The sequence below is a fragment of the Acetobacter musti genome, assembly GCF_011516835.1.
Classification (GTDB): domain Bacteria; phylum Pseudomonadota; class Alphaproteobacteria; order Acetobacterales; family Acetobacteraceae; genus Acetobacter; species Acetobacter musti.
Genome location: NZ_WOTB01000021.1, coordinates 1 through 57,671, shown reverse-complemented (window position 1 = coordinate 57,671; position 57,671 = coordinate 1). Strand labels below are relative to the sequence as shown.

Here is a 57,671-nt window from a genome sequence, read left to right as displayed (position 1 = left end):
ATCACGTCATGGATGGAGTCGATCACGAACCCGGACGCATCGCTGAGAACGCTCAGATGCACCGTCGAAGGCAGCACCGCCTGAAGCCGCGGCATCATCTTCTTCACGCCGTCAACCACATCCAGCGTGGAAGCCTCGCCGCTCTTCATCACCACCATGATGACAGCCTGCTTACCTTTGACGATCACACTGTTCGTCTGCGGATGCCCGCCGCGATACACATCGCCCACGTCATGAATATAGACGACCGCGTTCCCGACCCTCTTGATCGGAATGTCCGCAATATCCTCCAGCGAGCGCGGCGTCGCGTTGGTCTGCACCATCCAGTCCGTCGGCCCGATCTTCTGATCGCCCGCCGGCCGCACCACGTTCTGCGTGTCCAGCGCGTTCTGCACGTCCATCGCCGAAAGATGATGCGCCTGAAGCTGCTTCTGGTTCAGCGCGATCATGACAAAACTGTCCATGCCGCCATAGGGATGCGGCACCACCGCACCCGGAATCGTCACCAGCAGCGACCGCATCCGGATGAACGCCAGCTTGAACAGATCCGAAGGCGTCATCGTGTCCGAAGTGAGCTGCAGCGAGATCACCGGAACCGAAGACGCCTCCAGCCGCATGATCATCGGCGCGGCAATGTGCTCGGGCATCTGCTGCAGCACTGTCTGCGAGATCGCCGCCACATCCGCCTCGGCGCCCCCGATCTCCGTGCCCGGCTGGAAATATATTTTCACAATCCCACGGCCATAGAAGGAGTCCGCCTCCATATGGTCGATCCCCTCCACAGTGGAGGTCACACCCTGCTCGAAATTGTACATGATGCGCCCGGCAAACTCGTCCGGCAGCATCCCCGAATAGGTCCAGACCACCGCAATAGCGGGAATCCGGATGTTCGGAAACACATCCGCCGGCGTCTTCCTGATCGAAAGAATGCCCATCATAACAATAAGAATCGAAAGAACGACGAACGTATAGGGACGCCGCAGTGCTGTAACGACTATGGCATTCATTGATCTGCCTTATCCTGTGAAATCATTGCGACGCCGCCATCCTGGACAGGTACGGGAGGCTGCGTTTCCATCCGGACTCCGCTTTTCGTAACATGACGTAACAACATGACTTTCATGCGTACAGAGCTTAGCTGGACATGGTTTGACATATATTTGGGAAAATTATTTGTCATATAAATTAGCGTTTAACCGTTCCGGATCAGGCCGGGAAAACCCCCTTGGACAGCTCCGGGACCCTCTCCGGACGGCCACGCTGGCCAACAGAGCCCGCCTGCCCTAAAACTCGTCCCGCACATGACGGACCAGGAACACACCCCCACGCCGACGGCGTCAGGCAACGCAGACAGCCATGACGCGGACAGCCATCCGGAATGGACGGTTCAGTCTTCGGCAAACGACATCACGCTCGTGCTGCGCGGCCAGTGGACGATCGATGACGGCGCCGCCCTCGCCATCCCCGACGATGCCCTCAGAACGGGCGCACCGAAGGACGGCGCCGCACAGACGCTCCACGTCGATGTCAGCGGTCTCAGCCAGTGGGATTCCTCCCTGGTCTCCTTCCTCTGGACCGTGAAACAGGCCGCCGCCCGCGGGAAAATGAACTTCGATCTGGCTCAGTTGCCAGACGGCGTGCAGCGCCTCTTCGCCCTCCTGCCCGCCGAACCCGAGCCCCCCGCGCAGCACCCGAAAAAACCTTTCGCTCCGCTGCGGACCACAGGCGCCCTGACCCTCGACACACTCGATGAAATCGGCGCCCTGACCGAACTGGGCGCTCAGACCGCCCGGGGCTCGGTGAAGGCGCTCTCCGGCCATGGCGGCATGCGCCTGCGCGACCTGTTCGTGAACATCTTCGACGCCGGCCCCTCGGCGCTCATGATCGTCAGCGTCGTCAACTTCCTCGTCGGCGCCATCCTCGCCTTCGTCGGCGCCGTGCAGCTGCGGAAATTCTCCGCCGATATGTACGTCGCCAATCTCGTCGGCATCGCCTGCGTCCGCGAACTCTCCGCCGTCATGACCGCCATCATCATGGCCGGCCGCACCGGCGGCGCCTACGCCGCCCGCATCGCCACCATGCTCGGCAACGAGGAAATCGACGCGCTGAAAGTCTTCGGCATCCCCGTCTCCAGCTACATCCTGCTGCCGTCCATCCTGTCGCTCATGCTGATGATGCCGCTGCTTTATCTCTATGGCAGCGGCATGAGCATCATCGGCGGCTATGTCGTCGCCACCGGCATGCTCCCCGACGTCACCGGCGCCGGCTACATCAACCAGACCCTCGGCGCCATCGACCTCACCCAGTTCGAATTCGGCTTCGCGAAATCCATCGTCTTCGCCGCCATGATCGGCCTGACCTCCTGCCAGATCGGCCTGAACGCCGGCCGCAGCGCCGCCGATGTCGGAACCGCCGCCACCCGCGCCGTCGTCGTCGGCATCGTCGGCGTCATCGCGCTCGACGCCATCTTCGCCGTCATCGCCAACGTACTGGACATCTGATGCCGGGAAATCTGACACCAGAAAATCCAGTGTCCGGAAATGCGATCTCCGGAAATCCTGTGCCCGGAAATACAGGTCCCGGCATCCCGCCAGCCGCCAGCCAGACGGGCGGTCAGGATGCCGGCCAGTATAGCGGCGCGCATAGCGGCCAGGGACACGATCAGCCCCGTCATCAGACAAGAGAAACAGCCCGTCAGGACGACGACGTCCTCCTCTCCCTGCGCGACGTCACCATCGGCTACGGCACAAAGGTCATCCAGAGCCACGTCACCATGGATGTCCGGCGCGGCTCGATCTTCGCTATCATGGGCGGCTCCGGCTGCGGCAAAAGCACCATCCTGCGCAGCATGGTCGGCCTGCTCCGGCCCATGTCCGGCAAATACACCGTCGACGGCGACGATTACTGGTCCGGCCCGGACAGCCACCGCACCGCCCTGAACCGCCGCTTCGGCGTCCTGTTCCAGAGCGGCGCCCTGTGGAGCTCCATGACCATCGGCGAAAACGTCTCCCTGCCCCTGGAGATGTTCACCCGCCTGAACCGGGACATGATCCGCCACCTCGTGGAAATGAAACTCGGCCTCGTCGGCCTGTCCCACGCCATCGACCTCTACCCGTCCGAAATCTCCGGCGGCATGTGCAAACGCGCCGGCCTCGCCCGCGCCATGGCCCTCGATCCGGACGTGCTGTTCTTCGACGAACCCTCCGCCGGCCTCGATCCCATCACCTCCGCCCGGCTCGACGACCTCATCCTCACCCTCCGGGACGGCCTCGGCGCCACCATCGTCATCGTCAGCCACGAACTGCCCAGCCTGTTCGCCATCGCCGATGACGGCATCTTCCTCGATGCCCAGACAAAACAGCCCATCGCGCACGGCTCGCCCCGCGACCTGCGCGATCACTGCAAAGACCCGCAGGTCCACGCCTTCATGAACCGCGAAGCCAGAACAGAAACCAGCACAACAGAACCCGCTACAACAGATCCGGCCGCCACAAAGCCGGACAACACGGAATCCGCAGGGGCCGGCACAGTCAGAAAGGGTCAGAACGCCAATGGCAAATGAATCAGGGATCGGCAAACAGACCCTCGTCGGCACCTTCGTCGCCGGCGGCGTCGCTCTCGGTCTGGGCGCCCTCATCTTCTTCGGCAATGTCAGCCTGTTTTCAAAAAACAGACACGCCGTCATCGTCTTCCAGGATTCCGTCAGCGGCCTGTCCGTCGGCGCGCCCGTCACCTTCCGCGGCGTCCGCGTCGGCTCAGTCGACAGCGTGACCCTGCGCTACGATCCCGCCACCCGCCACGCCTATATCCCCGTCGATATCAGCCTGGACCCGAAACAGGTCCACGTCATGCAGACCCCGGGTTCACCGTCGCACGACCTCGATCTGCGCGAAACCGTCGCTCACGGCCTCCGCGCCGAACAGAACATGCAGAGCTTCGTCACCGGCACGGTCAATATCAATCTGGACTTCTGGCCCGGCTCCCCGGCCGAATTCCACCCGCGCGTCAGCAACCTGCCCGAAATCCCCACCCACCAGTCCGCCATCCAGAAAATCAAGGACAGCCTCCAGGACCTGCCCCTGAAAGAGCTGTCCACCAACGCCAACGAAGCCGTCCTCTCCATCCGCGAGGTCGCGCAGAAACTCGACACCGACCTGCCGCCCCTCGTCGACAGCCTGCATCAATCATCGCAGGACGCCCAGCAGACCCTGAAAGCCGCGACGCAGGCCATCCAGGATCTGGACGGCAAGCTCGACACCACGCTCGTCAACATCGACAGGCTGATGCGCACCGGCAACGCACAGCTCGAAGCCCGCGGCGCGGACCTGCACCAGACCCTCGCCAGCGCCACCAGCGCCACCGACCAGGCTCGCAAAACCCTGCAAAGCGTCCAGGGCATGCTCTCGCCCCGCTCCACCGACCGCGACAATCTCGACTCAGCGCTCCGCGACATCGCCGCCGCCGCCGCCGCCCTGCGCGGCTTCGCAAGCGACGTCGAACGCAATCCGCAACTCCTCCTGATGGGACGCAAGTGATGAGCCGCAAGATCCCGCCTCTTCCCGGAACCGCATCCGGAATCCTCTCCCGGCCTTTCTCCGGCAAAGCCGGTCCTGCCGCCGTCCTCACCCTCGCCCTGTCCCTCTCCGCCTGCGCCGGCCCGCCGCTGCAGCTCTACACACTCGGCGGCCCGGCAACCTCATCCGGCCAGGCCCAGGGCGCGGTCCCGCCCGGCACCCCCATCCTCGAAATCCGCCGCGCTTCCCTGCCGGATTATCTCGACACCCAGGATATCGTGACACGAAACGGCCAGGCCCTCCGCCGCAGCGCCAACGGCCGCTGGGCCGAACGCCTCTCCGACAGCGTCACAGATTTCATCACCGCCCGGATCAGCAGCGCCCGCCCGGATCTCTTCGTCACCGATCAGCCGGTCTCAGGCCCGGGTCCAGGCCCCGCCTCAGGCCGCCTCACCATCAACATCACCCGGATGGACATCGCCTCGGACGGAAAAGCCACACTCGAAGCCAGCTGGAGCTTCATACCCGCCGATGAGAACCAGCCCGAACAGCTCCATCGCGGCACCGTCTCCGCCTCAGGCCCCGCCACAACCGATAACGACACCGTCACCCTGACGGACACGCTGGTCCGTCAGCTCAGCGACCGTATCCTTCAGAGCCTCCCGCAGAGCCTTTCACCCGCCCTGCGCTGATCCGGTTCCACACCGGAAACACTGACGCCGGCGGGCCGCCCCGCGCAGGCCCCGGCCGTCACTGAGTCAGCAGAAGACCGGACAGCTCAGGAAACGACCCGTACCCTTCCCGGTCCAGAAAATGCCCGCCGCCGGGAATCTCCATCACCTCCGTCCGCAGCGCCTTCGCCAGATCACGGGACACGGACGGATCGACAATCGCGTCATTGTCGGAAAACACCGAGACCCGGAAAGCAGCCCGCCGCCGCAGAGCGTCATAATCGAGCGCGATATCCGTAAACGCCTCCAGCTCCGGCAACGTCGACAGACGCCTGTCAAACCCGGACACCAGAACATAGCCGCCAGCCGTCTCCGCAGGCGGCCGGGACATCAGATAACGAAGGATCGTAATACAGCCCAGGCTGTGGCCGATCAGAACCACGTCGTCACTCAGACGCGGCAGAAGATCCCTCAGCGTCGCGTCCCAGCTCTCCGTTACCGGCGCATGAGGAGACGGCATCGCCGGCACGGACACCCGCGCCCCGGCGCGCTCAAGCTGCTCCCTGAGCCACGGAAACCAGTTGGCCTCCGGGTTCGCGGTATAGCCATGCACAATCACATAATGCCTGGACGATAACTCAGCCAAAATCCACTCCTGACAGAAAGACGACCAGACAGAACAAACACAGAACTGCGCCCGCCGCAACATTGCGAGCCCGAAACTTTCGGCATCTGTATACTCTGCAAACAGAAGACAGAGCACCGCTCCGCCCTGCACCCCTTCTGATTTAATCAACCGGGATCAGAGGGACTGCGTTTCTTTGCGGGATTCGGAGCAAAGCCCCGAAAAACCCTGTCCGCAAAGGATACAGACGCCAGATTTTCACCCCTCGCCGCCAGCCGCCCGCCCCTCCTGACGCCGGTCCCGCCATCGTCCCAGCGCCACCCGCGCCGCAACTCCGGCCTTCCAGAACCGATGCAGCGGAATTCCCCTGATCCGCGTCGGCGGCAACAGCAGCTCCCCCGCCGGCACACCCTGAATCCGCCGCGCCACCTCACGTCCGAGCAACGTCGCCATCGCCACACCCCGCCCGTTATAGCCCAGACACGCAATCACACCCGGCGCCGGCTCATGCCAGTGCGGATAATGATCCGTCGTCACGGCCAGCTGCCCGTTCCATCCATGCGTCCACCCCGTCCCCGCCAGCCCCGGCCACAACCGATGCGCCAGATGCCGCAGTTCCGGAAACGCTTCCGCCCCGACCAGAGGCCGCGACACCGAGCGCCTCCCGATCAGAAGCCGTCCCGCCTCATCCACGCGGTAATAGACCGTGATCTCACCCAGCTCATACAGAACCTCGCGCCGCGCCAGAATCGCCGCCCGCAGCCGCTCAGGCAGCGGCTCCGTCGCGATGATGGCGCTGTAAACCGGCACAATGCTGTCACTCAGCCCCGGCCAGAGACCATTCGTGTACCCGTTCGTCGCCAGCACGACATTCCGGCACCGGATCGCATAGCCGCTATCCGTCATCGCCAGCCAGGTCCCGCCATCGCGCGTCAGCGACATGATCCGCGTGCCGGAATAAACCTGCGCCCCGCGCCCGATGGCCGCCGACGCCAGCCCCCGCGTATAGGACAGCGGATTCACCTGTCCGCCCCGCCTGTCGATCATGCCGGCACAGTAGCGATCCGTGCCCGTCAGCTCAGCCATCTCACCACGATTCAGCCAGGCCACATCCCCGCCACGGGCCAGACACTCTTCCGTCAGCCGGTCCAGCGCCGGCACCTGCGACCCCGCCGTCGCCGCCCGCACCGTCCCGCCCCGAACCGCGTCACACCGGATTCCGTGTTTTTCAATCAGCGCAAACACCAGATCCGGCGCATTCCACGCCGCAACAGCAAGCCTGCGCCCAGCCTCCGGAGCCAAATGACTCTCCACCCCGGAAGGCGGCATTTTCAGACCCGGATTGACCTGCCCGCCATTGCGGCCCGAAGCCCCCCAGCCAGGCGCTCCCGCATCGACAACCGCAACACTCTCACCCGCCGTCGCCAGATAAAGCCCGGCCGAAAGCCCGGTAATCCCGCCGCCAGTCACCAGCGTCCCGACCTCGATATCCTGCCCGACAGCCCCGGTGACAGGCCCCGCCGTCGCCGTCTCCTCATAGAGCGACCCGCACGAAACCGGCACAGCATCCGCCCCGACGGAAAAGGACACATCCGCAGACCCGACCGACCCGCTCACCGGTCACTCCCCACAAAAATTCGTGGACAAATCCGGAATAAAAACTCCCGCTGCGCACAGCCCCGCCCCACCCCGCGACGGTCTCCCGCCAGAACGGACAGCCACCCGCCCCTTCCCGTCACGCGAGCGCAGAATTGTGTTGCACAGGCCATAACAAATCCCTCTCAATCGCGAAGCTCCGCCTCATGGGAGCCGCGATCCGCCCGACAGGTCAACCCGCCTCCCGCCCACCACGGCATCACGCTCCCGACATGACAGACAGCCTGGACAGGACAGACTCACACATGCACAAACGAGGGCGCAAAAAACGAGACGCGGAATTAAAGATCCGCAATCAGAGGCCCGAAACAACGCAGCCGGAAACCACCCTGTCCACACACAGACCCTCACAGGAGCCTGTTCCGATGAAGTATGCAGCCTGTCTTTCCCTCGTCGCGCTCGCCGCCACCGCATCCACAGCCCGCGCCGCTGACGACACCGCCGCCGTGCAGGCCCAGCTGAACGGCTGCTACTCAGGCATCCGAAGCTGCGCCATCGATTTTCAGGGCGCCACAAAAACCCTCACGAAAACCCTGAAAATCAATCCGGAACTGGTCACGCTCCGCAACGCCATTTTCGACTGCCGCATGACCTCCGGAACCTGCCTCTATGTCTCGCAGGACGGCTTTCCGCATCATGACTGGACCAGCAGCAACCGCCTCGAGGGGATCACGCTGAAAGGCAACCGGTCCATCGACGGCATCACCATGAACTACACCGATAACAACACGATGGTCGTCGACGCCGGCATAACCCTCATTAACGTCTCCATCCAGGGCTTCAACCACGGCATCACTCTGGGCAACAATGTCTGGGGCGTCGATATGTTCAATGTCATCATCGGCAACGGAAACACCGGCATCTACACCCTGCCGCACCCGCATAATTCCGGCGAGCGCTCCACCTTCGCCGGTGGCACCATCTACAACAACACCGTCGCCGGCATCGACGAGGAATCCTGCTGGGAATTCGACTTCCAGGGCACCAGCTTCGACTTCAACGCACAGCAGATGATCCTGCGCGGCCCGACCTCCTTCACCGGTCACATCGAAAACAGCGATACAGGCAAAACCGAAATCGTCCTCGGCGCGCTGGAAGGCACCCCCGCCGGCTCCCTCTACATGAGCGCCGGCTCGACCATCACCGTCGACGGCTGGGACGCAAAAAATCCGAAACAGGCCTGCTACGTGGAAACCAGCCTGCCCTACAACAACATCAAAATCCCCGCGACACTCTGGGGTTTTGGCGGAAAACAGGGTCCCGTCTGCGGCCCCGGCAAAGTCGTCACCTGGGACGGTCAGCCTTTCCAGGCAAAATAACGCCGGACGTCATCAACCGAAACCTTGCCCAACATCCTTACAGATTCACAAACCGGGATCAAAGGGACCACGTCCCTTTGCCTGGTCCGGGCAAAGCCCCGAAAACCGCTCTACACATCTCTGTCACGCAGACAAACACCCCATAACAGCCTGCAAAGGAGAGCCACGCCCCACATCCCGGACGAAGAACCATCAGCACCACGCTCCCCGTCATCCGGTGTCCCTTCCACATCCCGGATTTTTCAGCCCACTCCCCTCAGCTCAGCGTTTCAAAATGCCGGAGTATCCAGGAAATCTCGTAAATCAGCCCGAGACTGACAAAAACCATGTGAAACCGGCGACTGGCGGAAACAATCGCGATTCCGCAAAGAACAAGATAAACCGGCACCCGGAACCAGTATTCAGCCGAAAACATGGCGTAATGCGCCGGCCCCTTAATCAGCGTGTCAATCAGATCAAAGATAACGGTCAGCGCAAAGAACGAGAAAAACCACTTCCGCCGCGAAATGAAGAAATCCTCATATCCCGTATAGTCGCTGATCGTATCGGGAAAAAGAAATGCGCTCAGGAAGAACAGAACGATCGCATAGACAATCAGAAACAGATAGGTCTCGAACGTCCAGGACGGCAGCGTGACCAGCCAGAACTCCCACCACCAGAAATGCACGAGCATCAGCAGCAGTGTCAGAACCCAGCCGATATGCACCGGATAGATCCGTGTCTGGCCGGGATGCTGAATGATGCGCACCAGCCCGTTGAGCAGACGCGTGACACTCAGCCCCACCACCATACCCATGATGATGCGCACATGCTGAAAGATTTCCGGAGATGGCAAAGACGGACCGGTCAATTACGCTCTCCTCCCGAACAGGCCCCGACACTCTCCGCCACCCGCAACGGCACGGTATTGACGACCTCCAGACCATCCGCGCCAAACCACGCAAGGCCATCGCCGATCATGACCTGCCCGTTCCTTACGAACATATCGTGCGGCGTCGCAGCCGCGAGCGCCTTCAGCCACACCGCCGGAAAAACCTGAGCCCATTTCCCCTGCAATGTCGCCGCATCCCGGATAGTAAAGAACCGTCCCCCACCCGTATTCACCCTCAGCGGAAAAGACACGAACCGCATCGCCTCCGCCCGGTCGCCAGCCAGAACCGCATCGTAAAATCCGCGAACAAGCGTCTCAAACGCAGCATCGTCCTGAGCCGTCACGTCAGCGTAGCGATGTCCCGGAACATAGCTGTCACCTCCGGCAGCCGTTAAGGCCACAGGCAAAACCCGGCCCGCACCACTCCAGGTACCCGCAAGCCCCGTGCTGTTTTCCGCAGTCGCATGAGATGCCGGCCCGCCGCCCACATAATGCAACACAAAAACGCCCCCGCCCGGCTCACTCAGACGCAGTTCCGCCCCATCCGTACCCGTCAGAGGAATATCCCTGCAATATTTGCGGTAATAGTAATGACTGCCAGCCACAGCCCTGCCATCGGCAAACCCAAGCGTCATGCCAGCCGGCAGATCACCCAGCCGGCCAGTATAGTCCGTAAACGCCTGTTCCCCCGCCGCCCGCGCACCACTTCCCGGCATCAGCAACACCACGGAAAGCAAAGCGGCAGCAAGACAGATTGCCTTAGTGGTTCTGATAAGCGGCATCCCGATAACATGACACGTCACAATTCCCGCTCCGTATTCCGTGTCTCAGCCCCTGCCCATCCATCCGCCGAAATCATGAGTGATTTTCCCGACCTTACAGAACCGCCTCCGCACCACCCCTTCACTTCATCAGTCCCGCAAAACATCGGGCCAGTAAGTCCGGCGCTCCCAGTCTCCTCGCCCACCTCGACAGTTGCCGCCGTTCGGAAGGCTGCGCCCATCCACCCCACACGTCCCTGAACTGTTTCTCTCCCTGCCTCTCAACGAAGAATAAAACACCATCATCCGCAACAGGCGTCGCAACACGCACGGCACTCCAGACCCCGGCCTGCATAAAAGCGCTGATCGTCACCTGCGAAGACCGGACACGCCCATTCAGCGCACCGGCCACGAGGACAGCATATTCCTGCCTCCGGGCCTCCGTCAGAGCCGTATCAACGCCGCGACAGACCGGCATGCCCATAACCGGAAATGCCAGAAAGGACGTGACGACGAGTACCACCACCAGAACGCGCACCGCATTCGCCGGACCAGTAAACCGCTCACGCAGGCGAAACATCCCCAGCCCCCCTGCCTGCAGAAGCCCGAAAGCATCACAAAAACAGCCCCGGCTAAAGCTACGAAACAAGTCTGCTGAAACGTTTTCCCGACACGTGAGTCTACTGATTACGTCATGACCGGAAGCGGACAAGAAGAAAATTCCCGTATTCAGATTTCATAAACAACGAACAATCATGTTCCCAATCCGCTAAACAGATCCCGTTACCCGGAAAACGCCCTGCCGAACCTGTCGACGTACCCCCAGACGGCGGCATCAGCTTTGCCATCACACAGTCCAGCGCCGGATTGTCCGGCGCCCTTCACTGTTATGTGTCTGGTTATTCTCTCCGGCCAGGCTAATGGTCTCGCCTTTTCTAATGTTCAGGTGACGTGTTCTGGATCATACAGTTCTGGCGTGGACCGCGCATGACAGCCGGCTGATCGGATCATGTATCGCCGCTCTGCTTGTAATTGTTCTGCTGATAAGCTGGCTGCGGCTGACACCGTTTCTCGCCATCCTGCTGGGGGCGCTGACGTTCAGTGTCTGCAGCGGCCTGCCGATCCTGCCGGCGATCGGCGCTTTTCAGACCGGAGCCGGAAAGCTGCTCGGCGATGCGGGTATTATCATCGCACTGGGATCGATGCTGGGCGGAATGATCGAACACAGCGGCGCGGCCGGACGGGTGGTGTCGATGCTCCTGTCGCCGGGAGGCCGGCCAGTGCCAGCCGCGCTGCTGCCATGGCTGATTGCGATTGCAGCGATGATGATCGGTCTGCCTCTGTTTTTCGAGGTCGGTCTCGTCATCATGCTGCCGGTCATCGTGACAATTTCGAAACAATCAGGATTGCCGTTGCTGTCAGTGGCAATCCCGGCGCTGGCCGGAATGACAGCGCTTCATGCGCTGGTGCCGCCGCATCCCGGACCGCTGATCGCAGTGTCGATACTGCACGCGCAGCTCGGCGCCACACTGCTGACCGGACTCGGAATTGCCATTCCGGCTGTCATTCTCGCAGGACCGCTTTATGGAAAATGGCTGTCGCGCCAGTCCGGTTTCAATATCCCCTGCCCGGATCTTCCCGGAGAGGCCGGAGCGGGCGGACCGGCGCCGTCAGGGGCAGTCTCGCTGGCCGTGCTTCTGCTGCCGGTCTCGCTGATGCTGGCCCGCACGGTCTCAAAGGTTTTTCTGCCCCAGACCGGGCTGACAGCGCGAGTTCTGGACGGCGTGGGCGAGCCGTTTTCAGCGCTGACACTGGCCGTTGTTTTTGCCGTTATCATGCTCGGCTGGGCGCGGGGCGTGCCGCGCCACGAGATCGGCCAGACACTGCAGCGCAGTCTGCCGCCGGTTGCGGTGCTGTTGCTGACGATCGGGGCAGGCGGCGGCCTGAAACAGGTGCTGCTGTCGGCCGGAATTGCAGACACGATCAGCAAGATCGCCGTGGCATCGCCATTTCCACCGGTCGTTCTCGTGTGGCTGATCGCGGTGTGTCTGCGCCAGGCGACGGGCTCAGCAACGGTAGCGACATCCGCGACGGCGGGGCTGATAGCGCCGCTGCTGCCACAACTGGGGCTGACGCCGGCACAGGCCTCTCTGCTGGCGCTGTCAATCGGATCCGGATCGGTATTTTTCTGTCATGTGAATGACGCCGGATTCTGGATGGTGCATGAATTGTTCAGGCTGTCTCTGAAGCAGACGATCATGGTGTGGTCGGTGCTGCAGACGATCGTATCCCTGACCGGACTGATTTTGTGCTGCGTGCTGTGGCAACTGCTATAACGGCGGGTGCGAGAGACCATCCGGACGATGACACCCGCCTCATCCCGGAAATTATAAACCATCCGGCACAGACCTTTCGACTGACAAAGATGTTCCCTTCAGAACAGGACAGTCATGAAGGCGGAACCACCCAGGCTCCCCGGAAAGCAGGACCGAACCAGATCATCTACGCCCCGGTCAGCCGAACCAGGTCGCTCATCTTCAGTCTCCTCACGAAGCCTGAATCAAAATCTTCCCTGTCAATAATCAGTCCTGAACCGGAAAAGCAGACCATCGCTCAGTAAGGCACATCGCTCCCCATCGTCACATAAGGAGAAGCCGGAACAGAGTTGCCTCACCTTACCCCCACACGCAAAACCGTCGCCTCCGCCGCCTCATGCGGCAAAACCGCGCCATACGCCTCCGCATAACGCGACGCAAAAGCCGCCCGCTCAAGCCGCTCGCAATAATCAAGGTACCGGATCAGAGCCCGCTCCGCCCGTGCCGTACGCCCGTAAACCCGTTTGTAATGCCGCCAGAGCAGCATCACATTCACCGACCACGCATCATAAGCATGTTCCGCCACCCGCTTCCGCACCGCCACAGGCAACGCATCGAACGCCGCCCAGTCATCCCCCGCATAACGACGCCACATCTCATGCCGCAGCGTCCGCTCATTGCCCTCCACCCCTTCAGGAACAGGACAGGCTCCCGAAAAGCCGGAAAGCACAGTCGCCGGAAGTCTTTCGCACATGCGGACACCCTCACTTCGGTTGCGATCCACGTATTCTATATGTTATGTTATAACATAACAACACACGAAGGAGCCCGGAATGAGACAGGCCTGCCCGACCCGCCAGCGTTTCGCCGTCCCGGTGCCGTTTCAGAACATCGACCGCCCCGACTGCGCCATCGCCCAGGAACCACGTCTCCTGAACCAGGACCTCAGCCAGGCCGCCGCCACCTGGATCACCCGCGGTCCGGACCTCTTCCTCAGCCGGGGCACCATCGAAATCCTCGAAACCGAACTCCGGCAGATCATGCCCGCAGACACGCAGCCGCTCCTGGACGACACGCTCGCCCTCGCCCGCCGCTACCGGTGCCTGTCAGACACAGCCGAAATCCGCTTCCGTCTGGAAAAGATCAGTCACGACAGCTGCCGATGCTTCCACATCGACAACGTTCCCCTCCGCCTCCTCTGCACCTACACAGGCCCCGGCGTTCAGTGGAAACACGCGGAGAACGACACCATCCACGAAACACCCGCAGGCTGGCTCACGCTTCTCAAAGGGCGACTTCACCCCGGCTGGTCCGCGGACACCGCGATCCTCCACCGCTCACCTCCCCTTTCCGGCCTCGGCACGCCCCTCACGCGCCTTCTCCTGACCCTCGATCACCCGGACGCCTGCGGCATGAGCCCGCGCCAGCCCGCCGCCACCGGTCGCTGAATCATGTTCGTCATCGAAAGCTGGCCGGACACCGGCAAAACCGGCCCGCGCGTCGTCGCATCGGCCGATACCCGCATCGTCGCCGACGTGCTCACGCCTTTTCCCGATATCGTCGTCTGGAGCCGCAAAGTCCCCGAAACCTGGCCGGATCTCATCAGTCAGGAGACGCAACCCTCCGAACCACTCACTCTCAGCGGACCGACCGAACAGCTCCGGACCTGGCTGCGCGACAAAGACCCGTTCCCGAAAACCCTCTCATTCCTCAGAGACGATATCGAGCAAACGCTGTCCCTGACAGCCGCCCTCGGCGCCGCGCGAACCCTGCGCCTCACCTGCCATCCCGTCACCACGCCCTTTACACCCACCCTCTCCGCCGGTTCATCGCCCGGCTCATCACTCTGCGCCTTCTGCCTCTACGGCAAAGGCACTCTCACGCTTTTCCATGAGGACGGAAACCAGCGCAGCAAAGCCCTGAACCCGGATCCCCACGCCCTCACCTTCTGCCGCTCCGCCCTTCACACAGTCCCGCAGCCGGAATTCCGGACGCTGAACGGAAGCCGCTGCTTCGCACTCGCCATAGAAGCGTTCACATCGGAAACGTCTTCGTCATACTGAAAAAGCGCGATTGCTGCCGGAACTGTCAGCCAGAAACCCGGCAGCACCACCCCTGCGGAAAACATCTGCTTCAGGCATCCGGAGACCGCGACACCACCCGAAAAAACTCTCCGGGATTTGCAACACGCGCCCGCATGTTAAACACAGCAGATCGTCACCGCCCTCCCGGCCTCTCCGGAATCCTTATGCGAAACCTGCTCACTATCCACACTGCCCTTATCCCCGTCCTCCTCGCCTGCGCCGCAATCGCTCCCCGCCCCGCCCAGGCGGAAGCCGCCACAGATCCTGCGCCCACCTCCCCCGAGGCCCGCTTCAGAGCGATCAGCAGCAGCGAATGGACCTGGCGGCTCGAACAGGACGGTCACGCCCCCGGCGACACACCCGAAACACCCCAGAAATTTCTCCCCGATGTCAGCCCCGCCGCCCAGGCCGCCCGCCTGACCCGCTGGCAGGAAGTGCGCAGACAGATCGCCGCAATCAGCCCGGACAGCCTTCCGGCCGGAAGCCGCGTCGATTACGCCGTCTACACCGGACAGATCGACGCGCTGATCGCCGACCAGACCTGCCGCGCCTACGAAATGCCCGCGAACTCAGACACCGCATTCTGGACCGGCATTGAAGGCGACACCGATTTTCACCCAAAGAACGAAGCCGAATACCGGAGCTACCTCACCCGCCTGAGCCAGGTCGGCCGGTATTTCCACGACCAGACAGACAATATGCGCGCCGGTCTCGCCCACGGCCTCACCCCTCCGCGCGTCACCCTGCAGGGACGGGACGCCTCCATCGCCGCCTATCTCGGAAAACCCCCGGCGGAAACAGCCTTTTACGCGCCGTTCCTGGACATGCCGGCAACAATCCCCGCCGCCACACAGGCCGCCCTGCGTAAAGAAGCTCTCGCCACAATCCGCGAAACCGTCATCCCGGCCTACCAGACTCTCCTGACGTTTTTCCGCAACGAATATTTCCCGCACACCCGCACCACGCTCAGCGCCGAAACCCTGCCCGACGGCAAGGCCTGTTACCAGGCCGCCATCCGCGAATACACGACAACAGATCTCACACCCGATCAGATCCATAAGACCGGGCTCGAGGAAATCGCCAAAATCCGCGCCGAAATGCAGCAGACCATGAAAGCCTCCGGCTTCACCGGCGACATGCCCGCCTTCCTCGCCTGGCTGCGAAAAGCTCCGCAATTCTATGCAAAAACACCGGATGAACTGCTGAAAGACGCCGCCTGGATCGCCAAACAGGTGGACGGACGCATCGGACGCTATATCGGCCACCTTCCCCGCCAGCGCTTCGGCATCGTCCCCGTCCCGGCGAACATCGCCCCCTTCTACACCGCCGCACGCGGCGGAGCAGGCGTCTATCTCGTCAACACCTGGGATCTCCCCGCCCGGCCTCTTTACGCTCTGCGCGCCCTGACCCTGCACGAATCCGCGCCGGGCCATGCATTCCAGCTCCCGCTCGCCGCCGAAAACAAGGACCAGCCGGATTTCCGGCGTTACAGCTATCTCTCGGCCTACGGCGAAGGCTGGGCGCTCTACTGCGAACGTCTCGGCGACGAAATGGGCCTCTACGAAACCCCCTATGACCGCTTCGGCATGCTCAGCTACCAGGCCTGGCGCGCCGCCCGCCTCGTCGTCGATACCGGCATCCATCACATGGGCTGGACGCGCGATCAGGCCATCCGGTACCTGCTCGATAACACCGCGCTCTCCCGGCACGAAGTCGAAACCGAAGTCGACCGGTATATCTCATGGCCCGGTCAGGCTCTTTCGTATTATCTCGGCGAAATGGCCATCCGCCAGGCCCGCGCGAAAGCCGAAGCCGCCCTCGGACCGGCCTTCAATATCCGCGCCTTCCACGACGTCGTCCTCCAGACCGGCTCCGTCCCCCTCCCCGAGCTCACCACCCGCGTCGACCAGTTCATCCATGACGGCGGCAAAGGCCCTTATCCCGACGAGGAATGACACAAGCCGCGCAAAATCCTTAACTCCCGTCATCTTCCGGCAAATTTTAACGCTTCGGTAAATCCTTCCGGTCATCATCCCTCTCACGGAAACAGCCCGCCCACGGGTGAAACAGAGTTCTGAGAGAAGGAAACCGGAGATGCGGGTTACGGAAGCAGCACGCCTGATCATGACAGGAAATCTGAGCCCGGAAATCCTGTGGCAGATGACCACCCTCAGCGAACGCGTCGCCATCGCACTGCTCGTCGGACGACCGGATTACCTTCCCGCGAACGCCAGCACCCCCGGCGCCGCATGGGACACTCTCGACGCCCGCAGCCGCGCCCTCGTCATGCGCCGCGCCCCGGTGAAAATCAGACGCCGCCTTCCCGGCTATACCTGCGCGCCCCGCCCCTTCTCGCTGATGTCAGCAGACGGACACGCCGCCCGCAGCGCCAGCCTCAGGGAGAAGCTGCGCCGTAAAGACCAAGATCGAGCCATTTGCCAGTAGAATAGTTAAAGCCGCTCACCCGGCCATATTCCACCTCGTGAACGCCCTTCCCGGACAGCGCCTCCCGGAACGTCGCGAAGTCGCGCCGGTCCACCAGCACCAGACCGCAGGACGGATTGCGACTCAGCATCGCGGCGCCCTCACGAGCATTCCGGAGCTCGACTTTCCCATGCATCAGAAACACAAGACTGGGCTCTGAAAACGAGCTTGAAACAACTTCCGTCGCAGGACACGGCCTGTATTCATCAACAAGATCCGCGATACGCGGCGCCAGCCAGATCTCGTCCAGGCGCGGAACAATGCCGAGAAACAGCCCCATATAGATCACAACCGCGCATGCCGCCGAACACATCGCCGACTGCCACAGCCGTCCCCGGACCACCTCCCGCACCGCCAGAGCCAGCAGCGGCAGACTGCCGCCCGCCGCAAGCCAGGCCGACACGGGAATCTGCCCGACGAGAACCTTCGTCAGCGCAATGCCGGCGACCGACAGCGCAATCCCGATTGCCGCACAGACAACCCCGTAAAACCCGAGCAGAATACGGCCCCAGACGGAACGCCGCCAGAATGTCCACTCATTCCCCGCGGCCTGCAGCGCCGCCGCAGTCAGAATGGCGATCGCCGGATAGGCCGGCAGCACATAATGCGGCAGCTTGGTCGCGATCAGTTCGAACACCAGCCAGTGCGGCACGATCCAGCACAGCAGGAACCGCACCTTCCAGGACGCCCGCCAGGACCAGATGACTGGAATGGCCGCCGCCGCGAAGAACGATCCCGGCCAGAAGGCAATCGCGAAAACCGCCAGATGATAGCCCGGAAACGCCCCATGCGCCTCCTGGCCATGGCCGATCTTGCCAAGAAAATTCCGCCCCACGGCCCGCTGGAAAAATTCCCCATGGCTGACAACGCCAATCGCGATGCACCACGGCAGAACAACCGCCAGCATCACCAGCCATCCCCAGCCGGGCCGGAGCCGCTTCAGCCAGGACCACTCCCGCTCGACAAACGCAAAGGCCAGCGGCGTGCCAAGCCCGGGAATCAGAATCACCGGCCCCTTGAGCATGAGCCCGCAGCCCAGCGCGCCCCAGAACAGCACCGCCGTCCAGACAGGCGTCGGACGCCCCGCCGCCCGGTCCCGCAACACACGAAGCAGCACAGCCTGAACCAGAACGACAACCAGCAGCAGCGTGCTGTCGATCGTCGCCATCCGCCCCTCGGCCGTCACCAGAACCGAGGTCCCGAGCAGCACCCCGGCCATCAGACCGGCCGCCGGCGTGAACAGCAGCGCTCCCATCCGCGCCGTCAGCACGACAGCAGCCGTCATCGCCAGCAGCGACGGAACGCGATACGCCCAGATCTCCCGCTGCCTCAGCGTCCCGGAGAGGGAGACAGCCGCCGCTTCCAGCCAGTAAATCCCGGCCGGCTGAAGATAGCGCGGCTTATCCTGAAACCGCACATCGACAAAATTTCCGCTCTCCAGCATCTGGGCCGTCGCCTGCATGTAGCGCGGCTCATCGCGATCGAACGGCGGAATCGACGCCCGGCCCGGAAGAAGAAGAAAAAAAACGGCAAACGCCAGCAAACCGAGCCGCACGGCCAGGGAACGCCGGAGAAAAACCTTTCCGCCAGCCCGCTTCAGCATTCCCGGACTGACGACGGCAGTCTCGTCCGGTTCCGCAGCCACATCACGCCGAGCAGATCACGGACCCCGACAACGGCCCGACCGAAATTCGTATATTTCGACTGCCCGTAAAGACGGGACCGGTGATGCACCGGCCGGCAGAGAAGCGGAGCGCCATAGCTCTGCATCAGAGCCGGCAGAAACCGGTGAAGCCCCTCGAAATAAGGCAGATCGAGGAAGTCCGACCGCCGGAAGACCTTCATCGGCGCACCCGTATCCGGGCACCCGTCATCGAGCAGCCGCTGACGCAGCCCGTTCGCAAACCGTGTCGCAATCCGCCGCCAGACCGTGTCGCTGCGCTTCGGACGCGTCCCGACCACAAGCGGCGCCCTGCCCCGCGCCGCGCCGGTCAGCGCCAGCTCAAGAAGCGCCGGTATCTCCGCCGGATCGTCCTGACCATCCCCGTCAATCGTGGCAATCCACGTCCCGCGCGCATGCCGCACCCCGGTCCGCATCGCCCCGGATTTCCCGCAGCGACGGTCATGCGCGAGAATACGCAGATTTTCGAGACCCGGTTCAGATCGCGCCCCGGTCAGCGCCAGAATGGTGCCGTCCATGCTCCCGTCATCGACGAAAATGATCTCGGTGGACGGCAGCAGCGGCAGAACACCGGCAAGTTCGCGGCAGACAGATGGAATATTCTCGCGCTCATTGAGCACGGCAATCACGATACTCAGCACCGGCGCCCCCCCGTCAGAGGCCACGCCGGCAACTTTATCGTCTTCCTTCAACGTCCCGCCAACGATCAGGCGGCACGCGAGGAGAGAGCAGCAGGCAGACCGGCAATGGCGCTGTCCACCATGTCCGAGGACGTCTGGGCCGGAAGCGACTGCTGAATGACAAGACGGGCGCCGTCAAAAGCCGCATCGACAGCCGCCGCCCGCACTTCCTCAAGCGCCGCGCGCTCGGCCGCCGCGATCCGGTCCTTCGCCATCTGCTCGCGCCGGCGCAGCATGTCTTCCGCGTCCTGACGCGCCCTGCCGGCAAGATCCTCAGCCTGTTTGCGCGTCTGCTCGATCAGGGCATTCGCCTCCGCATAAGCCTGCTCACGCTCACGCGTCGCATCCTCAAGCATCTGCTCGGCCTCGCGCCGCAGCCGCGCCGCCTCATCCAGCTCAACCCGGATCTGGTCGGCCCGCGCGTCCAGAAGCGCCGCCAGAGGCTTCCAGATCTTCGCGCCAAAAATAACAAAAAACAGAACAAATGAGACGGCGAACCAGAAGACCGGTTCATGAAAAAGATTAGACACCGACGTTATCCCCTCGTCACGTCTCTGTTCGTCGCGTCAGACGGCGGCAGGCTGACCAGAAACGCCAGCCCCGGCAACCTTCGCCACCGCAGCCTCGACCGCCGCACGGTCAGGCGCATTGCCCGTAATCCGCTGAACCAGCGATTCCGCCACATCACAGGCAATCGGACGAAGCGATTCCAGAGCGCGCTTACGCTCGGCCGCCACACCGGCTTCCGCCGACGCAATTTCCGCCTCAAGCTTCGCATTCATCTCGGCAAGACGCTGCGCCGCCGACACCCGCTCCTGCTCAAGGACACTGTCCAGATGAGCCTGCGCCTGCGCCGCAGCCGCCTTCTTCGTCTCATTCAGCTCACGAACGGCCTTGTCGGCCTCAACTTTCGCCGCATGAGCCTGATCGAGATCTCCGGTGATCCGTTCGTTACGGTTCTTCAGAACCGTCTCGACGCGGGGCAGAGCCCAGCCACGAAGCGCCAGATAGAAAAACAGGAAAATGATACCGCCCCAGATGACCTGGCCGGTCACGAGCGGATTTTTGAAATCCAGCTGGGGCATGCCCGCCGCGTGCGCGCCGGGCGCAGCCGCCACGATGAGCGGCAGACCCGAAATCCCTGCCAGCAGGGAGTGACGAATCAGAGTGACCGGTAAGCGCACGAGACGTTCCTCCGCCCTCAGACGAACAGGATCAGGAAGGCGATCAGCAGGGCGAAGAGAGCAACGGCTTCCGTCAGCGCGAAGCCCAGCATGCCAAGACCGAACACATGCGGGCGGGCCGCCGGGTTACGGGCAATGCTGCTGACCAGCGTCGAGAAGATGTTGCCAAGCCCGATGCCGACACCGGCAAGAGCAATCACGGCGATACCGGCACCGATTTCACGGGCTGCAGCGATGTCCATTGTTGTATACTTCCCTGGTTGACGAACACGTTGACTGACAGGAGAGCCGCCTCAGTGAGCGACGGCCTCTCGCAGATAAATGCAGGTGAGGATCGCAAACACATAGGCCTGCAGAACTCCGACCAGCAACTCAAGACCGATCAGCGCGATATTGATCACGATCGGACCCACCGCCAGCACATCACCGATGAAGCCCAGACCGGCCAGCATGATGACGAAGCTTGCGAAGATATCGAACATCACATGCCCGGCCACCATGTTGGCAAACAGTCGGATCGACAGACTGACAGGACGTGACAGAAACGAAAGAATTTCAATCGGCACCAGCAGCGGCGCCAGCGCGACAGGCGCGCCGGCCGGCATGAAATGCGCGAAGAATTTGAAACCCTGCACCTTCAGCGACACGATGATGGAGATCACGAACACCATGATCGCCAGCGCGAATGTCACCGCAATGTGGCTGGTAAAGGTGAAGGAATGCGGGATCAGGCCGAGATAATTACCGGCGAGAATGAAGAAGAACAGCGCGAAGATGAACGGAAAGAACGTCGTCCCCTCAGGACCGATCGTATCGACCGCCAGATTCCGCACGAATTCGTAACAGATTTCCGCCGCCGCCTGCAGCCGCCCCGGAACAACCGCGGCAGGCTTCATCCCGTAGAACAGAAACGCAAGCACCAGAGCGCAGGCGATAACCATATAGACAGGAGACTGACTGAGACGGACCGCCTCTCCCAGACCACCGAGTACCGGATGCAGCTCGAACTGCCCGAGCACGTCGATACTTGAACCGCTCGCCAACGCCTTCTCTCCCCGGCCCGAGATGACCTCTCAGGATTCTCTCTCATCCGTGCCCGGCGGCTTTACCAGCCTCCAGACATTCAGAATACCCGCACAACCACCCAGCAGCGCGAACACCACGAGAAAAAGAGCGCGGTAGTGGAACCATCGGTCCAGACCCCACCCGATCAGAACTCCGGCAATGAGACCACCCAGCATCTCGCTGCCTGCCCGCGCCGCCAGAGCCAGGATCGATTTGTCCTCGCTGTCCGGCTGCTGCTCCGCAGGCTGCTTTCCGGCCACACGCGTCTGCGCGGCACGGAGGCGGTCTTCAAATGAAGTTCTGTCCTCGGTCATTCACACCTCAGGATCGGGTGCATCGGCTTGCTAACGATACGGCTTTTCCCTGTCAAGCAACCGTCGCGGCCCACACGCCACTTCCGCACCGCACAATTCAGCCAGACAGCATAAATCCATGTCTCAGCAGGCAGAAAAACGTCGCTTTAACGAAACTGACACACTCTTTTAACGGTGATTTCCGACCTTTTAACGCGTGCCGCCGGACAAAAGATGAAACACTGCCCGTCAGTCAGCCGTCTGTACCATCCCGAATCAGGTTCAGACATCTTTCCGGCCGGAAACACACCGCCTGGCCACGCCGCAAACCGTAACGGGAACAGATCGTAATGACGAGCGCCTCTTCTGACGTCACAACACCCGCCACCTCCGGCGCCTGGATCGTGAGCGGACAGACAGCCCTCGTCTCCGCCGGCGAAACCATCACCGGCGCCACCGTCGTCGGCGGAGGCACCCTGCTCGTCAGCGGCACAGCCAGCGACACCACACTCCTCGGAACCTCCGCCGGCCCCGCCACCGAAATCATCGCCGCCGGCGGAACCGAAAACAGCGTCCAGGTCACATCCGGCACCGTCTCCGCCACATCCGGCGCCACAATCAGCGAAGCCACCGTCCTGAAAGGCGGCACCCTCGTCCTCTCCTCCGGCGCCAGCGCCGGAACACTCATCGCAGGCACAGGCGGCAACATCACCATCTCCGCCGCCCAGACCAGCTCCCTCATCCTCGAAGGCGGCTCGGTCTCCATCACCTCCGCCGCCGTCCCGCTATCCGCCTTCTCCGGCGGAACCCTCCTGCTCGGAAACGGCACCAGCGCCGCCGGACTGACAGTCGGCTCCGGCGGCACGCTGCAGCTCAATGGCGGCGCCGCGACCGGCACCGTCATCAGCGGCCCCTCGGCATCCGAACAGATCCTCGCCGCCCCCGCCGCCGGAGGCCCGGCCGACACACAGTTCGACATCATCAGCGGCGGCACCCAGACTGTGTTCTTCGGCATCGGCGTCGCCAGCGGCACCGTCGATGCCGGCGGCACCCAGATCCTCATGTCATCCGCCACCGCAAACCAGGTCACCATCGCCTCAGGCGGACAGCAGAGTCTCTCCGCCGGCGCCGTCGCCACAGACGACACCATCGAAACCGGTGCCTCCGTCATCAATAACGGCACCCTCGTCTTCGGCGGCCAGAGCACCATCCAGGGCGAGATCAGCGGCGCAGGCCTCATCGAACAGACCGGCCCTCACGATACCGTCCGTTTCGCCTCCGGCGCGCTGGCGGCCTTCTCCGGCACCATCGACATCGGCGGCGGCACCGTCATCGTCGCCAACGGACAGGACGCCGCGAATATCAGCTTCGGCTTCACCGCATCCGGCCCCGAAACCCTCGTCCTCGGCGGATCGCTCCCCGCCGCCCTGACCGTCTCCGGCTTCGCTTCCGGCGACAGCATCGTCCTCTCCGGCCTCACCTCCGGCGCCACCTTCGACATCAGCAGCGGCTCGCAGCTCCGCATCGAATCGGGCGGCACGCTGATCGAAACCATCAGTCTCGGCAGCGGCCTCGACTACGGCAGCGCCGGCCTCACCCTGACCGAACAGCCCGACGGCAGCGCCGCCATCCTCACCCTGGGGGGCGCTCCCTCCGGCTACACCAATATCGTGATCAGCCCCGGCGCAACCTCCACCCAGGTCTCCGCCGGCGACGGCGCCGTCATCTCCGCCGGCACCACCGCCATCCAGACCGAAATCCTCGACGGCGGCCGCCTCTATATCGACGGAACCGGAATCCAGAACATCGTCGACGGCGGCGGCTCGGAAACCATCAGCGCCGGAGGCACCGCCATCCAGACTGCCGTCGCATCCGGCGGCACAACAACCGTACTGTCAGGCGGAACCGCCAGCGGCACACTCGTCAACGGCGGAACCCAGGACATCGAAGGCGGCACCGTTACCAGCGCCACCATCCGCGGCACCGTCATCACCGACGCCAGTACTTCCTATTTCCCTACCCCGTTCACCGGCAGCCAGATCGTCGACAGCGGCGGCGTCGCCAGCAGCACCCTCGTCACCCTCGCCACCGGCTACGAAAGCCCGTGGAACAACCCCGTCTACGCCGGCGCCACCCAATACGTCGAAAACGGCGGCACCGCGATCGACACAACCCTGAGCGGCGCCCAGACCTCCTGGCAGATGCATATGACCACGGAGCTGACGGAGGGGCAGGTCTCCCAGATCGTCTCCTCCGGCGGCGCCGCCATCCACACCACCATCAGCACCGGTGGCGTCATGGACGTCCTCTCCGGCGGCTCAGCCTCGAATGTCGTGCTCAGCGGCGGCGGCCTCACCCTGGAAACCGGCGCCCTCTATTCCGGAACCCTGACCTTCGCGCCCCTCGCGGCCAACACGCCCTATGCGTCGAACATCACCACCGGCTCGGTGCTGACCGCCTCGATGGCCATGATCACGTCGCTCACCATCAGCGGCTTCGACGCCACCGGCAGCGTCGTCAACATCAGTCCCGCGATGCCCACACCCACCTGGGTCAGCACCGTGAGTTCGATCGTCATCTCCGACCTCGCCTTCTCCGCAACCAGCCCGGACACCGGACTCATCGGTCCCGACGGCACCCTGACCGTCACGGAAGGCAGCGAAACCGTCAGCCTCCACCTCTCCGGCACATTCGGCTCGGAATTCTATTTCCAGATGGCCCCGGACGGCGGAACGGAAATCACCTACGGCGTCCCCTGCTACTGCCCCGGCACCCTCATCGCCACACCGGACGGCGAACGCCCCGTGCAGGACCTCGCCATCGGCGACCTCGTCCTCACCGCCTCCGGTAAAGCCCGCCCGATTCGCTGGATCGGCCGCCGCAGCTATGACGGCCGCTTCGCCCGCGGCAACCCCGACATCATGCCCGTCATGATCCGCCCCGGCGCCCTGGGCGACGGCCTGCCCCGCCGGACCCTCACCATCTCGCCGCTGCACGCCATGGCGCTCGACAATACCCTCGTCCCCGCCCGCCTGCTGCTCAACGGCACCTCCATCGTCCAGATGCAGCAGACCGACCACATCGATTACATCCATATCGAACTCGAAACCCACGACATCATCCTCGCCGAAGGCGCGCCCTCCGAAACCTTCGTCGATGACGGCAGCCGCAACATGTTCCACAACGCCGAAGAGTTCGGCGCCCTCTATCCCGACGCCCCGCCCGCCCGCGACACGGAAACCTCCGGCCGGTTCTGCCTGCCCCGGATCGAGGACGGTCCCGCCCTCGAAGCCCTGCGCACACGCCTCGCCGGCATCGGCCAGACCCTCGCCGCCGGCTACACCGTCAGAGGCTTCACCGACATCGCCGGTCCCGCCACCGTCGAAGGCTGGGTCCGCTGTGACGCTCTCCCCGACGAACCCCGCAACCTGCTGATCCGCTGCGGCGGCAGGGACATCGGCATCGTCACCGCCGACCGCTTCCGCGCCGACCTGACCGAAGGCGGACGATACAGCGGCAGATCCGGCTTCACCTTCCCGCTGCCTCACCCCATGCCGCCGGAACTGATAACCGTCATCGACCTGGAAACCGGCGCCATCCTGCCCCGCGCCGGCCAGGAGGAGCCGCAGCACGCCGCCGCATAAAGGCGCTCAGCGACAAAACCGTGACAAAAAAATAAAAGTTTCTTGGTGCCGCCTTTTTTCAAAAAGGCGGCGTCTTCTGAAGCTTTTTGAAAAAAGCTTCACCAAAAACTTCTTTTATAATTGCCCGATGATATGACAACAGGCTTTTAAAACAGCCCCTGACAAAATGGTTTGCAAAGACATCACCCTCACATCACCGGATCGATCAGTCCAGCCGCACGGAAGGCCTCACAAACGTCTCCATCCATTCCGTAAAGAATGAGAGCAGACCCCGGAACAGCCCGAACAGGGCGATCTGGTGCTGACGATAGAGCATGACATGCCCGATGCGGGCCAGCAGACCATGCGTCAGACCGCCACCCTACACCGAGCCGCCCGGAAAAGCAGCCCACCCGTTATAGGTCCCCAGCGCGACAATGGCGCCCTTGTTCTGAAACACACAGGACAAGACTGCCTGCTTCCGCTCGATCCAGGCCGGAAGATGCCGCGCCAGATGATTCGCCTGCTGCCTGGCAACCTGAGCCGTGGCGGGAAGCGGATCGTCCGCGACATAACAGCAATCGCCCATGGCAAAAATATTCTCGTCATCGACCGAGCAGAGACTGGGTTTTACAAGAATCTGCCCCGATTTGCTGAGAGACAACCCGCCGTAAGTCTTTGTCACCTCCGGCGCCTTGACCCCCGCCGCCCAGACCCGCAGCCTGGCCGGAACATGCGTGCCATCCTTCAGAATGAAACCGCCCGCATCCGCCGCGGCAACCCGCGCCCCGGTCCGGACCGTCACGCCAATGCGCTCCAGCTCCGCCCTGGCGGCAACGGAGACAGATTCCGGAAAGGCCGGGAGAATACGGGCGCCGGACTGAAGCAGCGTAATCCGCAGCGCCGGCGGCGTTTTGCCAAACGCATGCAGACTGTAAGGATCGACAATATCCAGCGCCTTATGCAACTCGGCGGCAAGCTGCGTCCCGGTCGCCCCGCCGCCGACAATGGCGATATCCAGTTCGGAACTGTCCGCGAACGCACGAAGAAGTTCCATGCGGAACTTTTCATTGAACGCGTTGGCTTCGACAAGATTGTCGATGGACAGACAATGTTCCTTAACACCCGGCGTCCCGAAATCATTCGCGCAGCTGCCGATCGCCAGAACGATGGTGTCGTATTTCATCGTCCGGCTCTCCAGCACGAGACTCCCGTCCGCGGCATGAAACGGACTCAGAACGACCTCGCGCTTCTCTCGATCAACAGAAACAACCTCACCAGGCCAGAATTCAAAGTGATGCCCGCTCGCCTGCGTGATGAAACTGATGCGGTCGTTTTCATTCACCACAGTCCCGGCCGCGAAACAGTGCAGCATGGGTTTCCAGACATGAGAAAACCCCCGGTCGATCAGAGTGATGCGGGCTTTGCCGGTTTTCCCTAATGATCTGCCAAGCTGAGTGGCAAGCGAAAGCCCGGCGACACCGCCGCCTACGATAAGGATTTCAGGTTTGGACGCCATTGGTCTCTCAAGCCCCGTACAAGTGTGCTCCGGAAAGAAATAAATGCGTATTTATTTTTAAAACTTAAAACAAAGCCAATATTACTATATTATTAAATAATATCCGCGCGATTATTACCTGAATTACAAAATATGTATCTGTTCAGACAGCAAATACCTGTGCGCCGTTCAGCGCATTCCCCCGGAGCGTGGAGGACCAGCAGGAGACACCATGCGTCCTCCGCCGGTCTGGTCATATTGTTTCAGAAAACTGCCACGGTTTCCGGCCGCCCCGATCACTCAGGTCAGCCGGAACCCCGGCAGAAAACGCCGCCGTTCGTCAGGCCGGCGCGTCAATATCGACGATATTGATCAGCTTGTGGTTGACGAATTCCTTGATGCCAAGTCCGACAAGCTCACGGCCATAACCGGAACGCGCGATGCCGCCAAAAGGAAGATCCGCTTTCGGGATCAGCGGATGATTGATGAACACCATGCCCGTGCGGATCTTCGACGCCACCCGCGCACCCCGCGCCTCGTCTTTCGTGAAGACCGCTCCGCCAAGTCCATAAGGAGAGTCGTTGGCGATCCGGATCGCGTGCTCCTCATTCTTCGCACGATAAAGCTGCGTGACCGGACCGAAAAACTCCCAGTGCCGCGCTGCATTGTTCTCATGCAGATTGGTCATCAGAAGCGGCCGGAAGAAAGCCCCCTTCTCAGGAACCGGATTCCCGATTTCCTCAACCACAGCACCATGCTTCTTCGCTTCCTCAACCTGACGGATCAGATCGTCCTTCGCACCCTGCGAGGAAAGCGGCGCAAGCGTCGTGGACGGGTCCATCGGATCGCCGGCCTTTAGCTCCGCAACACCTTTTTTGTAGAGATCGAGGAAACGGTCATACACCGCGTCATGCACAATGATACGCTTGGCCGAAACACAGACCTGCCCGGCATTCCAGTGACGCCCCATGACCGCCCATTTCGCAGCCTTTTCAACGTCTGCGTCATCCAGAACGATAAAGGCATCCGCGCCGCCGAGCTCCATCGTCGCTTTCTTGAGCGCCTTACCCGCAACACCGGCGATAATCACACCAGCCCCTTCCGATCCCGTCAGCGCAACCCCGCAGACACGAGGATCGTTCAGGATCATTTCCGTATGAGGCCGCGCCGCATACAGATTGCGGAACAGTCCGTCCGGCAGCCCGGCCTCCTTCATCAGATCCTCGCAGATCGCGGCACACTGAGGCAGATTGGAAGCATGCTTCAGAAGAACGGCGTTACCGGCCGAAAGCTGAGGAGCCGCAATGCGCACCACCTGATAAAACGGGAAATTCCATGGCTCGATCGCGAAAACAATTCCAAGCGGCTCATGAACCAGCACCGCTTTTCCTTCCGCCGGATCGGCGACGGGCAGAGCCTCCGGCTTCAGAAGCTCAACAGCATATTTCGCATAATATTCGAATATTTCAGCCGAAAGAATAACTTCCTTCTTCGACTCCGCAAACGTCTTGCCCATCTCCAGCGTGGCCAGGCGTGCATATTTGTCGATATCGCGGCGCAGAATCGCAGCCGCCGCATTCATCACACGGGCACGCTCGGAGAACGGCGTCTCCCGCCATTTTTCAAACGCCTCATGCGCACGGGCAAGAGCGCCTTTAACGTCCTCATCCGTTGCATTAGGGAATGTTTTTACGACTTCGCCCGTGTAGGGATTGGTGGTCGCGTAGGCCATATCTACCTCGTCTGGCTCTGGATTGAAAATGGCGGTGTGTTCCGAAAGAGTTCACAGCCGGACTGTTCCTTCCCGCCGCTCGCGGCGGATTTCTCCACCTGAACCGCGTCCGGCACCCGGCGCCGTGTCCGGGAAGCCATGCGTAACGTTCCGGCACGACCGGCCATGACGTCAGCCACCGCGATCATCGCGACGACGAAGCCACCTGAGACCGCCAGTGCCCCTCCCGGCTGATGCAGACCGTCCGGCATGTTCCCGTCTCCTTTCGGATCTAAATAGTCGACCGGTCTACTATTATTAGACCGGTCGACTACAGAATCGGGGCGCGAAAACCACCCCTCCGCTGTCAATGACCTGTATCATCCAGAAACCGGACTGTATCCATCCATGCATAGTCAAATGGGCGTGAGCTTCGAACGATCCGTGCCATCAGGGTCGCCCCCAGCCAGGTCTGATAAAGCATGCTGGCAAAGTCGTGCGGCATCACCGATGACGGAACAGACCCGTCTTCCTGCCCGGCCCCGACAATCCGGGCCAGACGTTCGACAGCCTGCGCGGTGCCGCTCTCCAGGATGGCCCGCATCCGCTCGGAAAGATCCGACACTTCCGCCCCCAGCTTGACGATGAGGCATTTATCGCCGTCCTGACCGCCTGAATGCGTGTCGCGCCAGAACTGGCAATAAGCGAGGATATGCGCCCGTCCGTCACGGTCCGCCGAGGCGAACACGTCGTCCATCTTATGCAGATAGTCCTCGATGTAACTCCGCAGAAGCTCCTCTCCGAACGCCTCTTTCGATTCGAAATAGTGATAAAAAGAGCCCTTCGGAATCTTCGCCACTTCGAGAATCTGTGAAATGCCGACAGCGGAAAAACCACGCGCCCCGATAAGAGGGCGGGCGGCGTCCACAATATTCCGTCTGACAGTGTGCTGTTTTTCGGCGATCGTCATGCCTCCGGTCATGAGCACGCGGACCGCCCCGGTCAAGCTTCAAAATTCAAAGTGTCCGCAGGGTCTGAACACCCTCCAAAGTCCCCGGTCCTTTTAACTGAACAAACCGGGATCAAAGGGACCGCGTCCCTTTGCGGGGCCGGGGCAGCGCCCCGAAAACCCCGCTCCACATCCCTCGCCCCCGCCCCCACAGTTCCTTCGTTGGCAAAACATTCAGTCTTTTCTGCGACTCTCCCCCCATGTCCGCAGACCGCCCACCCCCGCACCTGCATCAGGCCGCCACCACGGCGCCCCACGGCCACACGCAGGACGCCATCACCGGCTTCATCGACGTCATCGCCCCCCTCCCGGGACAGGGCTGGCGTCTCGCCGGCTGGGCACGAAAAACCGCCGGCCCCGCATCCCCTCTCACCGTCGCCGTGCTCTGGCATGGCGAGGAAGTCGCGCGCGGTCCCGCAAACACCTTCCGCCCGGACCTGGTCATTCCGGGTCACGCCGACGGATACCACGCCTTCGATTTCCTCATCCCCGAAACCACCGCCCCGGCAACATCCCCCGCCGCTTTCGACGTCATCGTCCTGCACGCCCGCGTCCCCCTGAACCGCGCCGGAGACGCAGCCACCGGCGAGGCCCAGAACACCACCGGAGACACCCCCTCCCTCCCAGGCCCCGTCTCCCTGCGCGCCTGCGTCGACGTCGTCGGCCGGGACCGGATCGCCGGCTGGCTCCGCGACGACAGCGCCCCCGAGACCAGGCTGGGCGTCACCGTTTCCGTCGACGGCGCCCTCATCCGGCGCGTCCTCGCCAACCGACTCAGAGCCGATCTGCGCGACAGCGGCCTCGGCGACGGCCGCTACGGCTTCGACATTCCCCTCTCGCCGCCCCTCTCCGCCGATACCGATCACACCGTCACCGTCATCTGCGCCGAAACCGGCGAGAACCTGCCCGGCTCCCCCTTCCATTTCGCCGCCACCAGACGCTTCAACGAAACATTCCGCCAGCACGTCCGGCAGACCCTCGCCGGCATCGCCTCCGCCACGCACCGCGAACAGGCCCTGGAATTCCTCTCCGCCGAACTGGACAGCCTCCGCCGCCATCAGGGCCGCGACGACGCCCGCCTCCTCGCCACGGAACGCCACCAGGCCTCCCGCCCCGCCGCCAGTTCCGTCACCAGTCCCGCCACCGGTCCCGTTGCCGCCCCCCAAACCGGTGCCAGAACCGGCACCAGAACCCGGACCGCCGCCGGTCCCACCCCGTCGCGAATCCTGTTCATCGACGACCGCGCCCCCGACCCGACCCGTGACGCCGGCTCCGGCGCCCTCCTCTCGCACATGCAGGCCGCCCGCGCGCTCGGGCACGAAGTCTGCTTCGTCGCCTCAGCCGTCGATCCCGGTCCCTCCGCGACACAGGAACTCGAAAAACTCGGCATCACCTGCTTCCGCAAGCCGACATACCCCAACGTGGAAACACTCCTGCGCATCCAGTCCGGCGCGTTCGACGCCGTCTACTTCCACCGTCTCTCCAACACCTCCCGCTACCTCGCCCTGACACGGCACTACATGCCCGGCGCCCGCCTGATCTCCTCCGTCGCCGATCTCGCCCATCTGCGCATCGAACGTCAGGCCGCCATCGAAGGCCGCCCGGAACTCCGGACACTCGCCGGCCAGGAACGCGTGCGCGAACATATGGCGGCGTGGTCGTCCCACGCCGTCATCACCCATTCCCCCGTCGAGGCCACCCTGCTGGCCCGCGCCGTCCCCACCGCCAGCATTCACGTCGTCCCCTGGCACATCCCCGAAAAACCCGCCCCGCTCCCGTTCCCCGAACGACACGGCATCGCCTTCGTCGCCCATTACGGCCACGCCCCCAGCCTCGATGCGGCAAAATGGCTTGCCGATGACATCTTCCCTCTCATCCGCAGGGAAATTCCGGACACCGAACTGCTCCTGATCGGCAGCGCCATGCCCGATGTCATCGTCCGCATGGACAGCCTGCCCGGCATCCGCGTCCTCGGCCACGTCTCGGACCTCACAGCACTCCTGCGAACCGTCCGCCTGACCATCGCCCCCCCTGCGCTTCGGCGCCGGCATCAAAAGCAAGGTGCTCGAAAGCTGGGCCGCCGGCCTGCCCTGCATCGCAACACCGGTCGCGACCGAAGGCATGACCCTGCCCCCCGAACTCACCGCCTGCATCGCGGCAAGCGCTCCGGCCCTGGCTAAACTCACCGTCAGTTACTACCAGGATCAGACAAAAGCCGACACCGCCTCAGCCGCCGGCCTCCGCTACGTCAGAACAGAACTGAACGAAAACGAGGTCAAAATCCGTCTGAGCAAAGCCCTGGGCCTGCCTCCCCGCAACCTTCCCGCGCCTCCCGGCCCGAAGACAACACGCAACATTCCCTGAAGACACAGCTCTGCCCCCGATTTTCGCAGACTGATCCGCCTTCCGGATCAGCACTCCCACGTCCGGACCGGAACCAGCTACCGCCCCGCTTCACCAAAACCTCCCGGGCGGCATCTCGCCTCGCAGTCTTTCCAGTTCATAACCCCCACTCTCCCGGAGCGCCCGACGCGCACACGGCAATCACCCCCCACCCAAAAACAAAATAAAAGAAACAGTATCGTTCCATCGTTTCTATATAAGACCAGCCCCCACCGATCATAACGTCATGACACCGGCAGCAGCGACCACCCGCCGCTTCAGCTACCCCCTTTCCGCAACCGGATACACGTCATGAACAGAACCCTTTTCAGCCGCGACACAGCTCTCCTTGCCGCCCGCGTCACCCTGTCCTCCCTGTTCATTGTCATGGGCTGGGGCAAACTCTCGGATTATTCCGGCGCCATCGCCTATATGGCGCAGACCGGATCACCCTTCCCGACCCTCTCCGCCCTGATCGCCATCCTCGCCGAACTCGGAACCGGCCTCGCCCTCATCCTCGGCCTGTGGGTCACCCCGCTCGCCGTCCTGCTGGCCGCCTACACCGTCGTCACCGCCTTCATCGGTCACCATTTCTGGACCATGACCGGAACGCTCCGCTACGACATGACCATTCATTTCTACAAAAACATCAGCATCGCCGGCGGCCTGATCGCACTCGCCGTCGCCGGCCCGGGCCACTTCATCGTGCAGCGCCACCGCCACGCCACCTGAACAGACCGCCCCTCCACTATAATAACAAAGTGTAACGAAACCCGCCGGACGAACCCGCCGCCACAACCGGAAAGCACACCCATCCGGCCCACGCCCGCCTCACCGGCGGTCCGGAAACTTCGCCCGTCCACCCCGCCGCAAAGCCACCGTCCCGCCGCAGCCACCCGCCACAATCAGGAGAACAGACAACGACGTCCTTCCCCACCCGCGAAGCGGTTGCATTCCGGGCCGATGCCCTGCATGTTCCCGCCGCCATAAACTTACCGGCAGAAGAGGCATAAGTGGTCGTCCACACACAGCGCATCAGCCCCTGTCCGCAGGACAGAGAACGGTTCCCCGCACGATGATGTATTACAGCCGGGCCAAACTGTTTTCCGTCATCGCCGCCTGTCTTGCCGGACTGCTGCTGTGCGTGCCCAACTTCGTCCGCAAACCCGCCGCCTCCATCCCCTGGCCCCAGATCCATCTCGGCCTCGATCTGCGCGGCGGCTCCTACCTGCTCATGCAGGTCGATCTGTCGTCCCTGACCCATGACCGCCTCCAGAGCCTCTCGGATTCGGCCCGCCAGTCCCTGCTCGCCGCCGGCCTCGGCTACCGGGACATCGCCCTCGACACAAAACAGGGCCAGTTCTCCTTCCGCCCGCGCGACCCGTCCGAAAAAGACCGTGACCTGAAAATACTCAGCGACATGCCACGCGCCGTCGCCGACGAATTCACCGTCGCCGCCCGCCCGGACGGCAGCATCGCGCTCACCCTGTCGCCAGACGCCATGAGAACCCGCGCTCATGAAGCCGTCACCCAGGCCATCGAAATCGTCCGCCGCCGCATCGACGCCACCGGCGCCGTCGACCCGGAAATCACCCGTCAGGGCGAAGACCGCATCATCGTCGAACTCCCCGGCATCAGCGACCCGGAACACATCAAGTCCCTGCTCGGCACCACCGCCCGCATGACCTTCCGCCTCGTCGACGAAACCGCGCCAGGCGCCACCGTCGCCCCGCCCGGCGACACCATGCTCCCGCTCACCGAGGCACCGGGACAGACCCTCGCCGTCCGCGACCATATCGACGTCGACGGCGCCGATCTCGTCAACGCCGGCGCCACAACCGACGAACAGACCGGCGGCTGGGCCGTGAACTTCACGCTGAACTCCGCCGGCACCCGCGCCTTCTCCGCCGTCACCCAGGCCAATGTCGGACGCCGCTTCGCCATCGTCCTCGACAACAAGGTCATCGAAGCCCCCGTTATCCGCTCCGCCATCACCGGCGGCAACGGCATCATCACCGGCAATTTCGACGCCCGCAAAGCCACCGATCTCGGCCTCCTGCTCCGCGCCGGCGCCCTGCCCGTGCCGCTCACCGTCGCCGAGGAACGCTCCATCGGCCCGTCCCTCGGCGCCGATTCCATCCGCGCCGGAGCTCTCAGCCTGCTCGTCGGCTTCCTGCTGGTCATCGTGTTCATGGCCCTGTTCTACGGCCGCTTCGGCTGGTACGCGAACGTCGCCCTGTTCGCCAACCTGGTCCTGATGCTCGCCATCCTCTCCCTGTTCGGCGCCACCCTCACCCTGCCCGGCATGGCCGGCATGCTGCTCACCCTCGGCATGGCCGTCGACGCCAACATCCTCATCGTCGAACGCATCCGCGAGGAACTGAAACGCGGCCGCACCCCGCTCGCCGCCATGCAGGCCGGATTCGAGCGCGCCACCGCCACCATCCTCGACAGTAACGCCACGGCCTTTCTCGCCCACGTCATGCTGTTCGTCTTCGGCACCGGCCCGGTCCGCGGCTTCGCGCTCACCATCACCATCGGCATCGCGACAACCCTGTTCTCGACGCTGCTGCTCTCCCGCCTCCTGATGGTGCGCTGGTACGCCCTTACCCGCCCCTCCACCCTTCCCGTCTAGGCCGAAGCGTTATGTTTGGACGTCCCCTGCTGCGTTTCGTCCGCAGCGACACACACATCAACTTCATGCGCGGCCGCTTCCTCGGTCTCGCAACCTCGGCCGTTCTGTCGCTCGCGTCAGTGATCCTGTTCTTCCACCCCGGCCTCACGCTCGGACTGGACTTCAAAGGCGGCATCGTCGTCGAGGCCCGCACAAACGGGCCCGCCGATTTCGGAAAAATCCGCACCGCCCTCGCCGCCCACCACATCGAAGCCGCCGGCGTGCAGGCCTTCGGCAGCGACAACGACGTGCTCATCCGCCTCGGCGCGGACGAAAACACCAACACCAACGCCGTCATCGATCAGGTCCGTCACGCCGTCACGGAGGCCCAGCCCGGCGCCACCGTCGTCCGCGCCGACGCCGTCGGCGCCTCCGTCTCGGCCGAACTGTTCCGCAACGGCCTGCTCGCCCTCGGCCTCAGCCTGGTGATGATCCTCGCCTATATCTGGTTCCGCTTCGAATGGGAGTTCGCCCTCAGCGCCGTCATCACCCTGGTCCTTGACCTGACCAAAACCGTCGGCTTCCTGGTCCTCACCCATTTCGAATTCGACCTGGTCATGGTCGCCGCGATCCTCACCATCCTCGGCTACTCCACCAACGATAAAGTCGTCGTCTATGACCGCGTGCGCGAAAACCTCCGCCGCTACCGCACCATGCCGCTGCGCGAACTGATCGACCTCTCGATCAACGAAACCCTCAACCGCACACTGGGAACATCCACAACCGTGTTCCTCGCCGCCCTGCCGCTCGCCATCTTCGGCGGCAGCAGCCTCTCCGGCTTCGCCTGGGTCATGCTGTTCGGCATCGTCGTCGGAACCTCCTCCTCCATCTTCATCGCCGCGCCGCTCCTCCTGCTGCTCGGCGAAAAAAGACTGCGAAAAGACACAAAACCAGCCGCCCCAGGCTGATCCGCCAGACCAGGCGCACGCATCTTCGCTTTGCCAGAAAAGCCTCTAAAAAAGGCGATTACAGCAAGCGCAGCAGCCTTTCGGGGCTTTGCCCCGCGCCCCACAAAGGGACACAGTCCCTTTGATCCCGATTTGTTAAATCAAAAGGGGTAAAGGGGCCCGCGATCCTTTCCGGGAGCGGGGCAGAGCCCTGCTCTGCCGCCTGTCTGAACCCGACAGAAAAATCCCGTTAGAAAGATCCCGTTACTGCCCCGGCGGCCTGTGCGGTGACGCCGCCCCGTAATCGGATGGCTGCGTCGCCGCCAGCAACTGCTGCACCGCCCGGCTCGCCGCCACCAGATTGGCCCCTGACGGATACGCCGTCTCCTTCATCACCGCCAGCAATGCCGCCCGGTCCGCCACCAGCAGCCCCGTAAGCTGCGGCGGCGTAATATCCCCGGACATCACCGTCCCGCGCGCCATCCCATGCGCCATCAGATAAGTGTAAATCAGCGTATGCGGCGTCGGCCGCATATCCACCACCGGAGAAGACGTCTGACACGCCGAAACCGTGAAAAGCACCCCCAGCACACACCCCAGGCGCGGAAGCAGACCCGCTCCACCCGCCTTACGGGACCGATCCGCACAGACCTGCCTCACTGATTTCATGTCGTTTCCCTGATACACAGGTCATCTTTCCGGTTGTGGCCAGGCCGTTACAGGTAAGCCGCTTACAAGGCAATCCGGCCACGATCACGGGCGCAGGCAGCCTCCTCCGAGCCTAATCCCCCTCGCCATCACGGGCAAACCGGGGCAGACATTGTCCCCGGACAACCGGAAACAGACGCCACATGAGACTCCCGGATTTCGAAGCCTGGGCCATCTTCGCCAAAGTCGCCGAACACGGCTCCTTCGCAAAAGCCGCCGATGACGTGCGCCTGTCAAAACCCACCGTCTCCAAAGCCATCAGCCGGCTGGAAACCGCGCTCGGCATCTCGCTCTTCAGCCGCACCTCGCGACAGCTCTCCCTCACCGAGATGGGCCGCCAGCTCCTGCCCCACGCCCGCCAGGTCATCGCCGAAGCCGAAATCGCGGAAGCCGAAGCACGGGAAACCATGCTCACCCCCACCGGCCTCGTGCGGATCGCCGCGCCAATGACCTTCGGCATCCACCACCTCTCGCCGCTGCTGCCCGGCTTCTTCACCCGCTGCCCGGATGTCGACGTCGCCATCGATTTCAGCGACTCCCTCGTCGACGTCGTCGCCGACGGCTTCGACTTCGCCATCCGCATCGCAACCCTCACCGATTCCTCGCTGAGAGCCCGCAAACTCTGCACCGTCCGCCTGCTCCTCGTCGCCAGCCCGGCCTGGATCAGCGCCGTCGCTCCGCTCCGCGCCCCGCGCGACCTCGAACCCCATAAAGGCTTCGTCTACACAGGAACATCCGCCCCCGGCACCCTGCGACTCACACATCGCAACGGCGACAGCACCACCCTCGCGCAAAGCGCCCGCTTCCGCTCGAACAACGCCGAAGCCTTCCTGCCCGCGCTGGAAGCCGGCTTCGGATACGGTCTTTTTCCGGAATTCATGATCTGGAAAGCCCTGCAGGAAGGCCGCGTCCAGCAGATCCTGCCCGACTGGCAGGCGCCCCCGATCGGAATCTCCCTCGTCACCCCGCCCAACGCTCTGCGCCCCAGACGCGTCCAGATCCTCATGGACTACCTGTCCGAAATTCTGCCCACAGCCCCCTGGGTCCGCTGCGACACCAGCGAACCCACATAATCCTGCTCGCGAAACCTCTTTGAAATTACAAAGAAGTTTCCGGGTGCCGCTTTTTTTCAAAAAGGCGGCGTCTTCTGAAGCTTTCTGAAAAAAGCTTCACCAAAAACTTTTGTTATTCTTTCAAAGCTTTATCAAAATGCACTCTCTGAACCTGAAATCAGGCCAGCTTCGTCGCAATCCCGGCGACATGGCTGCCCAGGAACTTCGCCCCGTCCAGCTCCGTCACCGTCGGCTGCCGTGAGCCGTCCCCCGCCGCAATCGTCGACGCCCCGTAAGGCGTGCCACCCTCGACCTCATCCAGCCGCGTCAGCCCCGCAAAGCTGTAAGGCAGCCCGCTGACAATCATCCCATGATGAATCAGATTGGTCAGCAGCGAAAACTGCGTCGTCTCCTGACCGCCATGCTGGCTGGCCGTCGACGTGAACGCCGCCCCGAGCTTGCCAATCAGAGCCCCTTTCGCCCAGAGACCACCCGTCTGATCCCAGAAATTCGCCATCTGCGACGGCAGCCGCCCAAACCGCGTCGGCGCCCCGAGAATGATCGCATCATACTCCGGCAGTTCCGCCACCGTCGCCACAGGCGCATCCTGATCAAGTTTGAAATGAGCGGATTTCGCCACCTCTTCCGGCACCAGCTCCGGCACCCGCTTCACAACGGCCTCAGCCCCAGCTTCCCGCACACCTTCCGCCACGGCATACGCCATCTTCTCGATATGCCCGTAAGACGAATAATAAAGAACCAGCACTTTCGGCATCAGAAACATCCTTCGCTCACACCCGCGCCACACAGCAGACGCCGGCTTGTCCGGAAACCAAAGATACCGGCAGGAACAATCCGCAACAGACAAATTCCCGAAACACACCGGTTCAGGTTTTTGCCCCCGCCCCGGCCAGCCTCCGCCTTATCCGCAGCCAGACCGCCACGCATCCCGCGCCAACGCCATCACCGCCGCATCCCAGGACTCCGCACAGACCCGGACCGAATCGCGGCACACCGATTCCCGCCTGAACCCCAGCCGCTCATACGTCCGGATCGCCGGCGCGTTCCATGTGTAAACCATGAGCTCCACCCGACCGGTTTCCGGAATCGCAAACGCCTCATCGATCACAGGCCGCAGCATCGGAACCGCCAGCCCCCGCCCCCGCATCCCCGGCGCCACCGCCACATGACACAGCCTCGCCCCGCCAGCCTCCCGAAAGAGCCGGAGCTGAGCATGACCGGCCACCTCACCGTCCTTTTCAATCATCCGGCACAGCCGCGCCGGCGGCGCCGCGTCCGCCTCCGCCACCATCCGCAGAAGCTGATCCGCCGTCAGCGGAAACCGGAACGCCTCACCACCCCACTGCGTCAGCTCGGCCACGGAACCGAACCAGCCGGCCAGCAACGCGAAATCCCCGACGCCGAACGGACGAAGATGAAACACGGAACCCCTCCCGCTCCGGATCAGAACGACTTCAGCAGCCGGTCCAGATATTCCAGCTCCTGCGGTGGCCGGGTCCGGTCGGAATCACGCCGTCGCAGCTCCTCCTCGATCTCATGCGCCCGCTCGCGGGAAGCCGCATCCGGAATATGCCCCCCGTCATTCGCCCCGGCGTCACTGCCCTCTCCGGTCGCACGGCCCAGCGGATCGCGATCGGCGTTCCGGTCGTCACCCGCAGCCTCGTCACCGCCATCACCCCCGTCATCGCCTCCGTCGCCGCCGCCACTCCCGCTCGCCTGATCGTCACCGCTCCCGCTGCCCCGACCGCCAAAGGACGGCAGAAAACTCGTCGCCCCCGAACTGCCGCCCTTGCTCTGCAAAGACTGCCGCATCTGCTGCCGCCCCTGCTGCAACTCCTGCAACGCCTTCATCTGCGCCGTCACCGCCTGCGAGTCATTCCCGGACGCCAGCGCATGACGCGCATCGCGCATGTCCGCCTGAGCCTTCGCGAAAGCCGGCGTCTCCTTGCCGGTCAGATCCTTAAATTCCTGATTCAGCTCATCCGTCGCCCGCATCAGCGCATGCTGGGACGCCCTGTCCGCCTGCCGCTGATCCAGCGCCGCCGTATTCGCGGCATCCGAACCGCCGCCCTGACCCGCGACACCCTGCTGGCCATTTTCAGATTGATCATTTCCGGACTGGCCACTCTCCGGCTGCCCGCCAGACCCCGCCTGAGCGCCCGACTGTCTCTCAGACTGCTCCGGCGACGACTGATCTCCCGGCCGCCCTCCAGGCTGACCCTGCCCCCCGCCGGAATTTTCACGGCCCGTCGTCTCTCCACCCGCCGGCGGCTCCTGACCACTCTCTCCCGGCGGCGGCACAAGCCCGAGCTTTCGCAGCAGCTCCTGCGTCGACATCGTCGACAGATCGCTGTCCCCGTCCTCGTCCGGCGGCGACATCCGTGCCTGCCGCGCCTCATCCGCCCGCCGGACCCGGTCAAGCCGCGACTGCGCATGATCCAGCAGCGAAGTCTGCTGCTTCACCAGATCCTGCAACCCCTCCGTCTGGTCCTTCAGCTTCTGCTGCGCCTCCATCTGCCGCGCCAGCTGCGCCATATCCTGCGGCGTCGCGTTCCGCATGCGCTCAATGGAATCCTCAAGCTGCTGCAGCTTGTCCATCGCGCCCTCGCGCCCCTCAGCGGCATCGCTCTGAAGCCGCTGCATCAGCCGCTGAAACGCCCTGTCGCCATTCTTCGACAGCCCCGGCAGATCGGGAATCGCCGTCCCGTCCTTTATCGCCTGATGCGCCAGCGCCTGCATCTTCCGCGCAATCGCCTGCCGCAGCGCCTGCATCCGCCGCTGCAGCTCCGCCTGCGCCTCAGGCCCGTGCGCGTTGTCCTCGCGCATATGCCGGAGCTGCTGCTCGACAGCCTCCTGCGCCGCCCGCACATCGATCGACGCCAGAGCCCCCTCCGCGCCGCCATGCAGCCGGTCCTCGATGTTTAGCGCCAGATCCCACAGCCGGCCGACCGCCTCATCCCGCGCCGCGTCATCCTCCACATCCGGGTCCGCCAGCAGAGACGCCGTCGCCGTCAGATTGAGAAACATCCCCGTATTTTCAGCAATCGGTCCCGGCGTCTCCCCCAGCGCCGCCAGATCCTCAGACGCCGCGCTCCGCGATTCCGATCCCAGAGCCAGCCGCTTCCGCAGATCCAGCACCGCCCGCGCCACCGGCGATTTGAACTGCCGCGAGCCCAGCAGGAACGTCACCGCCTGACTCCGCCCCTCCCGATGGCTGACACTCGTCGCCACCAGCACGGCCGAAACTTCCTCGCCAGCCCACGGATCGGAAGACAGGTCCGGCGTCGCCGTCCCCTTCGCCTCGACAGGATGGCCGGAAAGCGGCAGCGGCACCCGCAGAACCCGCTTTTTCGCCAGAAAGGACGGATGCGCCAGCCGCATCTCCACCACCAGCGACGCAATCCCGTACGCATGATGCGCCTCGAACGGAATCCGGGTCCGCCGCCCGCCCTTCTCACCGCCCGGCTCCGCGCCCCACTTCACCGACGGCACCGCATCCGGCGCAACCGTGATGTCCCACCGCGCAATCGTCCGCCCACGCGCCCGCAGCGCCAGCCAGCCGGAAGAGCCGAGCTTCCCCTCCACCCGCCACGAGCGTTTATCCAGCGCCTGCTGCTTCTCATCCAGCAGGTGCCCGTCCAGCACCGGCGTCCCGTGCAGCCCCGTCACCGTCGCCGTCAGCACCGCCCCCTCCGGCACGGAGCCGGCAACCCGGCCGGATTTCAGAAACACCGGAGCCGACGGCGCATAAGGCGGCGGCGTGATCCACGCCTCCACATGCGGCAGCGGCACATCGGGATCGTCCCACCCCGGCACCAGCGCCGCCGCGACACGCCCCGGCGCATGACCGCCCGCCAGCACTGCCGCAATCACGACAGCCGGCAGCAGCAGCACCGCCGCCCGCCACGGATCGCGCGCCGCGAACCGCAATTTAGGCCAGCCGGCGCGAAGCGGACCAAGAGACGCGATCAGCCGGCTCTGATAGGCCGTCCACAGCGCCTGAGACCCGATCCCCGACGATCTGTCCGTCAGACTGGCCAGCGGCCGGTGCGCCAGCCCCGAAACCTTTTCCAGCCGCCGGTCCGCCGCCCCTTCGGAAGGCGGCTCATACCCGGCCAGCCCCCGCCGCGCGAGCCAGATCACCGCCGCCAGACAGGCCAGCTCGGCAATCAGATGCAGCCAGTCGGGAAGTGACTGCGGCAGCCGCAGCAGCGCCGCCAGAATCCAGAGCAGCACCACAGCAATCGCCGGCACCAGCCGCCGCGTCACATCCTCGGCCGCAAGAACCCGCCGCGCCCGGAGCCGCGCCGCCGTCAGCAGCGCCAGCGGCGACGGCGCCCCGTCACCCCCCGGAGCCCGCCCGGAACCACGCCCTGAAGACCCGGAACCGGAAGAACCGCCTCCCGAAAAACCCGCCCCCGGATGCTGCGTCCCGCTCATACCGGCGATCTGATCCGCTCAGGCACGATATCCTCCGCCCAGAGCGCCTCCACACCCTGCCGCGCCCGGATGACCGACCAGCGATCCCCGTCCACCAGCACCTGCGCCGCCAGCGGCCGGGCATTATACGTGGAACTCATCACCGCCCCGTACGCCCCGGTATCGAGCACCGCCACCCGCGCCCCGCGCTCCAGCCGCGGCAGGCTCCGCTCCTGCGCGAACATGTCCCCGGACTCGCAGACCGGCCCGACAACAGCCGCGATCTCCGGCTCCGCCACAGCGTCCCGGGGGGATAAAGGCACGATTCCATGCCAGGCATCATAAAGCGAAGGCCTCAACAGATCGTTCATCGCCGCGTCGAGAATGATGAACGGCGCCCCGCCCGTCACCGCCTTGCGCAGCACGACCGTCGACAGCAGCACGCCGGCCGGCGCCGCGATCCACCGCCCCGGCTCGATCGCCAGACGCACATCCAGGCCGCCAAGCTCCGCCCGGATCGCTCCGGCCCACGCATCCGGTGATCCCTCGCCCTCATCGCGATAACAGATCCCGAGCCCGCCGCCGCAATCCACGACGCTGACCGGCAGCCCCGCCTCCCGCGTCGCCCGCACAAGCTCCGCCATCCGCGCATAGGCCGCCCGGAACGGCGCCGCCGAGAGAATCTGGCTCCCGATATGCATCGCATAACCAGCCGCCCGGACGCCCGGCAGCGCCGCCGCCCGCCGGTACAGCTCCAGCGCCTCATCCCACGGAACACCGAACTTATTTCCGGCCACGCCCGTCGTGATCTTGGCATGCGTACCCGCATCCACATCCGGATTGACCCGCAGCAGCACCCTCATCTCACGCCCGGTCTGCACCGCCAGCCCCGAGAGAATCTCCAGCTCCTCCGCGCTCTCCACATTCACCTGGGCAATGCCCTCGGCCAGCGCCAGCCGCAGCTCCGCATCCGTCTTGCCCACGCCGGAAAACACGATCCGGGACGCCGGAATCCCCGCCTTCCGCGCCCGCAGCAGTTCGCCCCCGCTGACCACATCCGCCCCGAACCCGGCCTGTCCCAGAATTTCCAGAACCGCGAGATGATCGTTCGCCTTCACCGCGAAATGCGGCGAAACGGAAAGCCCCGCCTGCGCCATCGCCCCGAGCAGACGCCCCGCCCGCGCCCGCAGCGTCCCCGCGCTGACCACCCAGCACGGCGTGCCCATCTCATCGGCAATCGCCAGCAGCGGCACGCCCTCCAGCATCAGCCCGCACTGCACGTCGAGCGTCAGCTGCGGATGCGTCGCGAGAAGCTCGCGCATCGTCGGGTCAGGAGAGGAAAATACGATCGGTTCGGCCATCCCCCAACGTTACCGGCTCGCCTGCCTCTCTCCAAGTAGGGAAACACGGGCCAGGCAGGGAAACAGGAACCCACAGCAGCCACACAGGCCACGGGACAGACCGCGGGAAGAAAAAACACGGAACAGAGCCGCCCTGAAAATCACCCCGCCCCGTCAGCCACGCGACAGAACCACTCCCTGAACCGCACCACCCCGAAACATCGAAACCCGCAGCCCCCGCTTCAGACCGGTCCCGCCTCACTGATCCCCGCCAGCAGCCTTTCCGTCAGCCCCACAGAACCCTGCGAACCAGCCCCCGTCTCAGCGCCGCCCGCTCCGCAGCCCCTTCGGCGCCAGATCCTCTGATACCAGATTCTCTGGCGGGAAATTCTCTGACATCTTCTCCGGCACCAGCCTCTCCAGGCCGGCACTCTCCGGAACCAGCCCCCGTCCGGCTCCGGAACTCTCAGCCTCAGCCTTCTCCGCTTCAACCGTTCCAGGCTGCGTCACCCCGATCGCGGACATGCCAGCCCCGGGAAGCCCCGCCTCCGCAAAATCCGGCTCCGCAAAATCCGGCACAGCCCGCTCCGGCACCGCGAACTCCGATATCGCCTGCTCTGGCACGACCCGCTCCGGCTCCAGCCGGTCCGGGCGCAGCAGCCACTCCCGATAACGACGCATCGCCCCGAGCTTCCAGTCATACCCCCCGACACCACCGGCAAAATGCAGCACCGGCTCCCGTAACGCCGAGACATAGGCATCATAACCGGCCGCATCCACATGATTCATTTTCATGTCGAAATTGACCACGAACCGGTTCAGCAACTGCGCATCCGTGCTGCATCCCATCTTCGCCAGCACATAATTCGCCACCGGCTGATCGTAGCAGCGCAGATGCAGCCGCGACCCCAGCTCCCGGCTCTGCCGGAAAATCACCTGCCTGACCGCCTTCAGAAAAGAATCGGCGCCATCGAGAGTCCGGAACGCCATCACACCCGTGCTGAACCCGTAATCAGGCATGACGGAGAACGGATCGTTGTCGAACAGTTCCTTGCCCCAGTAATTCGCCTCCGCCGGAGCCCGCGTCTCGACATACACATAAACAGCGGACGCCGGATCACGGATAATATTCAGAAAAAGATCATCAACAGAGCGCCCGACAATAATATCCGTATCGAGATACAAAATCGGCTGATACTGCTGAAACTCCTCATAATTACCAATATCGAACCGTGAGGACATGTAATCGATCAGATCCAGCGGCACATACGGCACCAGCCCGACCTTCTCATCGCGCAGCGACGCATACCGCCGCCTGACCTCCTCCGGGTCACGCTCGGTCAGAACCTTTATATCGCCGTCATATCCCGCAAACCGCCGCAGCGACTCAACCGTCATCTCCAGCGACTCAAACGCCTCGTCCCGCCCGAAAGAACAGCAGTAAATAACGGGATTAAACAGCTCCAGCCGTTCCAGCCGCCAGGTGTCGTAGAAAACATCGATGGTTTTCAGGCCGGACTGCGAAACCACCTCAAAAAGATCGTCGATCCGTACAGGCAGACCGGAAAAATCGAGGGTAAAATTGTCCCGCACCGGAACCGGCTTCGCAACAATCCTGTCCTGGGACCGCGAATACCACGCATGTTCCGTCACCCAGGTCAGCCGGCGAAACTCATCTTCGGACAGAAAGCGGAACGTCTCCCAGTCGAACACCCGCGTCTTGTCGACCGCCACCGTCCCGTCCGGCGAGACGCTGAGGAAAAGCCCGTTATATCCGAAAGCCGGATACTTCACCCCGCTCCGCTGCCAGGACACGGAAAACGATCCCGCAAGCGTCTCCCCGGCCCGAAGACGCCTGTCCGGAAAAACCGAAAGCCCTTCCCACACGCCCTGCGCATTGCAAAAAGAAAAGCTGGCGACATCCCCGTCGACAGACACACGGAGTTTCGGCGACGCTGCATCGATACGACGATTGACGACAACACCCTGATTTTCATCGAAATCAAGAATATTGCCCCAGTAATCCAGAAGAAAACCGTCCATCAGACACCCGTACCCCGCTGCACCGGCCCGGCCCTTCCGCCAGACCCGCCTTCACTTCCGCCCCGTCAGAGAGATCAGCCGCAAACCGGCCGCCCCGCCTCCGTTTCGCCGCGCACCATACCGGTCATCGCCGTGTCAGGACACCCCGGAAAAAGCTCCGCCAGCAGCCATACCCTCTGCATAATAAAGAACAAAACCAGCCCGGCCCTGAGCCCGCCCGAAAACAGCCTGTTAAAACCCCTTCTGCCGCGAAAGCAGCACGTCGCTCCACAACAGAAGCTCAGTCTGCCCCCCTGTGAATGACTTAAATATTAAAAGCATTCAGTGATTAACAGGTTCTTATGAAGAGGAGCTGTGCATCAGATCTCTTTACAGCCCGAAAGCCAGATGACGTAATTTTCGGAACAGCGTCCCACTGAAGACCGTTACGATCACCCATAAACGATCCCACTGAGCCCCCGACAGCCTTCCACACATGCACCGCCATATGCCTGCTGAAAATACGCGGCACTCCGCTCCATCTGACGCCCGGACAGCAAAAAGTACGTCGCGACAAGCCTTTGATAAAAATTAATAAAAGTTTCTGGGTGCCGCCTTTTTGAAAAAAGGCAGCGTCTCTGAAGCTTTCTGAAAAAGCTCCACCAAAAACTTCTTTATAATTTAGATTGAGGTTTCACAGGCAGGCTTTTGAAACAGCCCCTCAGCCCTGCATGACCAGCTCCGTGAGCAGATTCCATCTGACAGGAATGCTGGATATTTCAATATGCTCCTGCAACGTATGGGCGCCGTGTCCCACAACCCCGAGAGCATCGAGCGTCGGCACCCCCATGGCGGCGGAGAAATTGCCGTCCGAACCTCCGCCCGTGGACAGATCGAAAATCTCCTGCCCATCCGCTCTGGAAATGCGTTCCGCCTTTTCGACCAGAGCGGCGATCCCCCTGTCCTTCACATAGCCGGGCCGGTTGATCGCGCCTTCAACCGTGAGCTCGACATCCGGATCAGCTGCTTTGAGGCCAAGGATACGCCCGTTCATTTCCGTGCCTGTGGCTTCATCCGGAACACGCAGATCGACAACGGCCGAGGCATGTTCGGCCACGACATTGGCGCCCGTGCCTCCCTCAATGAGACCCACATTGACGGTGATGCCCCGGCTTTCGTCCGTCATGGCCTCAAGAGCGAGGATCTGGTGGGCCAGTTCCCTGATCGCGCTCCGGCCTTCGGCATGAGCCCGGCCGGAATGCGCGGGGCGGCCATGACAGGAGAGGAAATAGCGCCCCACACCCTTGCGGCCGCTCACGATCCCGTTGCCCGGCCGCCCCGGCTCCGTCACCAGCACATACTTTGCCCTGGCGGCCTCTTCCTCGATAAGACGCCGGGAGGACGGACTGCCGATTTCCTCATCCGACACAATCAGCATCCGTATCGGCAGAGGCGATTTCCGCGAGAACCCGGCAAGAACCCTGAAGGCCAGCAGAACGCCCGCCTTCATGTCGGCAATACCGGGTCCGTACAGCCTGTCTCCGTCCTGTCTCCACGGCAGGCCGCCGGCAAGAGTGCCGGACGGATGAACGGTATCGATATGGCCGAGAAGCAGGATGCCCTTTTCGTTCGACATCCGCTCCGGATCGTACAGCACCATGTGGTCGCCCAGCGGAGCGCCGTGTATATCCCTGTTGCCGCCGTGGACTTCCGCCGCCAGCCCGGCCTCCCGGGCGCGGGATATGATCAGACGCCCGAGTGCATCGACCTTTTCAGGACTGGCTGTTGGCGTCTCGATACTGACCCACTCCCTGAGCTCCGCAAGAAACGACGACAGGTCTTCGGGTGACATCTTCATGAAAAATACTTTCAGACAGCTGGAAATCAGAGAATGTCCGGGAGGCCGGCTCATCCCGCAGCCGTTTCCTCATCCACAGAAACGGAACCGTGGAGAAGAGGGCCATGGCCACCACATAGAAACACCATGAGACGGAACTTCCCGTGTGGCTGATGATCACGGTGAAAATGGGCTGGGCCGACCCGCCGAACACCGTAACCGCCAGCGAATAGGCGCATCCCACACCCACCGTCCTGACCGGCATGGGAAAGAGCCGCGTCAGAATTCCCGTCCCGGTTCCGGAGGCCGCGCCATGGAAAATGGCGAGCAGTCCGAGAAGCGAGAAAACGGTCGGAAAGCCCGCGCCGTGGGAAAACAGCACAAAGACCGGCACGATCGTGCAGGCCAGAATGATGCGACAGCTCACGACAATCGCTGTCTGGCCCACCATCGAGACCAGATAGCCGCCGGCAATCGCCCCGAACGCCGTTCCGGCTCCGATCGCAATATTGACCGACAGGGCCGGAAGCGCATGGAAATGGAGATTCCTGCCAGCGAACAGCGCGCAATAAAGAAAGAAATACTGAAGCACCGTGCCCCCGGCGGTAATCAGCATTCCGGACAGAACTTCCACCGGCAGCCGGGTGAATACGGACAGAATATGAGGCGGATGCGCATCGCCGGCTTCGGGCACCAGCGTCTCCTCCAGCGCCCCCCGGAGCCACAGACCCACCGGACCGATCATGGCACCGATCGCAAAGGGAATCCGCCATCCCCAGCTGGCAAGTTCATGCCGGGTCAGGAGCAGGCTCAGGGCGGCGCCCAGCAGCCCGGAAGCAATCGTGGCGAAGGACTGGCTGGCCAGCTGCCAGGACGCGGCGCGACGGGAAGTCTTCATATCGGGCGCTGATTCGACCAGAAATGCCGTGGCAGGCCCCATCTCTCCGCCGACGGAGAACCCCTGAAGCAGGCGGGCGACGAGCAGCAGGATGGGCGCGAGAATGCCGATCGTCCTGTATCCCGGAAGAACGGCGATCAGCAGCGATCCCAGACACATGGAAAGCAGCGTGAGCGTCATAGCCGCCTTGCGGCCTCGCGTGTCCGCATAATAGCCGATCAGCAGCGCTCCCAGCGGCCGGGCAACAAATCCCAGACCGAACACGGAAACAGCCTGCAGAATGCGGACATAGTCATCCGTACTTTCGAAGAAATAGTCGCCGATATAAGCCGCATAAGCAGTGAAGACCGTAAAATCAAAGAACTCCAGCGCATTGCCGACAGTCGCGGCGGCAATCGTCCTGACGGCTTTTCTGTCTGTCATGCCGGTTTCCACCGAAACCCGTTCCGGATCACATATCCGATGCCGCGCAGCCTCCGCCCGTCATCCACATGCAGCAGTCCACGCAGGGGTGGAAAATCCCGCTCAGTCCACGCCATCCGGCTCTCAGAGAGCAAAAACATCCCGCCCACAGGCTTACTCCTCATACAAACCTGTGAATCACCGATCGCTGCTCAGATCAGCAGACTGACAGGTTCTGAGCCTACGATACCGCTCCTTTTTTCATTCGCAAACGGAAACAAAAATGTCCATGACATTCTGGAATCCGTTTGCCCGACTTTTACGTCCCCGAAACGCAGCAAGCGCCCGCTGATGAAACCCGTTGCACCCCGCTCTTGAATTCCACGGCAGAGACATGCGGAATCTGCGGTCATCGCCATGATCGCTCCTCACAGCCAGACCGGACAATTCTCCCCGTCATGCCACCCTGCCTCACCCGCCTGACGACTGCTCAGCCCCTCACGCCCAGAAAAATAATCGCCATCTCACAACCCTCCGAAACCGGCAGACCAGCCCCCCACCCCTTCTGGACTCTTCGCCTTGCCTGACCACCCGCCGCTTCCTATACATTCTCCCCTGCCATCCCGGCAGCAAAGAGCCTGAAGAGCCTGTAGGACAGCCCGGCCATGACCGAAGAGTTCCACCGCATCCGTCGCCTCCCGCCCTACGTTTTCGCGGAGGTCAACAAGGCCAAGGCCGCCGCCCGGGCCCGTGGTGAGGACATCATCGATCTCGGCATGGGCAACCCGGACAGCCCGACCCCGCCGCATATCGTCAAAAAGCTGGTGGAAACCGTCGCCGATCCCCGCAGCCACCGCTATTCGGTCAGCCGCGGCATCCCCGGACTCCGCAAGGCCCTGGCCGGCTATTACGAGCGCCGCTTCAACGTAAAGCTGGACCCGGAAACGGAAGTCATCGCTACCCTCGGCTCGAAGGAAGGCCTCGCCAACCTCGCCTCCGCGATCACCAGCCCCGGCGACACCATTCTGGTGCCGAACCCGTCCTACCCGATCCACCAGTTCGGCTTCATCATCGCCGGCGCTTCCGTCCGCTCCATTCCGGCCTACCCGGACGAGAACATGCTCCGCGCCCTTGAGCGCGCCGTGCGCCACTCCGTCCCGAAGCCGACCGCGCTGATCGTCAACTTCCCGTCGAACCCGACCGCTTACCTGGCCGATCTCGACTTCTACAAGGAAATCGTCGCGTTCTGCCGCAGGGAAGAGATCTTCATCCTCTCCGACCTCGCCTATGCCGAGATCTATTTCGGTGATCTCGTCCCTCCGTCGATCCTCGCCGTTCCCGGCGCGAAAGACATCGCCGTCGAGTTCACCTCACTCTCCAAAACCTACTCCATGGCCGGCTGGCGCATGGGCTTCGCGGCAGGCAATCCCCACCTGATCGCCGCCCTGACCCGCATCAAATCCTATCTCGATTACGGCGCCTTCACCCCGATTCAGGTCGCCGCAGTCGCCGCTCTCAGCGGCCCGCAGGACTGCGTCGCCGAAATCCGCGCGCTTTACAAAGAGCGCCGCGACGTCCTCCTTCGTGGCCTTCAGGGTTCCGGCTGGGAGATTCCCTCCCCGGAAGGCTCCATGTTCGCCTGGGCGCCAATCCCCGAGCCTTTCCGCGATATGGGCAGCGTCGCCTTTTCCAAACTCCTGCTGCAGGAAGCCGGCGTCGCCGTCGCCCCGGGTCTCGGCTTCGGCGAACACGGCGAAGGCTTCGTCCGCATCGGCCTCGTCGAGAATACCCAGCGTCTCCGCCAGGCAACGCGCGCCATCCGTGGTTTTCTCAGCAGCCACGGCGCCGGCCCTGCCCGGTCCGTTCCCAAAACCGATAAACAACCAGCTCTGGAGGACAGCGCATCGTGACATCAGCGCCGGAGAACGCCGCATCAGCAACACCCCTGCGGCTTGGCGTTGCCGGGCTCGGCACAGTCGGTGCCGGTCTCATCACCCTGCTGCGCGACAATGCCAGCCTGATCACAGCCCGCGCCGGCCGTCCGGTCGAAGTCACCGCCGTTGCCGCCCGTGACCGGAAGCGTGACCGCGGAATCGATCTCGCTTCCTTCACCTGGCATGATAACGCAGCCGACCTGGTCAGCGACCCTGACGTCGATGTGATCGTGGAACTCATCGGCGGCGCCGAAGGACCGGCCCGCGCGCTTGTGGAAGCCGCTCTGAACGCCGGGAAACCGGTCGTAACAGCCAATAAGGCGCTCATAGCCCTGCACGGCGATGAACTCGCCAGGCTCAGCGAACAGAACAACGCCCCTCTGCTGTTCGAGGCCGCCGTCGCCGGCGGGATTCCCGCAATCAAAACCGTGCGTGAAGGTCTGGCCGCCGATCGTCTTCTCTGGATCGGTGGTATCCTGAACGGCACCTGCAATTACATTCTTACCGCAATGCGCGAAACCGGCCGTGACTTCGCCGACGTTCTCGCAGAGGCGCAGGAACTCGGATACGCGGAAGCAGATCCGTCGACCGACGTCGACGGGATCGACGCCGCGCACAAACTGACCATTCTCGCATCGCTGGCTTTCGGCAGTCCGGTCATTTTCGACAGCGTCCATGTCGAAGGCATTCGCCATATCGGTGCTCTCGACTTCAGTTTCGCCCGGACACTTGGCTACCGGATCAAACTGATCGGCCTCGCAAGACAAACTGAAAAAGGCGTCGAAGCCCGCGTGGCCCCCTGCCTTATTCCCGAAACCTCACCGGTCGCGCAGGTCGACGGCGTCTTCAACGCGGTCATCGCGGAAGGAACATTCGTCGGACGCCTTATGGTCGAAGGCCGGGGCGCCGGCGCCGGTCCCACGGCAAGCGCCGTCGCCGCCGACCTCATTGATCTGGCGCGTAACACCACGGCACCGGTCTGGGGAACGGAGACAACAGGTCTTCAGCCTGTCCGCAGCCGGCCGGCCTCTGAACGACAGGGCGCGTTCTACATTCGCCTGACCGTTGCCGACCGTCCCGGCGTCATTGCGGATATCGCCGCCGTCCTCCGTGACTGTGGCGTCTCCCTGAACAGCATGATCCAGCAGCCTTCAGCGGGAGTGGGCGAAAGCGTGGCGCTCGTTCTGGTCACCCATCCCACCTGTGAAGCGGGAATGCAGGATGCCGTCAGCAAAATCACAGCCCTTCCCGTCGTTCTTTCCCCTCCGGTCCTCGTCAGAATCGAAAATCTCTGAGGTGCCCTGGAAATACCATCCGGATACGGTCTGAATGCCCGAAACAGAGTCTGCCGCATGAACCCCATGTTTATGCCTCACTCAGTGTGTCTATAACTGAATCATCACCCGCAGCAGTTCTGCTCCACGCGCCAGATGCGGATTCACAACGGAGAACAGTCATGTCGGCCGAAGCAACTTCCAGACCTTTCGTCGTATCGGATCGTAACCTCGCCCTCGAACTGGTGCGCGTCACGGAAGCCGCAGCCCTGGCGTCCTCTCACTGGACAGGCCGCGGGCAGAAGAACGACGCGGATGGCGCCGCCGTTGAAGCCATGCGCGTGGCATTCGACACGGTGGCTATCGACGGAACCGTTGTGATCGGCGAAGGCGAAATGGATGAAGCGCCGATGCTCTACATTGGCGAGAAAGTCGGCGCAGGCGGCCCGCCCATGGATATCGCCGTTGATCCGCTTGAAGGCACCAATCTCTGTGCAAAGGACATGCCAAACGCAATCACCGTGGTCGCACTCGCCGAACACGGAAATTTTCTCCATGCGCCAGACGTTTACATGGATAAGATCATTGTGGGTGCCGGCCTGCCTGACGATCTGATCGACCTTGACGCTCCGGTCGGCGAAAATCTGCGCAATCTCGCAAAAGCCCGAGGCAAGGACGTTGGAGAAATCGTCCTCTGCGCCCTCGACCGGGAACGCCACGCTGAACTGATCGCCAAAACCCGTGAAGCCGGAGCCCGTGTGCGCCTGATTTCCGACGGAGACGTTGCCGCAGGTATCGCCGCATGTCTCGAGACCGCGACGGTAGACATTTACGCCGGTTCCGGCGGAGCGCCTGAAGGTGTACTGGCCGCTGCCGCTGTTCGCTGTATGCACGGCCAGATGCAGGCCCGCCTCCTGTTTGAGGACAAGGCGCAGCGTGCCCGCGCAATAAAGATGAACCCGGGAAAAGAGCCCGACAGAAAGCTCGGTCTGCATGACCTTGCCGCAGGGGATGTCCTGTTCTCCGCAACCGGCGTGACCACCGGCTTCCTGCTCCAGGGCATTAAAAGGCGAACTCACCACGCCATCACCCATTCCCTGGTGATGCGCTCGAAATCAGGAACCCTGAGATTTGTCGAAGGCCATCACAACTTCAATACGAAGACATGGAGCGCCCGTTAAAACAATCATGTCATATCTGCTTCTCGTCCCGTCTGTTCGTCGGCCGTAGTACCACATGCGTGACGAAGCTCTTTCTGGTGATTTTACAGCAGAGGCCCCCGGTGACACTTTCATCGGAGGCCCTTCCATTCCTCCATCCGCATTCGGCATAGAATCCAGCCTATCCGGTTGCCGGTGGCAATGGCGGCCAGGCGCTGATGATCCGGCTATCGCGCGCCTCGGCTCCGCAATCGCCCAGCGTTACGCTCTGCCAGAAATCGCAGGTCGCGTCATGGCGTTGCGTGGCATAACTCCTGACAATGCCGCCAGCTTTCTGAATCCGACACTGCGCGCGCTTATGCCGGACCCGTCCTGCCTGAAAGACATGGATGTCGCAGCAGCCCGTCTGGCGCACGCAGTTAAAATTCAGGAAACGGTAGCCATTTTTGGCGATTATGATGTCGACGGTGCCTGCTCCACGGCCCTGCTGGCGACGACGCTGCAAAAACTTGGCTGTACGGTTCTCACCCATATTCCAGACAGGATGACCGAAGGTTACGGCCCCAACGTTCCGGCGCTGCTGTCACTCGCCGATAAAGGGGCCACACTCACTGTCTGTCTGGATTGCGGGACCGCTGCCGGAGACATTCTGACATGTCTTGAAAACCGATCTGACGTTCTCATTATCGATCACCATAAATCAGAAGGAAAACTCCCGGACGTCCTCGCGACCGTCAATCCCAACAGAGCGGATTGTACTTCGCAGCTTGGCAATCTCTGTGCTGCAGCTCTCACATTTTTCACCACCGTGGCAACCGTGCGCGAGCTTAGAAAATCAGGATGGTTTTCCGATCAGCGTCCTGAACCGGCCCTGCTCGGCGAACTTGATCTCGTGGCGCTTGCTACCGTCTGTGATGTAATGCCGCTGACCGGTCTCAACAGAGCTTTTGTTCGTCAGGGTCTCCGCACCATGGCAGGTCAGTTGCGACCCGGTCTGCGTCTGCTCGCCGAAATTGCGGGACTAAAAACAGCTCCGTCAGCATTTGCTCTGGGTTATACTCTTGGTCCAAGAATCAACGCAGGCGGCCGAATTGCAGAAGCGTATCTGGGCACCCGCCTGCTCACAACACAGGATGCCGGGGAAGCAAGAGAACTGGCGGAACGTCTTGACGCCGTTAATCGCCGACGACAGGAAGTAGAGACTGACATCCTTGAACGCGCAATGGAGCAGGCGCAGATTCAGGTTGATCAGGGCAATGCGGTCCTGATGCTCGTCGGGTCCGAGTGGCATGCCGGCGTTGTCGGAATCGTAGCAAGCCGGATTAAAGAGCGTTTCAACCGGCCCGCTCTTGTTTGCGCAGAACAGGAAGACGGCCAGGTCAAAGGTTCAGGAAGATCTGTTCCTGGCATTGATCTGGGCGCCGCCATAATAGCCGCCCGGGAGAACAAATTACTTACAAACGGCGGTGGCCATGCAATGGCTGCAGGCTTTAGCCTTTCGAAAAATTTTGTTTCTGATCTGCATGATTTTTTAAATGTCAGACTCTCGGCAGCCTGTTCCCGTCCGGATCGTGCCATACTTGAAATCGATTCAGCTTTGTCTCCTCGCGGAGTTTCCATTGAAACAGCCAAAGCCATCGACATTCTCGCCCCATTCGGCCAGGGCAATGATGAGCCATTGATTGCACTTACTAATTTACAGGTTGTGAGAAGCGACCGCATCGGTGCCAATGGGAATACTCTCCGTTTAATTCTGGCAGGAGAAGGAAACCGGAATATTAAAGCTTTGATGTTCCGCGTCACTGACGGACCGACTCTGACGGCACTTGAAGACAAAACCCGACCGTATCTGAATTTTGTCGGATATTTGCGTCATGAAACCTGGCAGGGACGTGAAGGAGTAACTTTCTTCGTTCGTGATGTGTCCCTGGCAACTTCAGTAAACTGACTTCTGCGGCGATATCTCTGAGCATGAAGCATCCGAATGCTATGAGATGAAATCTTTGCTGCACTCAGCCTCAATCCATATCAGTCTTCGGCGCATGGAAAATGAACGGGGATGACCAGAGCCGGGAATCGCCATAATGAACAAAACAGATTAGTCTTATCCTCACTACCGAGAAGACTGAGTGTATTTATGCCCAACACCGACCATATGCTACGCGGCACCGCCGTTCTTTTTGATCTCGACGGAACCATTATCGATTCTCGCTCCGGCATCATCGACAGCATCCATCGCAGTTTACGGGATCTTGGGCATACGCCCGATCCAGATCATGATCTCACCTGGGTTGTGGGACCGCCATTGCGCGATCTGATTGGTGAAGTGCTGCAGCATTACGATGATACGCGATGTGACGAGGCCATGGATCGCTACCGTCGCAATTACGAGACAAATGGCGCACGACATACGCCAGTATTCACCGGAATGCGGGAAGCCATCAACACAATTGGCAGGACAGGGGCACAACTTTTTATAGCGACATCAAAACCGAAGACGCTGGCAGAAACGATTCTGACGCGTGCTGGACTGATAAACCATTTTACCCAGGTCTATGGTGCCCGTCCGGACGACAGCGGCGCAGAGAAACCTGAACTTATTGGCTCTGTTCTGCGCGATCACAAAATCGATCCACATAACGCCGTGATGATCGGAGATCGACGGTTCGACATTTCCGGTGCTCACGCCAATAACGTTCGCGCGCTTGGAGTTCGCTGGGGCTATAGCAGCAGCGGAGAGATGGAAGAGGCTGCCCCGGAGGCGATAGTCGCCGAACCTGATGATCTCCCGGCCCATGTGGCCGGACAGCTTACGGCAGCAAAGCTCCATATCCATGCAAAAACACCAGTCTGAAGACAGTAATTTTCGTCCCCTTTTTAAATTATCGCGTGTGTCAGGTCTGCTCTTCGCTCGGGGACACTAAATAGCTCATGAGACGCAGGTCTTCTGCGGGAGCCGTTACGGGTCATGGATCTCAGAGAATAATATCTCCACCCCACCGAGCGGACGCAGATACCCGATCACTGTGGCACCAGTCGCCGACAGGGCAACCACGGCAACGCAGCCTGATCGGGCAGCGTATTACAAAATGATCTGACGATCGAACCAAAGCTTAAGACAAGTTGCCGCACTGCAAATGTGTGAAACTAATAATCAAAAGGGCGCTGAATATATGGCGGTTTCGTCTCATTCATAACGAGCAGAAAAAAGCAACAGAAGCATTTGGAGGTGCGGACGAGCAGGATTGTGTGTGCTCCGGATTGCTCAACGATTCATTTTCCGGTCAGATACGATCCTAAGTTAATCCCCTGCGCGGGGGGCAGACAGGTATTCAGGAGACACTGGCCGTGAGCAGCGCCGAAAATTTGACCTTCATCCATCTTCCGCATCCCAGCCCGACCTCGCCAGAAAAGCGTGCGGCAATGATGGCAGATCCTGCATTTGGGCGGGTGGCGACAGATCATATGGTGATGATCCGCTACACGGAAGGTAAGGGCTGGCATGATGCTCAGGTGATGCCGCGCGGGCCGCTCTCACTCGACCCTTCGGCGGCTGTGCTGCATTATGCTCAGGAAATCTTTGAGGGCCTGAAGGCCTTCCGGACCAGCGATGGCGAGATCGCGATTTTCCGTCCGGAAGCAAATGCGCAACGTTTCCAGAAATCGGCCGAACGGATGGCGATGCCTATCCTGCCGGAGAACCTGTTTATTGAGGCCGTCGATGAGTTTGTGAAAGCAGATAGTGACTGGGTTCCGGAAGGAGAGAACGCGAGCCTTTATATCCGGCCGTTCATGTTCGCCAATGATGCGTTTCTGGGTGTGAAACCAGCTTCCGAATATCTCTTTCTGGTAATCGGCGCACCTGTAGGAGCATATTTCAGCAACGGCGCTGTGACGGTCTGGGTTTCGGAGAACTATACGCGGGCGGCACCGGGAGGTACAGGCGCAGCAAAATGTGGCGGCAATTATGCGGGCAGTCTGCTGGCGCAGGCGGAAGCGAAGGCGCAGGGTTGCGATCAGGTAGTATTTCTCGATGCTGTGAAGCACCGTTTCGTCGAAGAAATGGGAGGAATGAATATCTTCTTTGTGTTTGAGGATGGTTCGATTGCGACCCCTCCCCTGACCGGCACCATTCTGCCGGGAATCACACGGGATTCCGTACTGACGATTGCACGCGAGCAGGGCCTGACGGTGCGCGAGGAACCTTATGCGATCGATCAGTGGCTTGCAGATGCGAAGTCAGGTCATCTGACAGAGGCATTTGCCTGCGGGACGGCAGCCGCGATTTCGCCGATCGGAACGGTGAAAACACGCGAAGGCGAGGTCAGAATCGGCAGCGGGACGAGCGCCGGTCAGGTGACAGGGAAATTACGGACAGCGTTGCTGGGTACGCAGCGTGGCAAGGTAGCGGATACGCATGAATGGGTGCATCGGGTCATCTGACCAGGTTCCCACTTCGATTACGGCGGAATCCCCGGTTTGCCCGGAATGCTTGACCGGACGGCCTAAGGTCTGTGGGGATTCACCGTGAGTGGATGATGGCTGCAGCGAGACAGATCATGGCGCTGAAGCTTTTGTCCGTTTTGCCGGCACGCATAGCGATGCGTTTGAATTCCT

Annotated in this window: 48 protein-coding genes and 2 pseudogenes (1 of these 50 running past the window's edge); 23 read left to right on the top strand and 27 right to left on the bottom strand. The window is 62.4% G+C overall.

Translation table 11 applies throughout. From position 1 onward, the window contains the following. Positions 1-1,007, bottom strand: partial view of an efflux RND transporter permease subunit gene (locus GOB93_RS14705; protein WP_173584257.1) — the start only. It extends 2,167 nt beyond the left edge of the window; 1,007 of the gene's 3,174 nt are visible here — the first part of the coding sequence; its start codon is at positions 1,005-1,007; its stop codon lies beyond the left edge, outside the window. A gap of 294 nt (positions 1,008-1,301) precedes the next feature. On the opposite strand from GOB93_RS14705, the gene GOB93_RS14700 reads away from it, so the two are divergent. The 4 genes and pseudogenes from GOB93_RS14700 to GOB93_RS14685 all read left to right on the top strand — a co-directional run bounded on the left by GOB93_RS14700 (position 1,302) and on the right by GOB93_RS14685 (position 5,206). Continuing rightward, entirely contained in the window at positions 1,302-2,501 is a 1,200-nt protein-coding gene (locus GOB93_RS14700) for an ABC transporter permease (protein ID WP_173584256.1), read from the top strand. A 218-nt stretch (positions 2,502-2,719) separates the two neighbouring features. After that, positions 2,720-3,451 (top strand): annotated as a pseudogene (locus GOB93_RS14695) (ABC transporter ATP-binding protein); the annotation flags it as partial. A 100-nt stretch (positions 3,452-3,551) separates the two neighbouring features. Further along, complete coding sequence (locus GOB93_RS14690; RefSeq protein WP_173584255.1) at positions 3,552-4,535, top strand: MlaD family protein; 984 nt, start codon at positions 3,552-3,554, stop codon at positions 4,533-4,535. Further along, positions 4,535-5,206, top strand: a complete 672-nt coding sequence (locus GOB93_RS14685) for a PqiC family protein (protein WP_173584254.1) — start codon at positions 4,535-4,537, stop codon at positions 5,204-5,206. Before GOB93_RS14690 ends, GOB93_RS14685 begins: the two co-directional genes overlap by 1 nt. Positions 5,207-5,264: 58 nt before the next feature. On the opposite strand, the gene GOB93_RS14680 is transcribed toward GOB93_RS14685, so the two are convergent. Together GOB93_RS14680 and GOB93_RS14675 are read right to left on the bottom strand one after the other, a co-directional pair. Further along, positions 5,265-5,831 (bottom strand): RBBP9/YdeN family alpha/beta hydrolase, encoded by a 567-nt coding sequence (locus GOB93_RS14680; RefSeq protein WP_198912705.1) that lies wholly within the window; start codon positions 5,829-5,831, stop codon positions 5,265-5,267. Positions 5,832-6,068: 237 nt separating this feature from the next. Then, entirely contained in the window at positions 6,069-7,427 is a 1,359-nt protein-coding gene (locus tag GOB93_RS14675) for an NAD(P)/FAD-dependent oxidoreductase (RefSeq protein ID WP_338422387.1), read from the bottom strand. Positions 7,428-7,831: 404 nt separating this feature from the next. On the opposite strand from GOB93_RS14675, the gene GOB93_RS14670 reads away from it, so the two are divergent. After that, the gene (locus GOB93_RS14670; protein ID WP_173584253.1) at positions 7,832-8,785 is read left to right on the top strand and encodes a hypothetical protein; all 954 of its coding nucleotides are present in this window, start codon (positions 7,832-7,834) and stop codon (positions 8,783-8,785) included. A gap of 256 nt (positions 8,786-9,041) precedes the next feature. On the opposite strand, the gene GOB93_RS14665 is transcribed toward GOB93_RS14670, so the two are convergent. The 3 genes from GOB93_RS14665 to GOB93_RS14655 form a co-directional block, all read right to left on the bottom strand. Then, a complete protein-coding gene (locus tag GOB93_RS14665; protein ID WP_242010802.1) occupies positions 9,042-9,635 on the bottom strand; it encodes a hypothetical protein in 594 nt (197 codons plus the stop codon). Continuing rightward, positions 9,632-10,459 (bottom strand): hypothetical protein, encoded by an 828-nt coding sequence (locus GOB93_RS14660; protein WP_173584252.1) that lies wholly within the window; start codon positions 10,457-10,459, stop codon positions 9,632-9,634. The genes GOB93_RS14665 and GOB93_RS14660 overlap by 4 nt, the downstream gene beginning before the upstream one ends. Before the next feature lie 100 nt (positions 10,460-10,559). Then, on the bottom strand, positions 10,560-10,997 hold the full coding sequence (locus tag GOB93_RS14655) for a hypothetical protein (RefSeq protein ID WP_173584251.1): 438 nt from the start codon (positions 10,995-10,997) through the stop codon (positions 10,560-10,562). A 376-nt stretch (positions 10,998-11,373) separates the two neighbouring features. Between GOB93_RS14655 and GOB93_RS14650 the strand changes: the two genes are divergently transcribed. Then, positions 11,374-12,753 (top strand): GntT/GntP/DsdX family permease, encoded by a 1,380-nt coding sequence (locus GOB93_RS14650; RefSeq protein WP_173584269.1) that lies wholly within the window; start codon positions 11,374-11,376, stop codon positions 12,751-12,753. A 334-nt stretch (positions 12,754-13,087) separates the two neighbouring features. Here GOB93_RS14650 and GOB93_RS14645 read toward each other — a convergent pair whose 3' ends face one another. Continuing rightward, on the bottom strand, positions 13,088-13,486 hold the full coding sequence (locus tag GOB93_RS14645) for a DUF6525 family protein (protein WP_277877282.1): 399 nt from the start codon (positions 13,484-13,486) through the stop codon (positions 13,088-13,090). Positions 13,487-13,565: 79 nt separating this feature from the next. On the opposite strand from GOB93_RS14645, the gene GOB93_RS14640 reads away from it, so the two are divergent. The 4 genes from GOB93_RS14640 (at position 13,566) to GOB93_RS14625 (ending at position 17,261) form a co-directional block, all read left to right on the top strand. Next, positions 13,566-14,180: a DUF1826 domain-containing protein gene (locus tag GOB93_RS14640; RefSeq protein ID WP_173584250.1), complete on the top strand. Its 615-nt coding sequence runs from the start codon at positions 13,566-13,568 to the stop codon at positions 14,178-14,180. Between the two features lie 3 nt (positions 14,181-14,183). Then, positions 14,184-14,795: a hypothetical protein gene (locus GOB93_RS14635; RefSeq protein ID WP_173584249.1), complete on the top strand. Its 612-nt coding sequence runs from the start codon at positions 14,184-14,186 to the stop codon at positions 14,793-14,795. A gap of 185 nt (positions 14,796-14,980) precedes the next feature. Further along, positions 14,981-16,771: a DUF885 domain-containing protein gene (locus tag GOB93_RS14630; RefSeq protein ID WP_173584248.1), complete on the top strand. Its 1,791-nt coding sequence runs from the start codon at positions 14,981-14,983 to the stop codon at positions 16,769-16,771. Positions 16,772-16,910: 139 nt separating this feature from the next. Beyond that, entirely contained in the window at positions 16,911-17,261 is a 351-nt protein-coding gene (locus GOB93_RS14625) for a hypothetical protein (RefSeq protein ID WP_173584247.1), read from the top strand. Here GOB93_RS14625 and GOB93_RS14620 read toward each other — a convergent pair. From GOB93_RS14620 to GOB93_RS14590, 7 genes are read right to left on the bottom strand one after another with little or no spacing between them, the layout of a single operon-like run. After that, positions 17,212-18,903: an ArnT family glycosyltransferase gene (locus GOB93_RS14620; protein WP_173584267.1), complete on the bottom strand. Its 1,692-nt coding sequence runs from the start codon at positions 18,901-18,903 to the stop codon at positions 17,212-17,214. The two genes, GOB93_RS14625 and GOB93_RS14620, sit on opposite strands and share 50 nt — an antisense overlap. Continuing rightward, positions 18,897-19,673: a glycosyltransferase family 2 protein gene (locus GOB93_RS14615; RefSeq protein ID WP_194300076.1), complete on the bottom strand. Its 777-nt coding sequence runs from the start codon at positions 19,671-19,673 to the stop codon at positions 18,897-18,899. The genes GOB93_RS14620 and GOB93_RS14615 overlap by 7 nt, the downstream gene beginning before the upstream one ends. Before the next feature lie 14 nt (positions 19,674-19,687). Continuing rightward, the gene (locus GOB93_RS14610) at positions 19,688-20,191 is read right to left on the bottom strand and encodes a F0F1 ATP synthase subunit B family protein (protein ID WP_173584246.1); all 504 of its coding nucleotides are present in this window, start codon (positions 20,189-20,191) and stop codon (positions 19,688-19,690) included. 36 nt (positions 20,192-20,227) lie between these two features. Continuing rightward, complete coding sequence (locus tag GOB93_RS14605) at positions 20,228-20,845, bottom strand: F0F1 ATP synthase subunit B family protein (protein WP_338422386.1); 618 nt, start codon at positions 20,843-20,845, stop codon at positions 20,228-20,230. Positions 20,846-20,862: 17 nt separating this feature from the next. Further along, positions 20,863-21,087 carry an ATP synthase subunit C family protein gene (locus GOB93_RS14600; protein ID WP_146886574.1) on the bottom strand — a complete coding sequence of 75 codons (225 nt, stop codon included), beginning with the start codon at positions 21,085-21,087 and terminating at the stop codon, positions 20,863-20,865. Positions 21,088-21,138: 51 nt separating this feature from the next. Beyond that, entirely contained in the window at positions 21,139-21,888 is a 750-nt protein-coding gene (locus GOB93_RS14595) for a F0F1 ATP synthase subunit A (protein ID WP_173584245.1), read from the bottom strand. Between the two features lie 30 nt (positions 21,889-21,918). Continuing rightward, a complete protein-coding gene (locus GOB93_RS14590; protein ID WP_173584244.1) occupies positions 21,919-22,224 on the bottom strand; it encodes an AtpZ/AtpI family protein in 306 nt (101 codons plus the stop codon). A 329-nt stretch (positions 22,225-22,553) separates the two neighbouring features. Here GOB93_RS14590 and GOB93_RS14585 point away from each other — a divergent pair, with 329 nt between their 5' ends. Beyond that, complete coding sequence (locus GOB93_RS14585; RefSeq protein ID WP_173584243.1) at positions 22,554-25,847, top strand: Hint domain-containing protein; 3,294 nt, start codon at positions 22,554-22,556, stop codon at positions 25,845-25,847. A 205-nt stretch (positions 25,848-26,052) separates the two neighbouring features. Here GOB93_RS14585 and GOB93_RS14580 read toward each other — a convergent pair. The 4 genes and pseudogenes from GOB93_RS14580 to GOB93_RS14565 all read right to left on the bottom strand — a co-directional run bounded on the left by GOB93_RS14580 (position 26,053) and on the right by GOB93_RS14565 (position 30,005). After that, positions 26,053-27,345: pseudogene (locus tag GOB93_RS14580) on the bottom strand (NAD(P)/FAD-dependent oxidoreductase). Between the two features lie 319 nt (positions 27,346-27,664). After that, positions 27,665-29,056 (bottom strand): NAD-dependent succinate-semialdehyde dehydrogenase, encoded by a 1,392-nt coding sequence (locus tag GOB93_RS14575; protein WP_173584242.1) that lies wholly within the window; start codon positions 29,054-29,056, stop codon positions 27,665-27,667. A 2-nt stretch (positions 29,057-29,058) separates the two neighbouring features. Next, positions 29,059-29,307, bottom strand: coding sequence for a hypothetical protein (locus GOB93_RS14570; RefSeq protein WP_173584241.1), 249 nt, complete (start codon positions 29,305-29,307; stop codon positions 29,059-29,061). Positions 29,308-29,402: 95 nt separating this feature from the next. Further along, entirely contained in the window at positions 29,403-30,005 is a 603-nt protein-coding gene (locus GOB93_RS14565) for a TetR/AcrR family transcriptional regulator (protein ID WP_173584240.1), read from the bottom strand. Between the two features lie 239 nt (positions 30,006-30,244). Between GOB93_RS14565 and GOB93_RS14560 the strand changes: the two genes are divergently transcribed. The 5 genes from GOB93_RS14560 to secF all read left to right on the top strand — a co-directional run bounded on the left by GOB93_RS14560 (position 30,245) and on the right by secF (position 36,008). Beyond that, complete coding sequence (locus GOB93_RS14560; RefSeq protein WP_173584239.1) at positions 30,245-32,224, top strand: glycosyltransferase family protein; 1,980 nt, start codon at positions 30,245-30,247, stop codon at positions 32,222-32,224. Next, positions 32,166-32,408, top strand: coding sequence for a hypothetical protein (locus GOB93_RS14555; RefSeq protein WP_173584238.1), 243 nt, complete (start codon positions 32,166-32,168; stop codon positions 32,406-32,408). Before GOB93_RS14560 ends, GOB93_RS14555 begins: the two co-directional genes overlap by 59 nt. A gap of 330 nt (positions 32,409-32,738) precedes the next feature. After that, positions 32,739-33,158, top strand: coding sequence for a DoxX family protein (locus GOB93_RS14550; protein ID WP_173584237.1), 420 nt, complete (start codon positions 32,739-32,741; stop codon positions 33,156-33,158). Between the two features lie 346 nt (positions 33,159-33,504). Then, a complete protein-coding gene (gene secD / locus GOB93_RS14545) occupies positions 33,505-35,061 on the top strand; it encodes a protein translocase subunit SecD (protein WP_456304267.1) in 1,557 nt (518 codons plus the stop codon). An 11-nt stretch (positions 35,062-35,072) separates the two neighbouring features. Further along, complete coding sequence (secF, locus tag GOB93_RS14540; protein ID WP_173584235.1) at positions 35,073-36,008, top strand: protein translocase subunit SecF; 936 nt, start codon at positions 35,073-35,075, stop codon at positions 36,006-36,008. 243 nt (positions 36,009-36,251) lie between these two features. Here secF and GOB93_RS14535 read toward each other — a convergent pair whose 3' ends face one another. Then, positions 36,252-36,656, bottom strand: a complete 405-nt coding sequence (locus GOB93_RS14535) for a hypothetical protein (protein ID WP_173584234.1) — start codon at positions 36,654-36,656, stop codon at positions 36,252-36,254. 182 nt (positions 36,657-36,838) lie between these two features. On the opposite strand from GOB93_RS14535, the gene GOB93_RS14530 reads away from it, so the two are divergent. Beyond that, entirely contained in the window at positions 36,839-37,768 is a 930-nt protein-coding gene (locus tag GOB93_RS14530) for a LysR family transcriptional regulator (RefSeq protein WP_173584233.1), read from the top strand. A gap of 157 nt (positions 37,769-37,925) precedes the next feature. Here GOB93_RS14530 and wrbA read toward each other — a convergent pair whose 3' ends face one another. The 8 genes from wrbA to GOB93_RS14490 form a co-directional block, all read right to left on the bottom strand. After that, positions 37,926-38,522, bottom strand: coding sequence for an NAD(P)H:quinone oxidoreductase (wrbA, locus tag GOB93_RS14525; protein WP_173584232.1), 597 nt, complete (start codon positions 38,520-38,522; stop codon positions 37,926-37,928). 147 nt (positions 38,523-38,669) lie between these two features. Beyond that, a complete protein-coding gene (locus GOB93_RS14520) occupies positions 38,670-39,191 on the bottom strand; it encodes a GNAT family N-acetyltransferase (protein WP_173584231.1) in 522 nt (173 codons plus the stop codon). Between the two features lie 20 nt (positions 39,192-39,211). Next, positions 39,212-42,208 (bottom strand): DUF4175 domain-containing protein, encoded by a 2,997-nt coding sequence (locus GOB93_RS14515; RefSeq protein WP_173584230.1) that lies wholly within the window; start codon positions 42,206-42,208, stop codon positions 39,212-39,214. Continuing rightward, positions 42,205-43,548 carry a diaminopimelate decarboxylase gene (lysA, locus tag GOB93_RS14510; RefSeq protein WP_173584229.1) on the bottom strand — a complete coding sequence of 448 codons (1,344 nt, stop codon included), beginning with the start codon at positions 43,546-43,548 and terminating at the stop codon, positions 42,205-42,207. Before lysA ends, GOB93_RS14515 begins: the two co-directional genes overlap by 4 nt. Positions 43,549-43,848: 300 nt before the next feature. Then, positions 43,849-45,570 carry a glycosyltransferase family protein gene (locus tag GOB93_RS14505; protein WP_173584228.1) on the bottom strand — a complete coding sequence of 574 codons (1,722 nt, stop codon included), beginning with the start codon at positions 45,568-45,570 and terminating at the stop codon, positions 43,849-43,851. Between the two features lie 700 nt (positions 45,571-46,270). Then, the gene (locus GOB93_RS14500) at positions 46,271-47,407 is read right to left on the bottom strand and encodes a M20 family metallopeptidase (protein WP_173584227.1); all 1,137 of its coding nucleotides are present in this window, start codon (positions 47,405-47,407) and stop codon (positions 46,271-46,273) included. Further along, complete coding sequence (locus GOB93_RS14495; RefSeq protein ID WP_173584226.1) at positions 47,322-48,707, bottom strand: MFS transporter; 1,386 nt, start codon at positions 48,705-48,707, stop codon at positions 47,322-47,324. The genes GOB93_RS14500 and GOB93_RS14495 overlap by 86 nt, the downstream gene beginning before the upstream one ends. Positions 48,708-48,898: 191 nt before the next feature. Continuing rightward, the gene (locus GOB93_RS14490) at positions 48,899-49,105 is read right to left on the bottom strand and encodes a hypothetical protein (protein WP_173584225.1); all 207 of its coding nucleotides are present in this window, start codon (positions 49,103-49,105) and stop codon (positions 48,899-48,901) included. Between the two features lie 246 nt (positions 49,106-49,351). Between GOB93_RS14490 and GOB93_RS14485 the strand changes: the two genes are divergently transcribed. The 6 genes from GOB93_RS14485 to GOB93_RS14460 all read left to right on the top strand — a co-directional run bounded on the left by GOB93_RS14485 (position 49,352) and on the right by GOB93_RS14460 (position 57,497). Next, a complete protein-coding gene (locus tag GOB93_RS14485; RefSeq protein WP_173584224.1) occupies positions 49,352-50,596 on the top strand; it encodes an LL-diaminopimelate aminotransferase in 1,245 nt (414 codons plus the stop codon). After that, positions 50,593-51,915, top strand: a complete 1,323-nt coding sequence (locus tag GOB93_RS14480) for a homoserine dehydrogenase (protein WP_173584223.1) — start codon at positions 50,593-50,595, stop codon at positions 51,913-51,915. Before GOB93_RS14485 ends, GOB93_RS14480 begins: the two co-directional genes overlap by 4 nt. A 161-nt stretch (positions 51,916-52,076) precedes the next feature. Next, a complete protein-coding gene (glpX, locus tag GOB93_RS14475) occupies positions 52,077-53,075 on the top strand; it encodes a class II fructose-bisphosphatase (RefSeq protein ID WP_173584222.1) in 999 nt (332 codons plus the stop codon). Positions 53,076-53,130: 55 nt separating this feature from the next. Beyond that, a complete protein-coding gene (recJ, locus tag GOB93_RS14470) occupies positions 53,131-55,002 on the top strand; it encodes a single-stranded-DNA-specific exonuclease RecJ (protein ID WP_173584221.1) in 1,872 nt (623 codons plus the stop codon). Between the two features lie 189 nt (positions 55,003-55,191). Continuing rightward, the gene (locus tag GOB93_RS14465; RefSeq protein ID WP_242010801.1) at positions 55,192-55,908 is read left to right on the top strand and encodes an HAD hydrolase-like protein; all 717 of its coding nucleotides are present in this window, start codon (positions 55,192-55,194) and stop codon (positions 55,906-55,908) included. A gap of 494 nt (positions 55,909-56,402) precedes the next feature. Continuing rightward, on the top strand, positions 56,403-57,497 hold the full coding sequence (locus tag GOB93_RS14460; RefSeq protein WP_173584220.1) for a branched-chain amino acid aminotransferase: 1,095 nt from the start codon (positions 56,403-56,405) through the stop codon (positions 57,495-57,497). Positions 57,498-57,671: the final 174 nt, after the last annotated feature.

Coding starts and splice junctions, on each gene's coding strand:
- GOB93_RS14530 (WP_173584233.1), top strand. CDS start 36,839: ATGAGACTCCCGGATTTCGAAGCCTGGGCCATCTTCGCCAAAGTCGCC.
- lysA (WP_173584229.1), bottom strand. CDS start 43,548: ATGGCCGAACCGATCGTATTTTCCTCTCCTGACCCGACGATGCGCGAG.
- GOB93_RS14485 (WP_173584224.1), top strand. CDS start 49,352: ATGACCGAAGAGTTCCACCGCATCCGTCGCCTCCCGCCCTACGTTTTC.
- GOB93_RS14625 (WP_173584247.1), top strand. CDS start 16,911: ATGCGGGTTACGGAAGCAGCACGCCTGATCATGACAGGAAATCTGAGC.
- GOB93_RS14555 (WP_173584238.1), top strand. CDS start 32,166: ATGACCCTGCCCCCCGAACTCACCGCCTGCATCGCGGCAAGCGCTCCG.
- recJ (WP_173584221.1), top strand. CDS start 53,131: ATGCGTGACGAAGCTCTTTCTGGTGATTTTACAGCAGAGGCCCCCGGT.
- GOB93_RS14515 (WP_173584230.1), bottom strand. CDS start 42,208: ATGAGCGGGACGCAGCATCCGGGGGCGGGTTTTTCGGGAGGCGGTTCT.
- GOB93_RS14465 (WP_242010801.1), top strand. CDS start 55,192: ATGCCCAACACCGACCATATGCTACGCGGCACCGCCGTTCTTTTTGAT.
- GOB93_RS14645 (WP_277877282.1), bottom strand. CDS start 13,486: ATGTGCGAAAGACTTCCGGCGACTGTGCTTTCCGGCTTTTCGGGAGCC.
- GOB93_RS14535 (WP_173584234.1), bottom strand. CDS start 36,656: ATGAAATCAGTGAGGCAGGTCTGTGCGGATCGGTCCCGTAAGGCGGGT.
- GOB93_RS14495 (WP_173584226.1), bottom strand. CDS start 48,707: ATGACAGACAGAAAAGCCGTCAGGACGATTGCCGCCGCGACTGTCGGC.
- GOB93_RS14630 (WP_173584248.1), top strand. CDS start 14,981: ATGCGAAACCTGCTCACTATCCACACTGCCCTTATCCCCGTCCTCCTC.
- glpX (WP_173584222.1), top strand. CDS start 52,077: ATGTCGGCCGAAGCAACTTCCAGACCTTTCGTCGTATCGGATCGTAAC.
- wrbA (WP_173584232.1), bottom strand. CDS start 38,522: ATGCCGAAAGTGCTGGTTCTTTATTATTCGTCTTACGGGCATATCGAG.
- GOB93_RS14655 (WP_173584251.1), bottom strand. CDS start 10,997: ATGTTTCGCCTGCGTGAGCGGTTTACTGGTCCGGCGAATGCGGTGCGC.
- GOB93_RS14635 (WP_173584249.1), top strand. CDS start 14,184: ATGTTCGTCATCGAAAGCTGGCCGGACACCGGCAAAACCGGCCCGCGC.
- GOB93_RS14700 (WP_173584256.1), top strand. CDS start 1,302: ATGACGGACCAGGAACACACCCCCACGCCGACGGCGTCAGGCAACGCA.
- GOB93_RS14585 (WP_173584243.1), top strand. CDS start 22,554: ATGACGAGCGCCTCTTCTGACGTCACAACACCCGCCACCTCCGGCGCC.
- secD (WP_456304267.1), top strand. CDS start 33,505: ATGTATTACAGCCGGGCCAAACTGTTTTCCGTCATCGCCGCCTGTCTT.
- GOB93_RS14685 (WP_173584254.1), top strand. CDS start 4,535: ATGAGCCGCAAGATCCCGCCTCTTCCCGGAACCGCATCCGGAATCCTC.
- GOB93_RS14570 (WP_173584241.1), bottom strand. CDS start 29,307: ATGCCGGACGGTCTGCATCAGCCGGGAGGGGCACTGGCGGTCTCAGGT.
- secF (WP_173584235.1), top strand. CDS start 35,073: ATGTTTGGACGTCCCCTGCTGCGTTTCGTCCGCAGCGACACACACATC.
- GOB93_RS14575 (WP_173584242.1), bottom strand. CDS start 29,056: ATGGCCTACGCGACCACCAATCCCTACACGGGCGAAGTCGTAAAAACA.
- GOB93_RS14620 (WP_173584267.1), bottom strand. CDS start 18,903: ATGCTGAAGCGGGCTGGCGGAAAGGTTTTTCTCCGGCGTTCCCTGGCC.
- GOB93_RS14490 (WP_173584225.1), bottom strand. CDS start 49,105: ATGGCGATGACCGCAGATTCCGCATGTCTCTGCCGTGGAATTCAAGAG.
- GOB93_RS14560 (WP_173584239.1), top strand. CDS start 30,245: ATGTCCGCAGACCGCCCACCCCCGCACCTGCATCAGGCCGCCACCACG.
- GOB93_RS14590 (WP_173584244.1), bottom strand. CDS start 22,224: ATGACCGAGGACAGAACTTCATTTGAAGACCGCCTCCGTGCCGCGCAG.
- GOB93_RS14640 (WP_173584250.1), top strand. CDS start 13,566: ATGAGACAGGCCTGCCCGACCCGCCAGCGTTTCGCCGTCCCGGTGCCG.
- GOB93_RS14690 (WP_173584255.1), top strand. CDS start 3,552: ATGGCAAATGAATCAGGGATCGGCAAACAGACCCTCGTCGGCACCTTC.
- GOB93_RS14550 (WP_173584237.1), top strand. CDS start 32,739: ATGAACAGAACCCTTTTCAGCCGCGACACAGCTCTCCTTGCCGCCCGC.
- GOB93_RS14565 (WP_173584240.1), bottom strand. CDS start 30,005: ATGACGATCGCCGAAAAACAGCACACTGTCAGACGGAATATTGTGGAC.
- GOB93_RS14505 (WP_173584228.1), bottom strand. CDS start 45,570: ATGGACGGTTTTCTTCTGGATTACTGGGGCAATATTCTTGATTTCGAT.
- GOB93_RS14600 (WP_146886574.1), bottom strand. CDS start 21,087: ATGGACATCGCTGCAGCCCGTGAAATCGGTGCCGGTATCGCCGTGATT.
- GOB93_RS14500 (WP_173584227.1), bottom strand. CDS start 47,407: ATGAAGATGTCACCCGAAGACCTGTCGTCGTTTCTTGCGGAGCTCAGG.
- GOB93_RS14670 (WP_173584253.1), top strand. CDS start 7,832: ATGAAGTATGCAGCCTGTCTTTCCCTCGTCGCGCTCGCCGCCACCGCA.